The following is a 53,464-nucleotide window of genomic DNA, read 5'->3' as shown; positions in this document are numbered from 1 at the left end:
ATGATGGCCGTTCGATCAAGACGATCGCGTTTCGGCGCGCGGAAACCGAACTGGGCCAGGCGATCCTTGCCGCGCCGCGTGACCGACGGCTCTGGGTTGCGGGCAAGGCCAAGATTGACGACTGGGGTAGCCGCCCTGCTGCCGAACTCCATTTGGAGGACGCTGCCTGGGCGGATTGAGGCAGATTGCAATTTTCTTGGCGTTTAGGGGTTGACCCTTTTTCCGTCCCCGCCTAATTGCGCCCTCGCTTCGCAGCGCTGCCCGGCAGCACTGCTGAACGGCCCCTTCGTCTAGCGGTTAGGACGCGGCCCTTTCACGGCTGAAACACGGGTTCGATTCCCGTAGGGGTCACCATCTTTATTTTTGGTGGTTTTTTCGGCTCATGAAGCCGGTTCCCTGGTTGATAGGGGAAGATTTCTCCCACCTGTCTTATCGCCCCATCTTCGGCGGGTGTTACGCAGGTCATTTTCGCGCTGGCATGGCCATGCGTTGCGTTCGGGCACTACCGCACCTAGAACGTGGCATGATGCTGCTTTTACGACTGTTTTTTGCATTTTTGATCTTCGCGCCATCGTTGGCGCTGGCCATTCCCACCAACGCACCGACACCCGGCTATACTCGGGTCGCGATCGAGACATCGGTGGGGACCATCGTGATTGCCGCGGATTCGAAGCGTGCGCCGCGCACGTCGGCGAATTTCCTGACCTATGTCGATGATGGCCGTTTTGACGGCGTGATATTCTATCGGGCCGCGCGGCGCAAAAGCCAGCCAAAGCTGGGATTGATCCAGGGTGGCATCGACACGGACTTGCGCCGGTCCCTTCCTCCGATCAGGCATGAACCGACGAGCGAAACGGGGATACGCCATCTGGATGCGACCGTGTCGATGGCGCGACCCAACCGGCCCAATTCCGCCACGGGCAACTTCTTCATCACAATAGGGGCGACGCCCAACATGGATGCGCGCGACGCCTATATCGGCTATGCCGCCTTTGGCCATCTCGTGGCGGGAATGGATGTGGTGAAGACTATCCTGGCGGCGCCCACTTGTTGCGGGTCCGGGCCGATGCGGGGACAGATGATCGTCAAGCCCATCAGGATCATCCGCGCCCGTCGGCTGGACGGCAGGCCAACCCCCTCGCGCGCCCCGAAACCGTGGCTGCTGGGGCTGAAACGGACTGCGAAATAGACAGGTCAACGCAATGCGCGCCTGATCTTGATCATCGCTTCAACAAGCGCGATGCCGCTAGTCTGGGCGATCATTTGTGTTGCGCAGGAGGTGCGGCATGACGGGACAGGTCAGGATAGGGATTGGGGGATGGGTCTATGAACCATGGCGCGGTAGCTTCTATCCCGCCGGGCTGCGGCAGAAGGATGAACTGGCCTATGTCGGCGCACATCTGACCGCGACGGAAGTGAATGCGACCTATTATAGCAGCCAGAAACCGGCCACCTTTGCAAACTGGGCGAAGGCGGTGCCCGATGGCTTCCAGTTTGCCCTGAAGGCCTCCCGCTACTGCACGAACCGCAAAGTCTTAGCAGAAGCGGGAGGGTCGATCGCCAAATTCACTGGCCAGGGCATAGCGGAGCTGGGCGACAGGCTGGGGCCGATCCTCTGGCAATTCATGCCCACCAAGCGTTTCGATCCCGATGATTTCGGCGCGTTCCTGGAGCTGCTGCCTGACGCCGTCGACGGCATCCGCCTTCGCCATGCGCTGGAGGTGCGGCACGAAAGTTTCAAAGATCCGGCGTTCTTCGACATGGCCAAGGAAGCCGGGGCGGCGGTGGTGCTGGCCGATCATGAAGACTATCCCGCCCTCACCGGCCACAATGTTGGTTTTGCCTATCTGCGGCTGATGCGAACGCAGACGCAGGAGCCGACCGGCTACGCCCCGACCGATATCGACCATTGGGCCAAGCGCGCGGTCGACCTGTCCGAGAAGGGCGATGTCTATGGCTTTTTCATCAGCGGCGCGAAGGAACGCAACCCAGCCGCCGCCCAGGCGATGATCGCGGCGCTCGCCTGACGGCCTATGTTGCGTTTGTTGCAATCGGAAAGTCAGGCTTTGCGATTGTTACAATGACATGACGGGCTTAGAGGCTCCTCACAGATGCGGAGGCGAATGTCCTTCGCAACAATGGAGTCAATTATGCGTCAGATTTTTCAAGGTGCCGTGCTCGCCGCCGCTGTGGGCGTGCAGATGGTAACATTCTATTCGGTTCTCTATGCCTGACAGCGGCTCGGCCGCAAGTTTCAGGACATTGTGCCAAGACTGAAAAAAGGCCGCTCTCCGACTCATCGGGGCGGCCTTTTTAGTATGCGGTCATTTGCTGCGACTGGACGACGTCACCCTTCGGCGAGCCAGCCCGCCAGCAGATAGGCGGCGACACCGATCGGGCCCAAGGCGCACAGGGTCAGCAGCACCAAGGCAACTCGGATCAGCGTAACGTCCAGACCGGTGCGATTGGAAAGCCCCGCGCAGACGCCCATGATCTTGCCATGGCGGCGGTCGAGGGTGAAATTGCTGTTCATGATATTGGCCTTCTGCATATGTATGGGGGGTCGAAAAAGGGGGGCGGCGGCGATCAGGCGATCGGCGCGACCGGAACCGCCGCGCTGACGAACAGGCTGGCGACGACAACGGCGCCGAGGAAAGCGAAGGCGGCGTTCTGGATCTTGGCAACGAACATGATGATAACTCCCTGATTGGCTGGCCGGATCATCCGGCCTTCATGCCCCACAGCATTGCAGGGGGTGTGCCAAATGCAGATTCGTCAAGAAATCGGCCGTTTTCAGGATGTGAGCAAAAGTCAGTCTAGTCCGTCAGTGCTGACCATTGGTGAAACATCCTCATGATTGGTAAATTTCGCAAAGGGATATGTCATGAGTGAGGCGTGGTTATTCGTCTATGGAACGCTGCGACCCGACCATGGAGGGATGGTCGCGCGTCGACTGGAGCGCGAAGCCACGCTGGTCGGCCCTGCGAGCGTTGACGGTGTTTTGTATCGGATCGCGGATTATCCCGGCTTGGTGCCAGGCGGCACTGCCAAGGTCGTGGGGGACCTCTACAGGCTTTCCGATCCCGTCCGTACGCTGGCGTGGCTCGACGATTATGAGGAATGCAGCCCGGCCTTCCCCCAACCCTGGGAATTTCGCCGCGTTCTCATCGCGGTTGCCACGCGGGAGGGTATGGTCGATGCATGGACCTATCTATATGCGCGCAACGTCGCGACATTCCAACGGATCGAAGGCGGCGATTTTCTTGCCTGACACCGGGCCAGCGATGCTTTGAAAGGAACTGGCCCAAGCTCGGGCGCTTTTCCTCTTCGGGGCGCCCATTTTAGGAAATGCATATGAACGAAGCCGTGGCAGCGGGACTATGGGGGCTGGTCGGCGGATCGGCCCTGCTGGTGGGCGCCGGCATCGCCTATTTCGTGCACTTGCCCCAGCGGTTGATCGCGGCGATCATGGCGGCAGGGTCAGGCGTGCTGATTTCTGCGGTCGCGTTCGACCTGATGGATGAGGCCTATCGGCGCGGCGGGTTTGACGCGACCGCGATCGGCTTTTTCGGGGGCGCCCTGGTTTATACGATCGCCAATACTCTGGTGTCGCGCGCAGGCGCCAGGCATCGCAAGCGTTCCGGATCAAATCCGCATCACCGCCAGGCGACGGCGCAGCAAGGATCGGGCCTGTCGATTGCCATAGGCGCGTTGCTCGACGGTATTCCCGAACCTGTCGTGATCGGCGTCAGCTTGCTGGAGGGCGCGGGGGTCAGCCTGGTGACGGTGGCGGCCGTATTTTTGTCCAACGTGCCCGAAGGTCTGTCGAGCGCGGCGGGCATGAAGAAAGCGGGCCGCAGCGCGATCTATATCTTCGGCGTCTGGGGCGGGATCGCGATGGCGTCGGGACTGGCCGCAGCGATCGGCTATGCCGTCATGGCCGGGGCCAGCCCGGACATTATCGCCGCAACCACGGCCGTCGCGGCCGGCGCGATCCTGGCGATGCTGGTCGACACGATGATCCCGGAAGCAACCGAGGAGGCACATGAATTTTCCGGCCTCATCGCCGTCGCTGGCTTTCTTCTGGCCTTCATCCTCAGCAAGCTGGAGGGGTGAAGGCCAGGGCGCCGTCATTTGGCCTTCATCGACTCGACGGCTTCCAGCGTGCTCTTCACATGATTGGCATAGTTCATTTCGCTGTGGACGAAGGCGATCCGTCCTGACGGGGCAATGACATAGGATGTCCGGTCGGTCATGCCCGGCCGCATCTTGAGGCCCACATCATAGCCTGAAATTATCGTCGATCCGGCCGACGCAACCGGGAATTTGCCCGCACATTCCTTGGTCGAAAAGGACACGAGATCGTCGACCGGATCGGCCGACATGCCGATGACGGTGGCGCCCGCCGCCTTGAACTTGTCGATATTCTCGGCAAATTCGCGCGCCTCGGCCGAACAGCCGGGGGTGAAGGCCTTGGGGAAGAAATAGAGCACCACCGGCCCGCGCTTGAGCTGATGCGAAAGGGTAAGAGTAAAAGTCTTGCCGGCAAGCGCGCCGCGCGTCGTGAAGTCCGGCGCTTTGGCGCCCACCGCAAGCGCCGCCATGGCCTGTCCGGCGGGGAGCAGCATGGCCGTGGCGGCGAGGATCAGGGACGGGCGCTTCATCGACAGATTCCTTTCAGTGCGACCTTGGGTTCAGGCGGGCGGTTCCCACAATTCGATGGCATTGCCCTCCGGATCGTGAATGCGGGCAAAACGACCGACGGCGGGGTCATCCCATTGCGGATCGGTGATGATCGCGATTTCGGCTGCGCGCAAGCTGTCCAGCAGAGAATCGAGATCGGCCACGCGAAAATTCAGCATGAACGCCTTGTCCGGCGCGAAATAATCGCTGTCCTGCGGGAAAGGCGCGAAGATCAAGGGTCCACCCGCAGCCTGCCATGCCCAATCATGCGACGGCGCATCGAGCATGGCGACGCAGCCGCCGCCGACATTGAGATGGGTGCGATACCAAAGTCCCAAAGCGTCGGGATCGCGCGCGCGAAAGAAAAATCCGCCCATTCCCAGAACTGGCATCGCACCGACTCCGTACGCGAAGGCGCAATCTCCCTACCATGCGGCGATCGATGCGGGAACAAGGCGATGGGGGCCGGGTTGTTTCGTCCATGCGCCTGCCATCGCCCTTCATGCCGCTCATCCTGACATCGATGATCCTGCTGGGCGGCTGCGGGCAGCAAAGTGGCAATGACGCAGCGCAGCCCAATGTCGTCACCAACATCATGGAGAAGGCGCTGCCCGACACGGACGAACCCGCACCGCCTGCAAACGCGATCGTGCCGGCAGAGCCTGTCCCCACCAGTGAAACGTCCAAGCCGCCAGCGTCGCCGGCCGGCATGATCCCTGAGAGCCTCCAAGGACGGTGGACGGGCATGCAGGCGCGGTGTGACGACCGATCCGATGCCCTGGAACTGACGATCAAGCCGGACCAGCTCATTTTTCACGAAAGTGTCGGCACGGTGCAGTCCGTCGATGCGCAGGAGGGCGGAGAGATACAGGTGAAGGCCGCCTTCACCGGCGAGGGCGAAAGCTGGACGCGTACGCTCAGCCTCAAACCATCGGCCGATGGCGCGCGACTGACCATCGTCAATGACGGGACGGCGGTGACTCGCAAGCGTTGCTGACGAAGCGCGCTTCCTTCCCGGTCCAGTCCTCGCTACAGCGACGCGATGATCGGCCGCCTGACCCTGAGCGACTTCCGCAATCATGCGGATGCGCTGATCCTGCCCAATCATGCTTTCATATTGCTGACCGGCGACAATGGCGCGGGCAAGACCAATATCCTGGAAGCGGTTTCGATGCTGGCGCCGGGCCGGGGCCTGCGTGGCGCTTCGCTTGGCGCGATGGCGCGGCAGGATGGGCCTGGCGGCTTCGGCATCGCGGCGGAGGTCGATGGCGTCATGCTGGGAACCGGCGTCAACGCGAATGCGCCGGAACGGCGGCAGGTGCGGATCGGCGGTGTCGCCTCGTCCGCCAACGCGCTCGCCGATCATCTGGCGATCGTATGGCTGACCCCGGCGATGGACCGGCTGTTTCTCGACAGTCCGGGCGGGAGGCGGCGTTTTCTGGACCGGCTGACACTGGCGCTGCATCCCGGCCATGCCGCGCACAGCGGGCGTTATGATGCCGCCATGCGCGCGCGCAACCGGTTGCTCAGCGACCTGCGCACTGCCGATCCGGTCTGGCTCTCCGCGCTGGAAACGCAGATGGAAGAGCATGGGGCGGCCATTGGCGGGGCGCGGGCTGACCTTGTCGCGCGCCTCAATCAGCTATTGGCGCATCAGCCCGATGCGCCTTTCGCCCGGCCCATGATCGAGATCGAGGAAGCCGAACCACAAGGCGATGAACCGCTTGCGATCCGCCTGGGGAGACAGCGCCGACGCGACGCAGCGGCCGGGCGAAGCCTGACCGGGCCGCATCGCCAGGACCTTGCGGTTACTCATGTGGCGAAGGGGCAGGCGGCGGCGCTTTGTTCGACCGGAGAGCAGAAGGCGCTGCTGCTGTCGATCCTGCTCGCCCATGCTGCCCTGGTCGCCGCTGAACGCGGGCAGCCGCCGGTGCTTTTGCTGGATGAAGTGGCGGCGCATCTCGATCCTCTCCGCCGCGCTGCTCTGTTTGACCGGCTGGCGGACACGGGGGGGCAGATATGGATGACGGGCACGGAGCCGAGCCTGTTCAGCGACTTGAGCGCGGCAACGCGGCTGTCTGTAACCGCCGGCCACATCTTTCGTTCCACAACATAACGCATCGACAAAACGATTCGTCGCCAGCGACTTTTCAAGCCGCGCGTGGTCTGCCCTAAAGCGGCCATCGGGGTTCAAGCCTTACCAAAAAAAGTCGGGGTCGCAATCGCATGTTGGCTGGTTTTCGCGCGTTTTTCGCGGCGTCTATTCTTGCGCTTTCGACATTGGCTTCCGTTCCCGCCGTCGCCGGCACGCTGCAATGCGCGCCCTTCGCCAGGCAGATTTCCGGCATCGACATTCATGGCAATGCCAACACCTGGTGGGGACAGGCGGAAGGCCACTACGATCGCGGGCATGAACCGCGTGTCGGCGCGGTGCTGGCCTTCTCGTCCAGCCGTTCGATGCCGGTCGGCCATGTGGCGATGGTCAGCAAGGTGGTCAGCGATCGTGAAGTGCTGCTGACCCACGCCAACTGGTCCTATCGTGGCGGCATCGAACGCGACGTCCGCGCCGTGGACGTGTCGCCCAATAATGACTGGACTGACGTGCGCGTCTGGTATGGTCCGATCGGCGGGCTTGGGACGCGGTCGAACCCGGCGCGTGGCTTCATTTATGCCGATGCGCCTGCCAAGATCGACCAGCCGGTGCAGATTGCATCGGCCGATATGGACGGCGGCGCTGCGGTCCGCTCTGCTTTCTGATCCTTTAACCTTTTGCCAACCGACTGACGCATAGGGTCGATCCCGGTGGGGCGATTCTAGACGTTTCAGGATCGCAAATGATTCGAAATCTGGTCTGGGCAGCGGCGCTGATGCTGTCCGGGATGACGGGCGCGCAGGCTTGGGGCGCGTCGGTGCTGCAATGCGTGCCTTATGCGCGCACCGTGTCGGGCGTCGACCTTTATGGCGATGCGCTCAACTGGTGGGACCAGGCCGATGGTCGGTTCAAGCGCGGCCACGCGCCGAAAAAGGGCGCGGTGCTGGCGTTCCGGGCGTTCGGGCCAATGGCGCTGGGGCATGTCGCGGTGGTGAGCCGCGTGCTCGACGATCGTCGTATTCTCATTCGCCATGCCAATTGGTCGGTGCCCGGCGCGATCGAGGAGGATGTGCTGGCGATCGACGTGTCGGACCAGGGCGACTGGAGCCAGGTGCGGGTATGGCACAGCCCGACCGGGCAAATGGGCGCGCGCACCAATCCGACCTTCGGCTTCATCTATCCGGCCAAAGCGAAGCTGCATGACTTCACGCCCGACCCTGCGCTGGGCGCGAGCATCCGCTTCGCCAGGATGGACATGGACCGTTGGAATCGCGAGGGCGCCTCCGTCCGCCCGGTGCGAACCGCGCAGGCGACGGTCGAAGCCAAGCCGGAACGGCGCGGCCGCGCGCCGCATCTGCGCACCGATCCGGCGATCCTGCACTTTGCCGACAATGCGCCGGTGGAGCGGAGCCTGAGCGCCATCATCGCGGACGTGAAGCGTGAAACGATGCTGAACTGATAGCGAAAGGGGCACCCATAGCGGCGCCCCTTGCTTTTATTCGCCGTCCGGCGCCTTGTCGTCGGCAGCGCCCTCGGCCGGATTTTCGAACCAGGCCTCAACCTCGCCATTCAGCTTGATCGTCAGCGGGTTGCCATGGCGGTCGCGGGTCTTGCCGGCGGCCACGCGGATCCAGCCTTCCGATATGCAATATTCTTCCACATCCTTGCGCTCCCGGCCCTTGAAGCGGATGCCGATGCCGCGCTGGAGCACATCCATGTCGAAATGGGGGCTTTTGGGATTGGTGGACAGATGGTCGGGGGGCGTGTCGCTCATGATGGAAATCCTTGCAAAGTTGCGCAGCGCCTAGCGCCTGGCCAACGCGCTCGTCAACCGCCCGGCGGCGCGTCGACATTGCAGAAGATGCGACGGATCACCCCCTGATCCAGCCAGGCGACGAAGCGGCGGCTGGCGTCGGCGATATTTTCGATCGGATAGGCGACGGGCCGTTCGTCGATCATCCGGCTGGCGACGGCGAGCCGGACGACGGCATCGGGCGCTGTCGTCAATATCCGGCCGCGCCGATCGGTGGCGGCGCTGTTGACCCCGATGACATGGCCGTCTTCGGACAGGACGGGACCGCCGCTGATGCCCGACAGCGTGCCATCGCCGGCGGGCAGGCGGGCGCGTTCCGCCCAGGCAAGGATGGGTTGCGTATCTTCGCTCCGGCCGCGTCGCGCGCTGGCCGATCCGATCAGTTCCGACACGACCAGCGTAGGCGCACCGGCTGGGAAGCCCATATGATAGCCCGGCGTCCCTGGCTGCGGCACATGATCGGCCAGCGGCAGTGCGTCCGGACTGGCGAGGTTGGCCTGCACCATGGCCGCGTCCCCCTCCCGGCTTTCCAGCACCCGCGCGACCGGCCGGGCGAAGCGGCCATCCTCCAGCCCGACGCGGGTGCAGCCATGGGTGACATGCTCGGCGGTCAGCCATGCGCCATCCCGATCGACGGCAAAAGCGGTGCCCATCGAATCAGCCGGCCCGCCGGGGCGATCCTCGATCACGAATTGCTCATCGCCCCATTGCGGCATGGGCCGGCGCGGGCTGCGCGGATCGAATTGTTCGACCTGTAGCGGCGGGATGACGGCATCCTGCGTGCCCCAGGCGACAGCCAGAAGCAATGCGCCCAGCACGAAGGGCAGGCAGCCGCAGCCCTGCTTGCGCGCCATGCGCCCTTAGCCCGCCACCGCCGCAGCGGTCAGGCAGGCGACGGCCGCCTTCATCATGGCCAGAAAGATCGCCGCCGATCGCTCGTTCGCCTCGATCCGGGCGGACAGGGTGCCGATCAGGAAATCGACCAGACGAAACGCGATCAGTTGCAGCACCAGCGTCACGCTGCCCCAGATGACCACATCCCAGACATTGACCGACCCGGCCAGGCAAAAGCCCAGTGGCACGGCCAAACCGATAGCCGCGCCGCCCAGCGAGATGGCGGCAGCTTCATTGCCCGCACGGATCAGGGCAAATTCGTCGTGCGGTGTGATCCAAAGATAGAGCGTAAGCGCGGCCAGCCATACCAGTGTCGCGCTGCCCAGATGCAGCAACAGGATCGGCAGGCCCGCGAGCAGGCTCTGGATGACGGGCATGGGGTCGCTCATCCCCCAGCCATGCCGCAACCTGCCCGATCGATCAACCGGACAGGTTGCGGCCCAGCCTCATTGCATCAACGACAGATGCGCACCCGCACGTCACGATGCCGCCAGCGGTCATAGCGCCATTCCGTCCAGCAGCGCGGGCGATAGCGGTAATGGGACCGGTAATAGCCGCCATGCCGCCGCCAGTCGCGCCGGTCGCCGCGCCAATGCCGGCGATCATTCCAGCGGCGGTTGTCCCAGCGCCGATTATCCCATCGATGATCGCGTCCGTCGCGCCAGCCGGCATGATAGTATTGGGCCTGCGCCGGCGTCGCCGCCGCACCGAGGCCAGCGACGGCCAGGCTCAGCGCCGCCGCCGCTTTCCAGATCAGGGTCATATGTCTCTCCTCTCACGAACCGCCTGTCGGGGCGGGCCATGCGAGGGACAGTGGACGAGGGCGACTGAACCGGGCGGGAATGACGCTGTCAGCGCAGGTTCAGCGTCCGCGCAGGGCGCTTTCGTCCTCCTGCATATAATCGCGTGTGATCGGCAGTGCGCGGCGGTCGCGCACATATTGAACCTGATAATTCACCATGCCGCCATGTTCGAAGACGGTCGCCGCACCCGCCAGATAGAAGGTCCACAGGCGAAAGAACCGCTCGTCATACAGCGCGACGATCTCCGCCTTGTGCGCCATGGTGCGTTTATACCATTCGCGGATGGTCAGACCATAATGCAGGCGCAGCACCTCCACGTCCGTCACCATCAGCCGTGTGCCTTCGCTGCCCTGAATCATCTCCGACAAAGCGGGAATGTAACCGCCGGGAAAGATATATTTCTGGGTGAAGGCGTCGGTGATGCCGGGGCCGTCGACCCGGCCGATCGTGTGGATCAGCATGACGCCGTCCTGCGCCAGCAGATCCCGGCACTTGTTATAGAAAGTGCGGAAATGGGCGGTGCCGACATGCTCGAACATGCCGACCGACACGATGCGGTCGAACGGACCGGTCATGTCACGATAATCGATCAGTTCGAAGCGGACATGATCGGCGACACCGGCGTCCCGCGCCCGCTGGCGCGCGACCTTGAGCTGTTCTTCCGACAGGGTGATGCCCGTCACGTCGACGCCGCAGGTGCGATGCAGATACAGGGCCATGCCGCCCCAGCCGCACCCGATGTCCAGCACTTTCATGCCGGGCTTCAGAAGAAGCTTGGCGGCGATATGTGCTTTCTTGTCTTCCTGCGCCTGTTCCAGACTGATGCCGGCATCATTGTCCGCATCGGGGAAATAGGCGCAGCTATATTGCCGGTCGCGGTCTAGAAACAGCGCGTAAAGCGCGCCCGACAGGTCATAATGATGGGCGACATTCGCCTTTGACCGCGATTTGTGATTGGCCCGCCACAATTTCTGCCGCACCGTTTTGAAGCTGCGGGAAAGGCGGCTTTTCGCGTCGATGGATCGCCCGGCTTCCCAGGGGTTATTGGCGCGGATCATGGAGATGAATTCCATGATGCCGCCGCCTTCTATACCCACGCGGCCGTCGATCCAGGCCTCGGCCATGCCAAGGCGCGGATCTTTGACGATGTCGAAGGGGACACGGCTGTCGTGAAAGCGTAGCGCCAGGTCGGGGAAATCGGGATCGGGCCGCCCCGCGGTGAAGCTGCCGCCCTTGGCATAATGGACCGTCAGTTGGCCGCGCGTGACCAACCGTTTGAGAACGCGCTCGAATATCTTCATATGGCTCCACTGTCACGTCGTTACGCAGGCGTCAAATGCCCGCATACCAGTCATAGCCGGCATAGTCTTCCCAGAAGCCGCCCTTGCCCCGACCGATCTGGGCGATGCTCTCGACCGCCTCGATCCGCATCAGATATTTCGCCTGCTTATAGCCCAATTGCCGCTCGACCCGCAGGCGCAGCGGCGCGCCATTGGCGACCGAAAGCGGTTGGTCGTTGAGTGCGAAGGCAAGGATGGTCTGGGGATGAAAGGCGTCGTTGAGGTCGATGCTTTCATAATAGGGCCGGCCGCCCCCCAGATCGTCGGCGCAATGAAAGACGATATAGCGCGCATCCTGTCGCAGGCCGGCCGCATCCAGGATCGTGCGCAGCGGCACGCCGCGCCATTTGCCGATCGCGCTCCACCCTTCCACGCAATCGTGGCGGGTAATTTGTTCGCGATGGGGCAGGGTGCGCAGGTGCGACAGTGAAAGCGACAGCGGTCGGGAAACCTTGCCAACGACGCGCAATCGCCAGTCGGTAAAGCCCGTACGCCAGATCGCCTTGTAATCGGGCGTGTTAGGATTGGCCGTGCCATTGGCGCGAAAGACGGGCGAAATCTGGTCGGGCCGGAATTCCTGCGCCAGAGCATCGCGCGCCATCAGGCTGCGCTGCGCCCATTTGTGGAAATTCTCGGCTGAAAAAAGCGCGTTTCGGACAGTTTCGTTCCGGGCAAGGCGATCGCAGCCGGTGAGCGCGGCGGTCGCGCCCAGCAGCAGCGCGCGGCGGGCGATGATCATGGGCGTTCCTCCGGCACCTTGTAGCGTCCGGTGATCATGGATCGCACTTCGTTCACCGGTCCAGCCAAGAGGACCATCAGGATATGGACCAGGAAGAAAGCGACCAGCGCGAAGGCGGCTATGAAATGGATCGAGCGTGCCGATTGCCGTCCGCCAAACAGCTCCGCGAGCCAGGGCCAGGCCGCGTTCATACCAGGCGACATGGTGAGGCCGGTCAGGATGATGAGCGGCAGGGCGATGAAGATGACGCCGATATAGCTGGCCTTTTGCAGGACATTGTAGCGCAGCGCCGCAGCCCCCGTGGGGAAGCGCAAACGGGCATGATCCTTGACGTCCTGCCAGATATGGCGCGGGGCCAGCTCGTCGCGGCGAAAGGCAAGGTCGCGGCCGACATGCCGGTTGACCACGCTCCAGAGCATATAGGCGAGCAGGGCAAAGGCAAAGATCGGCGCGGCCGTCAGATGCCAATGGCGTGACAGCGCCAGATTATAGGTGGCCGGCAATGTCCACCAGCTGCCGAACCGGTCCAGCTCCAGCCAGGCCGGATCGAAATTCGCGCCATAAGCCCCCCAATAGAGGCGCGGGTGAGCATTGAAGATGCCAAGGCCGCTGGTGAACAGGATGTAAAGCAGCAGTGCGTTTAGCCAGTGCCACAGGCGGGTGGACAGGCGGTGGCGCTTGACGATTGGGTCGGCGCTGTCTGGCATCACATTCATGGCGGTCATGCTAGCGCACTTTCATGACAGGTCGACAGGGGTCGCACAGGGCTGGGTCCGGAGAGATGTCACCGTTTTGCAACACAAGGCCTGAAATTGATTGAAATAAATTCAGACCCTCTTTGCAACTGATTTCTGCGATCCTAGATGGGCCCTGCGCGATGATGATGCACAACGCGCTCCATTCTCTCTTTAGATGGAGAGAATAGAAGCAGGAGTGACCATAGGTAAAATGCCATGATCTCTTTGCATCGAACCTGAACGCCGGATGAATATCTAAGTCACGGCGACCAGAATAAAAATGAGGACTTTATGAAGACTGTGATTTTCGCAGCGATTGCTGCTGCCACCGCCGTTTCTGCGCCTGCCTTCGCTCAGGACGCTGCGCCCTTCACTGGGCCGCGCGCCGGCGTCACCATGGGCTATGACAAGATCGGCGGCGAAGATGGCTTCGCTTACGGCGTGACCGCCGGCTACGATCTCGCGCTTGCCCCCCGCATCACGGGCGGCGTGGAAGTGAGCCTGGGCGACACCACGGTCGATGACAGCGGCCTCGACGTCAGCCGCGACATCGCCGCGTCGCTGCGCGCCGGCTATGTCGTCACCCCGCGCGTCCTCGCCTTCGGCAAGGTCGGCTATGCCTCGACCCGCTTCGAATTCGATGGCGACGGCGCTGGCCTGGAAGGCGTGCGCTATGGCGGCGGCCTGGAATTCGCCGCGACGCCGAACACCTATATCTCGGCCGAATATCAGCGCACCGAGTATGAACAGAATGTCGGTGGACGCGATGCTGCCATGGTTGGCGTCGGCTACCGCTTCTGATCCTCCGGGAAAGCCGGAATGAGGGAAGGGCGGTCCGTTCGGGCCGCCCTTTGCCTATGCTGGCAGCGGCATGAGATCGGGTGAAACCCATTCCCGCCGCGCCGCCACTGACATCACTCGGTCGCGCAACCAGTAGGCAAAGAGCCAGTCTCTGTCGCGCAGCGGCGATGCCATCAGCGCGGCCAGCGCGGTCGCGGGCGTCGCATCACCGGGCAGCCCGGCGAGCAGCCGTCGCGCCATGTGGAGCGACGCCTGAGTGATTGTCTCATGATAGCCGCTCATGTCGCTGTTCACCCCGCCGACGCTTTCATTGTAGCGGCGGATCATGCCCGGCATCTCCCGCTCGGGATGCACGTCCGGGCAGGTCAGAATCAGCCAGAGCGCGGTCGCGAAATGTGCCTCATGGGTCCAGCGCTCCTTGGGCAGGGTGCAGGCCAGGAAGCCATCGGCCAAGTTGTCAATCTCGCCGTCCGTCATCATCGGTCCCCCAAAAAATGAAAACCCCGCCTTCTCAGGCGGGGTTCTGTCTCGCGCCTGAGGGTAAGGCCTGCCAGCCGCGTATCACCCCAGCGCGGCTTGCTTCTCCTCGGCCAAGCGCCGCATCTCCGCCTTGCTCTTCTTTTCGCTGGCGCTTTTCAACTGGCCGCACGCCGCCATGATGTCGCGCCCGCGCGGGGTGCGGACGGGCGCGCTGATGCCACCTTCGAAGACGATGTCGGAAAAGCGCCTGATCCGTTCGGGCGTGGAACATTCATAATCCGTGCCTGGCCAGGGATTGAAGGGGATCAGGTTGACCTTCGCCGGCAGCTTATAGTGCCGCAGCAGCCGCACCAGTTCGCGGGCGTCCGCGTCGCTGTCATTCTTGTCCTTGATCATCACATATTCAAAAGTGATGCGGCGGGCATTGTTCGCGCCGGGATAGGCGGCGCAGGCGGCGAGCAACTCCTCGATCCCGAATTTGCGGTTGAGCGGCACCAGTTCGTCACGCACATCCTTGGTCACGCCATGCAGCGAAACGGCAAGGTTGACGCCGATTTCCTCACCAGCGCGCGCCATCATCGGGATGACGCCGCTGGTCGACAGGGTGATGCGCCGCTTGCTGAGGGCAAGGCCATCGCCATCCATCACGACCTTGAGCGCATCGCGGACATGGTCGAAATTATAGAGCGGTTCGCCCATGCCCATCATCACGATATTGGTCAGCATCCGCCCGTCCGACGTATAGTGCGACGCCTCGTCGCTTTCCTCGTCGTCATTGGCCGATGCCATGCTGCCCTTGGGCCATTCGCCCAGCGCGTCGCGCGCCAGCATGACCTGGCCGACGATCTCGCCCGGCGTCAGGTTGCGCACCAGCCGCATCGTGCCGGTGTGGCAGAAGGAACAGTTCAAGGTGCAGCCGACCTGACTGGACACGCAGAGCGTGCCGCGATCCGCGTCGGGGATGAAGACCATCTCATAATCCTGCCCATCGTCCGAGCGCAGCAGCCATTTGCGCGTGCCGTCGCTCGACACCTGCGCCTCGACCACTTGCGGGCGGCCCACGACGAAGCGCTCCGCCATCCAGCCGCGCATGGGTTTGGCAAGGTCGGTCATCGCATCGAAATCGGTTTCGCCGCGATGATAGAGCCAGTGGAAAATCTGCTTGGAGCGCAGCTTGGCCGCCTTGGCGTCCAACCCGGCTTCCTCGAACACGCTTTTGATCTGCGCGCGAGACAGGCCCATGAGGTCGACGCGCCCATCCTCTCGCGGCGTCACCGCACGCGGCACGGGCACAGGATCGATAGCGCCGGGAATCGGCATCAGGGGGCTGGCGGATGTCTGCATGGTCGCGCCCATAGCCCAATTTTCGGGCAAATGTAAGGCGCAGACGCCTAGCGCAGGCGTGCGCAGCCCAGGGCGGCGGCGTCGATCGCGGTGGCCGCGCCGCGTAGGGCGTAGCTGTCGGCAAAGGCGCGGCCGTCCGCGCCGACACTGGACACGCTCATGCTGGTCGCCGAACGCATGGCGGCGATGATCTGGGCGTCGGTCCGCGCGTCCGGGGCCCAGGCGTCGACCTGTCCCGCCACCAGGGTGAAGCGACGTTCTCCGACGCTGAGGCGAACCGGCGCATCGGGGGAGCGGGCGCGGCTGAGGCGGATATGAACCTGCCCGCGCACATGCGCGCGGGGCCAGGTGCCAACCGACGCAAAGCCCTGCGGCGTGCGGCCGCGCCGGACCTGAGGCTGGGCAATGGCATAGCAGCGCGGCGCCGATTGCCCTGCGACAGGATCGCGAAACGCGCCCCAACTTTCGAAAATGCCCAGCGAATCGCGCGCGATGGCGGGCGACGCGACGAGCAGCAGCGGGATCAGGCAGGCGAGGGGGCGGCGCATCGCCATGGCAAAGCCCAGCATGATCCCATTTGCAACCCCCAGGGCAATCGGCAGGCGTAACGAAAGGGCGATGCCGCGCTTGCAGGGACGGCAACAGCGGTTATGAAGAAGCATCCATCAGTGTCGCCGGGATTCGACCGAACCCCCGGCTCTCGGCTTAAAAAGAACGGACAGAACAGGGACATGAAGGCCACCATCGAACGCGCAACGCTCCTCAAGAGCCTGAGCCACGTCCAGTCGGTGGTCGAGCGGCGCAATACCATTCCGATCCTGTCCAACGTGCTGATCGAGGCATCGGCCGACGGCGCGATCAAGCTGATGGCGACCGACCTTGACCTTCAGGTGGTGGAAAGCATTTCCGCCCAGGTGGAACAGCCCGGCGCGACGACCATTTCCGCCCACACCTTGTTCGACATCGCCCGCAAACTGCCCGAAGGCAGCCAAGTGTCGTTGCAGGCGGCCGACGGCAAGATGCTGATCCAGGCGGGCCGCGCGCGCTTCAACCTGTCGACGCTGCCGCGCGACGATTTTCCGGTGATTGCGGAGGGCGACCTTCCTACGCAGTTCGAATTGCCCGCTGAGACGCTGAAGCAGATCATCGACAAGACGCGCTTCGCGATTTCGACCGAGGAAACGCGCTATTATCTGAACGGCATTTATTTCCATGTGTCGGATGAGGGGCAGCCGGTGCTGAAGGCCGCCGCGACCGACGGCCACCGTCTGGCCCGCGTAACCGTGCCGCGCCCCGATGGCGCCGATGGCATGCCCGGCATCATCGTGCCGCGCAAATGCATCGGCGAATTGCGCAAGCTGCTCGATGAAGTGGAGGGATCGGTGCAGATCAGCCTGTCGGCGAGCAAGATCCGCTTTGGGCTGGGCAGCGCGATCCTGACCAGCAAGCTGATCGACGGCACTTTCCCCGATTACAGCCGCGTCATTCCGACCGGTAATGACAAGCTGCTCAAGATCGACCCGCGCAGTTTCGAAGATGGCGTCGATCGCGTCGCGACGATCGCCACGGAAAAGACGCGCGCGGTCAAGATGAGCCTGGACAAGGACCGTATCACCCTGTCGGTCACCAGTCCCGAAAATGGCACGGCGGCCGAGGAAGTCCCCGGCGCATTTCAGGGCGAAGGCTTCGATATCGGGTTCAACGCCCGCTATCTGCTCGACATATTGGGGCAGATCGACAGCGACCTTGTCGAACTGCATCTGGCCGATGCGGCTGCGCCGACGCTGATCCGGGAAAATGACGCCAGTCCGGCGCTATATGTTCTGATGCCGATGCGGGTGTGATGGCAGGGGCGGCATAGTCTCTCGCTTCCTGGATTACTGTTTGAAAGTAAGTCTCTGTCAATAGATCGCGCGTAGAAGAGAGGCATGTCTCTGAAACGCGCGTCTTCCCCAGAGTTGTCACGGCCTGCGACTTTGTTGATGGCGCTTGGCCTGACGCGAAGCGGCACCGATGTCGCGGCGACCTGGATCTGTGGCAGTTTCCTCCACATCGCGCGGCTGTGGCCGCTGATTTTGCTGTCCAAAATCTGCGTGATGCTGATGCTGGGCCTGCTCGTCTTTCGCCCGCAGGACTGGTCGCAATTTTTGTTGTTGGGGCTGATGTTCCTGGTCGACGGCGCATTGATGATAGTGCCGCGCAAGGACCGGTTCCGCCGCTTGCGACCCCATATCCAGACCTGGGCCATGTTGCCCATGCTGTTTCTGTCCGGGCTGAGCTACAGCGCCTGGATCGCCGGCGCGCTGGGATGGACTCAAACCGCCTCGCCGCTGTTGACCGCTCTTTCCGAACTGGTGGTGGCCTTGCTGGTGGCCTGTATCGTCGGCGACCGACGTCTGCTGGGTATGAGCTATTTTCTTGGCGTGCTGGTGGCGGCCCTTATCGGCAGCGCCGGGCTGATCCCGATCGGCCTGTTGTCCAGCGGTTTGCTGGTCATGGCGGTCGCCACCGTCAGGCAGGCCTCGGTCGATCGCGATCGCGCCATGGCGATGCATCGCCAGGATTTGCGCGCCCAGCGATCGGACCGGCTGTTGCAGGGACATGAGCGCAGCGGGCGTGGCTGGTTCTGGGAAACCGACCGGCAGGGAAACCTGACTTATATTTCCGATACGCTGTGCGAAACGCTGAAATTGCCGTGCGGCAGCCTCATCGGGCGGGCCTTCACCGACATATTGCGTCCAGGCGACCGGCAGGCCGGCGATGGCGAGCGCACGCTCGGCTTTCACCTGTCGGCCCGCACTGGCTTTTCCGAAATCCCCGTTTGTGCGGCCCTGTCGAAGGAAGAGCGCTGGTGGTCGATTTCCGGCCAGCCGGTGTTCAACGAATATGGCCAGTTCCACGGTTTTCGTGGGTCGGGTACCGACCTTACCGAAATGCGCCGCAGCCAGGCAGAAGTGACGCGACTGGCGCAATATGATTCGCTGACCGGCCTTGCCAACCGCATCCAGATGCTCCGTTCGCTAGAGCAGGCGGTGGCGGCACGCCATGGCCGACCGGGCGAATGCACGCTGATGATGCTGGACCTTGACCGGTTCAAGAGCGTCAACGACTCGTTGGGCCATCCGGCTGGCGATGCGCTGTTGCGCCAGGTCAGCCAGCGTTTGCAGCGCGTGGTGGGGGACAAGGGGCTGGTCGGGCGACAGGGCGGCGACGAGTTCAAGATATTGTTGCCGCGTCACCATGACAAAAGCAGCCTGGAACTTCTGGCCAAGGCGATCATCGCGACGGTGGCCGAACCCTATAATATCGAAGGGACATCGGTGGTCATCGGCGTGTCGATCGGCGTGTCGATGTCCCCCCAGGATGGCGTGACGGCCGAAGCGCTGATCCGCAATGCGGACCTGGCGCTGTACGCCGCCAAGGGCGACGGGCGTGGGGTGCACCGCTTTTATGCGCCCGAAATGCACGCCGATGCCGAAGACCGGCGCAAGCTGGAGGAGGATCTGCGCCACGCGCTGGCTGCCGATGGGTTGCACCTGGTCTATCAGCCGGTCGTGTCGTCACGCACCGAACAGATTACGGGCTATGAAGCGCTGCTGCGCTGGAACCATCAGACCCGCGGGCCGATTTCGCCTGCTTTGTTCATCCCGATCGCCGAGGATACCGGGCTGATCGGGCCGCTCGGCGAATGGGTGCTGCGCACCGCGTGTCTGGATGCGGCGCAATGGCCAGAGGGCATTCGCGTCGCGGTGAATGTCTCTCCCACGCAATTCGCCAATCCCGGCTTCCCCTCGACCGTGATGAATGCGCTGGCGGCCGCGCAACTCACGCCGGAGCGGTTGGAGCTGGAAATTACCGAAAGCGTGTTCCTGAACGACGATTCGGACACCGACTCGATGTTTGCGCGGCTGAAATCCCTGGGCGTGCGGCTGGCGCTTGATGACTTCGGCACCGGCTATTCATCACTCGGCTATCTCAAGAAAGCGCCGTTCGACAAGATCAAGATCGACCAGAGTTTCGTGCGCGGCGCCGCGATCAAGGGCAGCCGCAACAGCGCCATCATCAAGGCGATTGTCAGCCTGGCCGAAGCATTGGACATGGACACAACGGCCGAAGGCGCGGAAACACAGGACGAGCTGGCGCTGATCCGGCAATTGGGATGCAGCCATATTCAGGGCTATATCTATGGACGGCCGATGCCGATGGAGGATGTGCTGATCGCCCACCGCGGCGGCGTTACCACCGCGGCTGTGCCCAAGGGCTATCGGTCCAGTCGACCCGAGCGCAAGACGATGTTGCGGACGGTTGCGGTGCATCATGACGGGCACAGCTACACCGGCCGGGTGCGCAATATTTCCGAGACGGGCGCGCTGATCGAAGGGCTATGGAATGTGCCCGTCGGCACGAGTTTCTCGGTCGAACTGTCCGACCGGCTGGTGGTGCAGGCGACCGCGCGCTGGTCCAAGGATGACCGGATGGGCGTCGTTTTCGATCGTTCGATCGATCTCGCATCCCTTCGGGCCCAGCCGCGCGCGCTGGCCTCCTGAGGTCCCTCTAGCTGGGCTTGAGCGGGGCGAGTGTCACGCCCTGCCAGTCGCCGCCGGGGTGAGGCTCCCGCCCCATCGTCCAGTTGGTCTGCAAACGGACCATGGGGTTGGGCGCGCACCAGATTTCGCCCGAATCGCTTAGCCCCGTCACCCAGATGAGGTTATGCTCTTGGCCATAGTCGATGACGGCAAAGGCAAAGCCCTTCCCCTTGCCCTGGACATCGACGGGAAGGGGCGGGTCGAGTTGCGTGAAGGACATGGCAGACTCCGGCTGGGGGTGCCGCAATCAATGCCGGTCAGGGGCGCTGGTTCCTGCGGCTTGATCAGGGTTAGTCAGTTTGTTCTGGCCCAGTCTCGCAGGGGTGATTTTCTATGGCGGCTGGCGAAGGTCCGATGTCCTGCGCAGAGACTATGCGCTTGATGAATGTGACCAGCGGTCTTCCATCTCGTCTGGATATATGGGCTGTCCACCAGAAGCCGGCGGCCAGAGCGAGCGGGCAAACAGCGAGAATGATCTTGACGATGGCATAGGTTATCGGGTCCGCTGGCGCATGATCCGGGCGATATGCCAACAGGGCGGCGCTGGCCCATATGGCCATGAAGATTGCCGGGATCAGGCATAATATGATCTGGATCCCCGGAACGGCACGACCATGAATCCGGGTGCCCGATCCTGCGGGCGCGATCCATAAAATGAGCTTTGCTTCCGAACCGCGATTGATCCAGTCGTAGGCGCCCAGCCACATGATCAGCAAACTGCCGAAAAATTTTCCGCGCGGACGCTGATCGAAAGGTCGGTCCCAGCCCCGGACGAATTTTGCCTCCAGTTGCCGCCGGCACATGTCCGGCGGCAAGGGGCTATAGAGATTGACGCGGGTGCCGAATGGCTGGAACGTCACGCCCGCTCCAGTAGCTTTTCCTTGGCGATCTTTTCCTGCCACACCAGCGGCGCGAGGCGGTGGACATTCTGCCCTTCGCTGTCGACCGCGACGGTGACGGGCATGTCCTCGACCGTGAACTCGTAGATCGCCTCCATGCCCAGGTCCGCAAAGCCCACGACCTTGGCTTCCTTGATCGCGCGGGCGACCAGATAGGCCGCGCCGCCGACCGCCATCAGATAGGCGCTCTTGTGCCGTGCGATGCTCTCGGTAGCAGCAGGCCCGCGCTCGGCCTTGCCGACGCAGGCGGCCAGGCCCTGTTCCAGCATCATGTTCATGAACTTGTCCATGCGCGTCGCGGTGGTGGGACCGGCGGGGCCGACCACTTCGTCACGCACCGGATCGACCGGCCCGACATAGTATATGACGCGGCCTTTGAAATCGACGGGCAGGTCCTCGCCCTTGTCCAGCATGTCGGCGATCCGCTTATGCGCGGCGTCACGGCCGGTCAGCATCTTGCCATTCAAGAGCAGCCGGTCGCCATGCTTCCAGCTTTGAACGACCTCCGGCGTCAGCGTGTCGAGGTCGACGCGGATCGCTTCCTTGCTTGGCTTCCAGTCGACCTGCGGCCATTCGCTGAGCTTGGGCGCTTCCAGATAGGCCGGCCCCGACCCATCGAGCGTGAAATGCGCGTGACGCGTCGCGGCGCAATTGGGGATCATGGCCACGGGCTTGCCCGCCGCATGGCAGGGATAGTCGTGGATCTTGACGTCGAGCACGGTCGACAGCCCGCCAAGGCCCTGCGCCCCGATGCCCAACGCATTCACCTTGTCATACAGCTCGATCCGCAGTTCCTCGATCTTGTTCTGCGGCCCGCGCACCTTGAGCTCGCCCATGTCGATCGGGTCCATCAGGCTTTCCTTGGCGAGCGCGACGGCCTTTTCCGCCGTGCCGCCGATGCCGATGCCCAGCATGCCGGGCGGGCACCAGCCCGCGCCCATCTGTGGCAGCATTTCGAGTACCCAGTCGACGATCGAATCGCTGGGGTTCATCATCTTGAACTTGGTCTTGTTCTCCGACCCGCCGCCCTTGGCCGCAACGTCAACGACCACCTTGTCGCCCGGCACCATTTCCACGTTCAATACGCAGGGCGTGTTGTCCTTCGTATTCTGGCGGCTGAAGGCGGGATCGCGCAGGATGGACGCGCGCAGGCGATTTTCGGGGTTCAGATAGGCGCGGCGCACGCCCTCATCCACGACCTCCTGCATCGATCGGCTATTGTCGTCCAACCGGCAGTCCATGCCCCATTTGATGAAGACATTGACGATGCCCGTATCCTGACAGATCGGGCGATGCCCTTCGGCGCACATGCGACTGTTGGTCAGGATCTGCGCGATGGCATCCTTCGCCGCCGGATTGGCTTCCGCCTCATAGGCTTTGCCCAGCGCCCGGATATAATCCATCGGGTGATAATAGCTGATGAACTGGAGCGCGTCGGCGACGCTCTCGATGAGGTCGGCGGTCTTGATGAGCGTCATCTACCCAAATCCCTATATCTGCCGCCCGCCCTGCACGGCGGGTCTTCGCATCGGCGGCTATAGGGTTTTGACCGATAGGGTCAACTTGCCGTCAGCGGGGGCGTCTGCTGGTGCTGGACGACGCGCCATTCGTCGTGGGCGAGGCGGCGATAGGTGGATGTGCAATGCGCTTCATAGCCATCCTGCTCGCCGCGCCTGGCCGTGGCCTTGTACGCGATGACGATCAATCCCTCCTGCGGCCGCATCACTTGGCGCTCGGCGAAATCCACGCTGTCCCAGCGCGGCGTATCGGCCATTGCGTCTGCGGCATCGCGCCCTTTGAGGACATAGGGCGGTGCCGGCACGACCATCAGCGCTTCATCATCTATGGCTTGTGCATAATGGGCCGGGTCGCTGGTCCACAGGCTTTCTTCGAACTGCCAGACGCGTGCGTCTTCCATGAATAGCCTTTCCTGTCCGGGGGATACACATCAAGCGCTTGCCGGACCGAAAGGCTCCGTCTGCTTATCTTCGCGAAAGAGATTCCTGTCGCGCGACCTGTGTTCGGGGCTATGGGGCGGCACCGGCGCGCGCATTTTCGTGGCAAGGCAAATTTATTTTTCTTTCCCTCATCACCCCCTTGCCTTTTTTGAGAGCAAGGGAGGAGCGCGCGTCGCTGCTGCGCGACATAGGCAGTAGGAACCGGCCATGGCTCGTGCGAGTCCCCAAATCGTCATTTACCCCCTTGCGCCATGGGCACGCTGTGGCACTATCCCTTGTATCGGGTTAACGGGGGTTACCCAACAGATTGTGATTGCCCTCCTGGATACCTATCTGGGGGAGGGGCCGATTCCCGGCCCGGCGATCCGATAAGTTGGCCCATTTCCGTGCCCCTGTGGACCGGTCGATGCGAAGATGCGCTTTGCCGCAATCGCGCTTGACCGAATCGAACGAAACAGGAACATCGGGGACTCGCAGATGGATTTTCGCGACAGTGGACAGGCAGGGACGGGTGACGTGGCGACGGTGATGGACGAAGTGCTCGAAAAGATGAGCGAAGCGGCAACGACGCAGGGCGAGGCGGCCGAGCCGGTGACGTCCTCCACGGTGTTGGCGCGCCGTTTTCCTGTCGTGACCGACGCGTCGCGCGATGCGCTGCTGACCGAATTTGGCAAGGAAACGCTGAACGATCGCTATCTCCTGCCCGGCGAATCCTATCAGGACCTCTTCGCGCGTGTCGCCGCCGCCTATGCCGACGATGCCGATCATGCGCAGCGGGTCTACGACTATATCTCCAGGCTCTGGTTCATGCCCGCCACCCCCGTCCTGTCGAACGGCGGCACCGGGCGCGGCCTGCCGATCAGCTGCTATCTCAACAGCGTCGACGACAGCCTGGAAGGCATCGTCAACACCTGGAACGAGAATGTCTGGCTCGCCTCGCGCGGCGGCGGCATCGGCACTTATTGGGGCAATGTGCGCGGCATTGGCGAGCCGGTGGGCCTCAACGGCAAGACCAGCGGCATCATCCCGTTCGTGCGCGTGATGGACTCGCTGACCCTCGCGATCAGTCAGGGGTCGCTACGTCGCGGCTCGGCTGCCTGCTATCTCGACATCTCCCATCCGGAGATCGAGGAGTTCCTCGAAATCCGCAAGACGAGCGGCGACTTCAACCGCAAGGCGCTCAACCTTCATCACGGCGTGCTGCTGACCGACGAGTTCATGGAAGCGGTGCGCGATGGCGCCGACTTCCACTTGCGTAGTCCCAAGGACCAGTCGGTACGCGGCACTGTGAATGCCCGCGCTTTGTTCCAGAAGCTGGTCGAGGTGCGCCTCGCCACCGGCGAGCCTTATATCGTCTTCAACGATACCGTGAACCGGATGATGCCCAAGCATCACCGCGAACTGGGACTGAAGGTGTCGACCTCGAACCTCTGTTCGGAAATCACTTTGCCGACGGGTCGCGACCATCTCGGCAATGACCGCACGGCGGTCTGCTGCCTGTCCTCGATGAACCTGGAAACCTGGGACGAGTGGAAGGATCATCCGACCTTTGCCGAGGATATCATGCGCTTCCTCGACAATGTGCTTCAAGACTATATCGACCGCGCGCCGCCGGAAATGGCGCGCGCCAAATATAGCGCGATGCGTGAACGCTCGGTCGGACTGGGCGTCATGGGCTTCCACAGCTTCCTCCAGGCGCGCAACATCCCATTCGAAGGGGCGATGGCCAAGTCGTGGAACCTGCGCATCTTCAAGCATATCAATGCCAAGGTGAACGAGGCATCCATGCTGCTGGCGCAGGAGCGCGGTCCTTGCCCCGACGCCGCCGATCAGGGCGTGATGGAGCGTTTCAGCTGCAAGATGGCGATCGCGCCCACCGCGTCCATTTCCATCATCTGCGGTGGCGTGTCGGCCTGTATCGAGCCTATTCCCGCGAACATCTACACGCATAAGACGTTGTCGGGCAGCTTCGCGGTCAAGAACCCCTATCTGGAAAAGCTGCTGGCAGCCAAGTCCAAGGACAGTACGGCCGTCTGGAACTCGATCCTCGAACGCGGCGGGTCGGTCCAGCATCTCGACTTCCTGACCCAGGAAGAAAAGGATGTGTTCAAGACCAGTTTCGAGATCGACCAGCGCTGGCTGCTCGAACTCGCGGCCGACCGCACGCCCTATATCGACCAGGCGCAGTCACTCAATCTGTTCATCCCGGCGGATGTGGAGAAATGGGATCTGCTGATGCTCCATTTCCGCGCCTGGGAACTGGGCATCAAGTCGCTTTATTATCTGCGGTCGAAATCGGTGCAGCGCGCGGGCTTCGCCGGCGGCGTGGAAGCAGACAATACGATCGACGCGCCCCGGTTCGAAATCGCCGAGACGACGGATTATGACGAATGTCTCGCCTGTCAATAATATGGGCGCAAGCGGCGCGGCGGATGTCTCCGCCGCGCCCGCTGTCTCATTTTTCTTCTTCGAACGTCACCGCGACGTCGGCATTGGCGGACAGGCGCACCCGTCCGTCGCTCTCGACCTCCGCGACCAGGCCCTTTGAAATATAATGATGATGCCCTTCATGGCTTCCGGTAGCACCTTCGACCTGCGCCCCACTGTCCTTCTTGGTCAACTTGATGCGGTCGCCCTCGACATGGTCGACGGTGCCCACATGGACGCCGTCGGCGCCGATGACTTCTGCATGTTCCTTGATCTGGCTCAAATCGACCATCATTGCTCTCCTGTTGCTGAGGGGACGGCGCATCAACGTTCGTCCGCTGGCCCGGTTGCAACGATCCTTTCCTGATAACGCATTCGCCCCGGAGTAACCCGAAATGCCCCTTCTCCAAGCCTCCAAGGTCTACAAGCCCTTCGAATATCCCTGGGCCTATGAGTTCTGGAAGCGCCAGCAGCAGCTGCACTGGCTGCCCGAGGAAGTGCCGTTGGGCGAGGATTGCCGCGACTGGGCGCAGAAGCTCAGCGACCATGAGCGCAACCTGCTGACGCAAATCTTTCGCTTCTTCACCCAGGCGGACGTGGAAGTGCAGGATTGCTACCACGAAAAATATGGCCGCGTGTTCAAGCCGACCGAAGTGAAGATGATGCTGACCGCGTTCAGCAACATGGAAACGGTCCACATCGCCGCCTATTCGCACCTGCTCGACACAATCGGGATGCCCGAAAGCGAATATAGCGCCTTCATGCAGTATAAGGAGATGAAGGACAAACACGACTATCTGCAACAGTTCGGCGTCGACACCGATGAGGACATCGCCAAGACGCTGGCGATGTTCGGCGGCTTTACCGAAGGGCTGCAGCTTTTCGCCTCCTTCGCGATGCTGATGAACTTCCCGCGCTTCAACAAGATGAAGGGCATGGGCCAGATCGTCAGCTGGTCGGTGCGCGACGAAACGCTCCATTGCGAAGGGATCGTGCGCCTGTTCCACGCCTTTGTAAAGGAACGCGACTGCCTGACCGCCAGCGTCAAGGACGACATCATGGACATGTGCCAGAAGACGGTCCGCATCGAGGACGCCTTCGTCGACCTGGTGTTCGAAATGGGTCCGGTGCCCGGCATGACGCCCAAGGACATCAAGAAATATGTCCGCTACATCGCCGACTGGCGACTGGGGCAGCTGGGCTTGAAGCCCATCTACATGATCGACGAGCATCCGCTCCCCTGGCTCACCCCGCTGCTGAACGGCGTGGAACATGCCAATTTCTTCGAAACCCGCGCGACCGAATATTCAAAGGCTGCGACGCGCGGCCAATGGAATGACGTGTGGGATGCGTTCGACCGTCGCCAGAAGATCAAGGGCGGCGCTGCCGCCAATGCCGACGAGGAAGGCCCCGATATGTTCAAGGCCGCAGGGATCGCGGCCGAATAAGACGCTGCATTCATGCCAAGCGAGGGGCCGCTATCCCATCCGGGGTGGCGGCCCATCGCCGTCATGGACAAGCGCGCAATGGGGATGCGGCGAAGGTCCTTCGCCCGCCCATCTTCAGATGAAATCCTCCAGGATGCTGGTCCCCAGCAAAATGAGGTTCAGCGCCGCCAGCATCGCCACGTTCCAGCGGCGGTTTTTGACGAACAGCAGCGCGATCAGCAGGACGAACAGCACCATCGCCCCCAGTCCATAGATCAGAAAGCCGATGTCGCCCGCCGGCCCCGGCGGCGCTTCGGGCACGGGTCGCACCGCGTCGAGGATGCTCGTGGCGATCATCGTGACGATATTGATGCTGAGCAGCCCGCCGATCACCATTTGCTTCTGGCGCTCATACCACAGATCGAAGTCCGGCCATTCCTCCGGTTCGTCGGGGAAGATCAGCGAAGCCACCAGATAATAGCCGCCGGTGATCGCCAGCACGATGGCGAGCGTGAGATAGCTGGCGTCCATCTGGTCGCGCGCCATGAAGGCCAGACCCCAGAAGCTGGTCAGGTCCAGCATGACGAATAGCCCAAGGAGCGGGGTAAGCCATCCAATTCTGACCGGCCGGGCGCCGCGCTTCAGTTTCAGGACGCGCGCAAATCCGGCCAGCACTTCGCAGACCGCCAATCCCAGCAGCAGGCCGAACACCGCAAATACAAGGTCGAAAGCCGACATTTGCCCCCAGTCCCTTCCATCCATCGCACGTCCGCCAAGGGCCGTCGTTTCTCCACATCGGGTTGGAACCGGGCGGCGGTCAACAGGTTATTGGGTCAAACGCCTCTCAACGGCGTTGCGAAGGAGAAAGAATATGATCCGTACCCTGATTTTCGGCGCCATCGCCGGCTATGTCGGCAAGAAGCTGTATGACGAAGGCAAGCTGACCGAGTTCAAGAACGACCTCAGCACCCGCTTCAACGAAGCGAAGGTCAAGCTGGACGAACAGCGCGCGCAGAATGGCGTCACGACCGACACGACCCCGATGGTCAGCCCCACGACCAGCACGGCGCGGCCGCTTCCCAACTAAGCGCCGTCCCACATCATATCCAGTTTCCGGCCGCGTCTTTGCCCCCCGACGACGCAGCCGGCCGCCGCCCGCTCGCTGCCGCACTCCCCCCCTCTCACGGCAGCGAGCGGGCGGCTTCTTTTTACGCCCGTCCCCCGCAATCCTGTTCGACAGGCAACCATATCGATGGCGCGGTGTTGGTCGGTCACAGCTTTTAGGTAGAAGGAGACCATCATGCGCAAACCCATTCTCGCTGTGGCGATGCTTGCCATGCTTCCGCTCGGCGCGTGCGCCTCGGACAATTATGGCGGTGGCTATGGCTACGACCGTCCGGGAAATTATAATGGTGGTCCCCGTCACCATCGCCGTCGTCTGGGCGACAATGACCAGATCTATCGCGACCGCGACGGCCGCTATTATTGCAAGCGCGACGATGGCACCACAGGGACGATCGTCGGCGCGCTTGCCGGCGGCGTGCTGGGCAATGTCATCGCTCCGGGCGGATCGAAGACGCTGGGCACCATCCTGGGTGCCGGTGGCGGAGCGCTGGCTGGTCGCGCCATCGACAAAAACGACATCAACTGCGAATAACTGGATCATTCGCTCATGACGTGAAAAAGGGCGCGGAGATCATCCTCCGCGCCCTTTTCCTTGTCCGTGTTTCTTTCAGAGCTTCTCGGTCAGCTCCGGCACGACCTTGAACAGGTCGCCGACCAGGCCGATGTCCGCCACCTGGAAAATCGGCGCATCCTCGTCCTTGTTGATCGCGATGATCGTCTTGCTGTCCTTCATCCCCGCCAGATGCTGGATCGCGCCGGAAATGCCGACGGCGATATAGACTTCCGGCGCAACGATCTTTCCGGTTTGCCCGACCTGATAATCATTGGGCACATAGCCGGCGTCCACGGCCGCCCGGCTGGCGCCAACGGCGGCGCCCAGCTTGTCGGCCAATGGGAAGATCAGCTGTTCGAACGTCTCACCATCCTTGAGCGCGCGGCCACCCGACACGATCACCTTGGCGCTGGTCAGTTCCGGCCGCTCCAGCCTGGCGATCTCGGCGCCAACGAAGGACGACAGGCCTGCGTCGCCGGTCGACGCGATCGATTCCACCGTGCCCGAACCGCCCTCGGACGCAGCCTTTTCAAAGGCGGTGCCACGGACGGTGATGACCTTCTTCGCATCCTTGGACTTGACCGTGGCGATCGCATTGCCGGCATAGATCGGGCGGGTGAACGTGTCTTCGCTTTCGACCGACAATATGTCGCTGATCTGCATGACGTCCAGCAGGGCGGCGACGCGGGGCGCGATATTCTTGCCATTGCTGGTCGCCGGAACGACGAAGGCGTCATGATCGGCCATCAGCTGCACGACCAGCGGCGCGACATTTTCGGCCAGCGCATGACCCAGGGCCGCGTCATCGGCAACATGCACCTTGTCCACGCCGGCAATCTTCGCCGCGGCATCCGCGATGCCACCGACATTTTCGCCAGCTACCAGCAGGTGGACTTCGCCCAGCTTCGCAGCGGCGGTGACGGCAGACAGGGTGGCGTCCTTGACCGCGCCGCCCTCATGTTCAACCCATACCAGCGTCTTCATGCGGCAACTCCCATGGACTTGAGCTTCGTGACCAGTTCATCGACGTCGGCAACCTTGATGCCAGCCGACCGCTTGGCCGGTTCCGCGACCGACAGCGTTTCCAGGCGCGGGCTGATATCGACGCCATAGTCCGCAGGCGTCTTGGTCGCGAGGGGCTTGGACTTGGCCTTCATGATGTTGGGCAGCGAAGCATAGCGAGGCTCGTTGAGGCGCAGGTCGGTAGTGATGATCGCAGGCGTGGTGAGCTTCACCGTCTCCAGCCCGCCATCAACTTCGCGCGTGACGCTGACTGCATCACCTTCCACCTCGACCTTGCTGGCGAACGTGCCCTGCGGCCGACCGAGCAATGCAGCGAGCATCTGGCCGGTCTGGTTGCTGTCATCGTCGATCGCCTGCTTGCCCAGGATGATGAGGCCGGCGGCTTCTTCTTCCTGCACCTTGGCGAGCAGCTTGGCGACGCCGAGCGGCTCCACCTCGTCGTCGGTCTGGATCAGGATCGCGCGGTCGGCACCCATGGCGAGCGCGGTGCGCAGCGTTTCCTGCGCCTTGGCGACGCCGATCGACACCGCCACGACTTCCGTCGCCGCACCCTTTTCCTTCAGGCGAATGGCTTCCTCGACAGCGATTTCGTCAAACGGGTTCATGCTCATCTTGACGTTGGCCAGGTCGACGCCCGTGCCGTCCGCCTTCACCCGCGGCTTCACATTATAGTCGATGACCCGTTTCACGGGCACAAGGATCTTCATTTCAACATCCTCCTTATGAAAAATGCCAACGCGGGCGCGGGCAGTCCGTTTCCGGACCACCCGCACCCTGTTGGATGTTTGCGTCTAGGCGGGGAGAGCGATCAGGCCGCCTTCCTCACTTCCGCCACGATCTTCTTGGCCGCGTCGCCCAGATCGTCGGCCGGGACGATCGGCAGACCCGAATTGGCCAATATGTCCTTGCCCTGCTGGACGTTGGTGCCTTCCAGGCGAACGACCAGCGGAACCGACAGGTTCACTTCCTTGGCAGCAGCGACGATGCCATTGGCGATGATGTCGCACTTCATGATGCCGCCGAAGATGTTGACGAGGATGCCCTTGACCGCCGGATCCTTCAGGATGATCTTGAAGGCTGCCGTCACCTTTTCCGTGCTGGCGCCGCCGCCCACGTCCAGGAAGTTGGCGGGGAATTCGCCGTTCAGCTTGATGATGTCCATCGTCGCCATGGCCAGGCCCGCGCCATTCACCATGCAGCCGATATTGCCGTCCAGCTTGATGTAGGCGAGGTCGTATTTCGACGCTTCGACTTCGGCGGCGTCTTCTTCGGTCAGGTCGCGCAGTTCGGCGATGTCCTTGTGACGGAACATGGCGTTGCCGTCGAAACCGACCTTGGCGTCGAGGACGAGGAGGTTGCCCTGCTCGGTCAGCGCCAGCGGATTGACCTCGATCTGCTCGGCGTCGGTGTCGAGGAAGGCGGCGTAGAGCGAGGAGGCGACCTTGGCGGCCTGCTTGGCCTGATCGCCGGTGAGGCCCAGCGCGGCGGCGACGGCGCGGCCATGGTGCGGCTGGAAGCCCGAAGCGGGATCGACTGAGAAGCTGTGAATCTTTTCCGGCGTCGAATGGGCGACTTCCTCGATGTCCATGCCGCCTTCGGTCGACACGACGATAGCGATACGGCTGGTGGCGCGATCGACCAGCAGGGCGAGGTAAAATTCCTTGGCGATGTCCGCGCCGTCGGTGATGTAGAGGCGATTGACCTGCTTGCCCGCTTCGCCGGTCTGGATCGTGACCAGCGTGTTGCCCAGCATGTCGGTCGCGTGGGCCTTTACTTCGTCCAGGTTGAAGGCGAGGCGCACGCCGCCCTTCGCGTCGGGGCCGAGTTCCTTGAACTTGCCCTTGCCGCGACCGCCGGCATGGATCTGCGACTTCACGACATAGAGCGGCCCGGGCAGCTTCTTGGCGGCCTCGACCGCTTCTTCCACGGAGAAGGCGGGGTAGCCGGCGGCGATCGGCGCGCCATATTTCGCCAGCAATTCCTTGGCCTGATATTCATGAATATTCATGGGCTCGCCCGTCCTTTTGCGTTTCAAGCTGTTGCGCCGGGCATAGGCATAGCCCCGGCCCGACGCCAGAAAATTTTGCAAAATCACTTTGCAAAATTGCAAAACCCGAGCGGGCAGTTTCAGTCCGGGAATGCGAAACGCGTGCTAGAATGCGCAGGAAAAAGCCGCTTTTCCCGAAACGGCGACGATCTCCGGATCACCCAGGGCGCGCAGTTTGCGTACCAATTCCTCTACGGTTTGCGCTTCGCCTTGCGGTTTGCGGAGTGTGCCAAGCGACTGGAGCTTGCGCAATTGCGCAAGGCTCAGTCGGGACGCCATCCGCTTGGCCATGCACTGGGCCATAGGCTTCGATAATCCGGCATCCTCCAGCCCCGCCGCCAGGCGTGATTCGGGCGACAGGCTCGTGCAGGCCGCGAGCAGGGGGAGGAGGGCGAAGGCGAAACGCGTGGTGCGAAAGACAGTGGCGGTCATCACGCGATCATGGCAACGGCGGGTTGAACGGAGCCTAAACGGTCCGTCGAAAAGGACATGACGCCATGGACAGGATTTTTGCCGCGCTTTCCCACCGCATTGCCAGCTGGGCGGGGCAGCCGGCCGCCTTCATCCTCGCGGCGCTGACCGTTCTCGTCTGGCTCGTGACCGGCCCGGTCTTCGGTTATTCCGATACGTGGCAGCTGGTGATCAACACTGGCACGACCATCGTCACCTTCCTGATGGTATTCCTGATCCAGAATGCGCAGAATCGCGATGGCGCGGCCATTCAGGCGAAGCTCGACGAACTGATCCGCGCGATCGACGGGGCGCGCAACGACTTCATCGGGATCGAGCATCTGACCGAAGCGCAGCTGGAGCGCATCAAGCAAGTGCTGGAACAGGAGTGCGGGGACGATGCCACGCACAAGCTGGCGATCGAACGGCTGATCCAACGGCGCTAACGCGAGCTATCCGCTCGCCATTTGCGTCAATGCGCGCGGTCGACCATCTCTACGTTCGCGCGGCGATAGGCGTCGATTTGCTCGCTATAGCCGCGGGCAAGCCCTTCATAGGCGGCACGGCCCTGTCTAGACGGGCTGGACTGCGCCCGCGCCATGGATATCTGCTGGCGCAGCAGCAGATAATTGACATCCGTCTCCCTGATCATGATCGCCTTCCTCCGGTTGAGTGAGTCTGGTCGAAAAGGCCGATCCTTATCGGAGCGGCACCATGATCATAGCATGACGGGATCGCCGTGCGAACCGATTATCCGGCTGCCATCTCGGCCCGTCGCTCGCCCGGCGCGGCCCAGCGCAGGACAGCGAAGCCGACCAGCGCCGACAGCAGCGATCCCATCAAAATGCCGCCCTTGGCCTCTTCCACCAAAATGGCCTGTCCGGGGAAGGCAAGCCCGCCGATGAACAGGCTCATGGTAAAGCCGATGCCGCATAGCAGCGACATGCCGTAAATCTGCGTCCAGTTGGCGCCGGACGGACAATCGGCGATATTCAGACGCACGGCGGCCCAGATCGCGCCGAAAATGCCAAGCTGCTTGCCCACGAACAGGCCAAGCGCCACGCCCAGCGGAAGCGGCTCCAGCAGCAGCGCAAACATCTGCGCGTTGAGCGCCAGGCCGGCATTCACGAACCCGAACAGGGGGATGATGAGGTAGGCGCTCCAGGGATGGACCGCATGCTCAAGCCGATGGAGCGGGCTGTCGACCGCGTCGGGGGCACCTGGCGTGCAGCGGATCGGAATGGTAAGCGCCGCCAGCACGCCCGCGACTGTCGCATGTACGCCCGACAACAGGGTGAAATACCACAGCAAGGCGAAGCCGATCATATAGGGCGTCAGCGCCTTCACACCCGCGCGGTTCATACCGTACAGCACCGCGAGCACCACCGCCGCGCCCGTCAGCGCGGTCAGGTCCAACCCCTGCGTATAGACGAGCGCGATGATCGCCACCGCGCCCATGTCATCGACGATGGCAACAGCGGTCAGGAACAGTTTAAGTGATGCGGGCGCGCGGTCGCCCAGCAGCGCCAGCACGCCGATGGCAAAGGCGATGTCGGTCGCGGCGGGAATCGCCCATCCGTTGGTCAGCCCCGGCTCACCGCCGGTGACGAGCAGATAGACGATGGCGGGAAACACCATGCCGGCAACTGCCGCCAAAACGGGCAAGCGCCGCCGCTCCCAGGTGGAAAGCCCACCGTCCAAAAACTCGCGCTTGATCTCCAGTCCGACGACCAGGAAGAAAATCGCCATCAGCCCGTCATTGATCCACAAATGGACCGTCATCGGCCCCAGCTTGGGCGTCAGCATGGGGCCGACCTGCGCATGGACCAGATCATGATAGAAATGCCCCGCTGCGGGCAGGTTTGCGAGCAGCATGGCCAACGCCGCAGCCATGATGAGCAGGACCGCGCCACCGGCTTCTCCGGTCAGAAAATCCCTCAGGGCCGATGATGGGCGTTGGATCATGCGCGAATATTTCCTCTGTTTGCCATGCAGGGGGTTGGATAGCGGGAAGGCTGATGGCATCCTCTCCCCTGATTAGGCATGGGGGTCAAGCCTTTGGGGGCAGGGACGGCCGCGCTTCTCGTCGCGGTGCATCATGAAATCCTGCTCTTTGCGGCGGTCGGGCTGGCGATCGGCGGCCTTGACGATCTGTTGATCGACCTTCTCTATTTCGGGCGCAAGGCCTGGCGCGATCTGGTCATCTACGGCCGGCATGAGCGCATGACGGCCCCGGGCCTTCCGCAGTCGGCGCGCCCCGGAAAAATCGCGGTCTTCGTTCCGGCATGGCAGGAATCGGACGTCATCGCCGCGATGCTGGGCCATGCGCGCGCCAGCTGGGGCGACGCGCCCTATCGCATTTTCATCGGCGCATATCCCAATGACGCGGCGACCATCGACGCGGTCGCGGATCTGGCCTGTGACGACGCCCGCATGATGCTGTGCATCAATGACCGTCCGGGTCCGACGACCAAGGCTGATTGCCTCAACCTGCTCTGGCGCGCGATGCGGGCGGAGGAGGAACAGGAGGGTTTCCGCTACAAGGCGGTCCTGCTGCACGATGCGGAGCAAGTGGTTACGGTTGTATTTCCTGAAACCCGCAGAAAACTGCGAATTATGCCCTCCCCTACCCGTCAATTTAGCGTAGCTGCATAACCCGTTATCCACAAATGCGCCTTTGCGCGTTGAACTTTGGCCAAACGACGGTAGTGCCGCTTTGGACCATGGCGCAATTGATCTCCGTGTTCGCTTCATTCCAGCAAACGGCTGTTATGCGGTTGTAGCTGGTGCCAACCTGCTCGCACTGTAGCGTTTGGCCAGCCGCTAATTCAGTCAGCTTTGCCGTTGCTGCTGCGCCTGATGCAGATGGACATGGATGACCTGGGCTACAGGATTCGTCCTTCTCACGCGCAGCGACAGCATGGAGGCGTATCCTATTGCCATCCTCGCAGCGAAGCGTGTCGCCATCCGTGATGCTCTTCACAGCGCAGGAAAAACGGCTGGATGAGGCATCGCGCATCTCTTGCGATGGCGCATTGGTTGGCCAAAAAAACACGATGCAGAACGCGGCGACTACCAGCAGTCCCGCAAAGCCATACATCTGCCATGCGGGCATTGCGCGCTTTTGAGGCTGTTGCCAGCCATTAGAACGAGGCTGCCATTTATGCCGCCGTCCATAGGGACGCATATAGTTCCAAAAGAAGAGCGGGACCAACACAGCTAAGGATGGCACGATGACAAACAGACCAGATATGCTGGTGTTTTTCTCGATCCATATACCGCCTGCCAACGCACCAACGATGGCAAGCTCTATCAAGAATCCCTGCTGAGAACGCCGCCCCATCGCCACTTAACTCCCCCCAATGCAATCGTGCGTAATTGCATTTTTGAACGATGGCTACCGCTTGTTAAGCCGCTGGTTCATATCAAGCAGGCTTCTGAGAATCTGGAGGACTTGGCAGACTAATGGCTAGGCAGCTTCACGAACTGACCGTCGATGAAATCAACATAATGATCGCCAACTACGATAAGGCTGGCGTCACTGAGGGTGGCAAATGGCCACGGGTTGAACTGGCGCTGGAACTGCAACGGAGGAAAGCCTCTCCGTATCCGCTGATCGAAGTTGCTCGCAAAATCCTGACTATGAGCCATGCGTCTGACGATGGGCGTGTCAGCTATGGCGACCTTTGGCTGGAATTCAATGAAGGGCCAATTCCCCCAGGACAGGCTTGGGCGCGACCTATGCTGAATAGCTTGGAAGCGCTGGGCGTGTGGTGCTTCGATCGCAACCTTCCCCTCATCAACATTCTGGTTGTGAACGGTAAGACGCGAGAAGTCGTAGAGCAGACAGTGCAAGCGATGTGGGGCGCTGCGGTTGTGCGCGGCTTCCCTGTTTCAGACGACCTACGAGAGTTTGCGTTGGAACAGGCCAATGCCGCACTTGCGCTGGACGGCCTTGTCATTGAGGCAGCGTTCGAGAAAGATGCGAGCCTGACGGCATAAAGGCACCCATCGCTAACCTCACTTGAACAGGCTCAATTGGTTTGGGTCTGGGATCGCGGGATAATCAGAAAGCCGCTCAAGGATGGAGTTGGCAAGCTCTGTGGCGGCTTTCTCCCTCATTTCCTCGTCAGGCATGGTGATACCAACACGCGCCCACGCAGGGGCATGAAGGATGGCCTCTGATAGCTGATGGGTGTCGATTCGTTCCATGCGCCCATGAGAACAAATGACGAACGAATTGGCAAGCGGATTGCACCATGCCTTATTGAGATCGAAACCAGTCATTACCGATCTGTTCGGCATCCACTTTGATCGATTTCACCCTGTAAGGGGCGCAGGTAGCTATCTCGACAGCATCAAGGTCAAAGACAGCGATATTGAACCCATCATCATCACCAAACTGACTCTTATATGCGATGGCATCGTAGCCGTTGCTGCGGAATAGCTCTGCTAGGATTTGGGTCGGAACATAATCTGCGGCATCGTCTGAGAGCGTCACCGGCTTAGAAAATGCATTGTCGATACCTGTCCACACAGCAGACTTCTTGTCCTCTGCCGACGGCTCCAAATCTGGATTAAGGAATTTGAGCTTAAAAGATGATTTGCCGTGACCGAGCGACAAATCCAATGTGCGAAGCGGCCTTAGGATTTTACAGCGAGCAATTGACACCTCTGCGCCAACCCAAGGGCGAACCTCTGAAACAGCCGTGTCGAGGTTGCTACCAATATAGAGGACAGGAATGCCAGCGGGGTTAGCGCGCCCCTCTTTGGCGCGATTTATCAACGGCTTCATGCGGCTACCACCAAAACCATAGACGTCTTCGCCTATCCAGTTTCCGTCGTCGTCCTGTCGGTCTTCCCATTCAACGCCGCGCTGAGCGCGATAGAAAATGCGCCCCGCCTGTAGAACGCCGTCTCGCTGGGTGATTGTAGCCACAACCGTATCTAGGAATGCTTGGACTTCATCACTCCAAACATAGCGGCTGGAATGGCGAACTCGCTTAGCAAAAATCTCGTAGCTGCGCCACGATGCGAACTCAGGGATAGAGGGGTCATCCAGCGTCACAGTAGAGCCTATGAAGATTGTTATGGGCGTAGAGCCTCATAAACGACACCCTCAACGAAGAGAAGGACGCTATCTGACAGCTTGCGAAAAAACACCTGCTCGCCGTCATATTCAAACTCGCCTTCGTCCTTGTTCCAAAAGCGAGGATCAATATCGAGATATTCTGTCACGTCTTGAATAAGCTGTTGCATGGTGCAGTTCCTTTGTAACTGCCAATCCATCTAAACAGGTCGTTCAAGGCGTCGATATAAAAATCCAACTTTTGGGCGATGATTGCCGCGATATCCTGCTTATCATACGTCACAACCTCATACAGATCACCTACTGCTATTATCGCACCAAAAAGCAAAATCCATTTCTCCCACGGCTTAAACATAACATTCTCCTTAAAGTTAGAATGTCAGTCTGAACTAACGAGTCTTGAAGTCGATATCTGTCATGCCTTTTTGTATCGACTTTCAATGAGAAGACCTATTGATCGTCTGTTGGCCATAAACAAAGGAGCCAACAATGACGTTCAAGAAGATGATCCAAGAAGCCACATTCCAGCGCTTGCGGGCGAATTGGGATCAGCAGCAGCCGCTAAAAGGCACTGGCGGCGAAATCGACTTCATCCCCATCTGCAAGCTATTCAATCCCTGCGGCGCGGCAACGTGGCTGCTCACGGAATGCGACGAGGACGGCTTGGCATTTGGCCTATGCGATCTGGGCTTTGGCACGCCTGAGCTTGGATATGTCAGCCTTGATGAACTGGCAGAAATTAAGATGCTCGGCGGTGCCGTTGGCATTGAGCAGGACGTTACCTTTGTCCCAACCCAATCGCTGTCTCAGTATGCGGCGGAAGCGCGCAGTCAGGGACGCATAAAAGCCTAATCCGCCTCACTTCTAGTGAAGCCCCGTAGAGCAATCTGCGGGGCTTTCCATTCTGCTAAATATGCGATGGAAAATACATCGCAACGCGCAGGCTTGGCGCTCATCAAGCAATACGAAGGATGCAAACTCAAAGCCTACAAATGCCCTGCTGGCATATGGACGATTGGCTATGGCAGAACCAAGAAGGTCAAGGCAGGCGATACCTGCTCACAGGCACAGGCCGACGCTTGGCTGATCGAGGAATATGACGCTTTTGAACGTCAGGTTCTTGCCCTCGTCAAAGTGGCGCTTACCACAAACCAGTTAGGGGCGCTCGTCAGCTTCACCTACAATCTGGGCGCTCAGAGCCTCAAGGAATCCACATTACGCCGCCTGCTCAACGAAGGCGATTATGATGGTGCTGCCGGTCAATTTGCTCGCTGGAACAAAGCGGCTGGGAAAGTCCTCAAGGGTCTGGTTAAACGCCGAGCGGCGGAAGCCGCGCTATTTAGGCAGCTATTCCCGCCACTTGGCTAATCCGCTCCGTAAGGCACGCATAGCCATCACTGACCGTCGCCAGTGTTCCAAAGTGTAGTGGTTCCATTCTTGAACACTGACACCCGCCAGATGCTCACGGCATCGCACTTCCCAAACCCAGAGCAAGTCGGCTTCGACCTCTTCAGTCACGACCTCAAGCTCACGCAATCTTGCTACGCGATCAGTGAATGACTTGCTTTTCCCAAGCCCTTGCTGGCCTGGCCACAATGTCATCGCTTCGCAAACAGATCCCGTAAGACAAATGGCCTCTTTGACAACCATGTCCCTTGCCTGCCCTGCAATGGTCGTCCTTGCGATGAGCCACCTGAACACGTCATGCGTCATGCAGGCGTAACTTAGGTTGGTTCGAATGCGGCTATCGGGTATAAACTTCAGCTCTTGACGGTGGTATGCAGCCGTCCGCAAGACGCCTGTAGGAAAGCGAATTTTGGCCTTCGCTTCGATCCTTGGATTCGCGTTCGCGAAGTCATTTATATCTTGAATGAGCGAGTTGACGCTGAGAACAGCTTGAACCAGTCCTGCTTCATCTTCGATTGCCAATTTCACGCCCCCAAACAAATCAGCAAGTCCATGTCGGACACACAAGGTCAGACTGTCAACAGAAAGCCCGCAACTATCGTGTCAGGAGCGGGCTTCGTCGTGAGTGTTATTCTGGGTCAAAGAGGTTGGCGAGCATCCTGAAATGGGCTGCAATCTGCTTCTCCTTGGTTTGCTTGGCAGGTAGTGCCGCGACAGGCACAGGGCGCTGAACGATAGGCTTTGGCCCCTGAAATGCCTGTATCGCGCCGTTCGCTTCCACGTCGCGCGTTTCGCTGATGAAGCTGAGGCCAATAGCTGGGCCTGCATGTTCCTGCACTGCCTGCCCGCCTACCAGCTTCACAAGGAATGTTGGGGTGCCGCTGCCCTTGCTCAGCCCATAGACGCCAAGCTGCTGCACTAAGACGCCCGCGATACGCATGAAGCGGTTCACGTCTGGCTCAAATCCCAAGGGGAAAAAGACGCTGACGAACTGGCCGCTTTTGCGCTCTGTCTCAACGAACAGATAGTGCCACGGCATCTGCTTGAGGGCATTGAGCAATTCGACCTCGTAGCGCTTTTCATATTCAAGGACGACGCCAGTTAGGGCTTGGACGCTCTGGTGGTTGTGCTTTCCCGCTGGGTCATATGCAGTCATGGACCAATATGCTGGCAGCGATGTGTCATGTGGCAGAAGGTCACATACGGACTGGATTGCCTGACGTATCTCGTTTTGGTTAGCTTCAATATCTAATGATGGTTTGATTTCAGTTGTGGCTTTGAAGCCTGTGAGTAGTGTTTTCATTTTGAAAATATCCTGTTTAACAAACGCGGCAAAGCGCCTCGCTTTCAAGGATATTTATCGACAGACGTTATTTCAGGCGTTCTTAGCCCTGCTTCTTGTAGAAATCCCTCAGTATCTCTTCCTCAAGTTCCGTCACGAATGGCACTGGATATGGCTCTGCCAACAGCTTCATGATTATTTCAAGGTGTTGATGGTCCTCTGCAATGCGGAATATCAGTTTTCGTATCTTCATCTTTTTATCAGCTTCCCAATGTCAGCCATGCCTTTGCTACCTGCGATGCTGCCAAGGATGATGAACACGACATTCCAAAAATCCTGAGGAAATGCGGCCAAGGCACCTGCATACGCCAGCAAAGTGGCGGTGTTGAACCAGCCAACCACAAAGAGCGCGACGAGAAGGAAGAACGCACAAGGTCGCACCCACCTCATAATTCCGGTCGCAATGCCGTCATTATCAGCCAGCGGCTTCAAGGCGCTGATGACCTTCTTTATCCTGTCTTTGAGATTCTGGAACATACAGGTATTTATCAGGCAATATGAAACCCCGCTGGTTTAATCCAACGAGGTTTCACGGAGATAGTAAATGTCTATTGCCTTAGATATGGTAACGTCTTCGACATATCTATTTAGTCCAAAACATCAAAAACCCGTCATTTTGGAATGAACGCCTTTATATCTGGCTGCTTGCCAGATGGCTTGTAATTCTGCTGTTTCACAAATGGGATCGCAGGACCATTGATGCCAATCAGGGAAAATTCTGGCGCACCGCCAGCCAGCGGCGTGGATTTCATCACAATGCACTGAGCAGTCGCAGGAGCCTTTTTCGCCTTAGGATCGCCAGCTGCGTAAATTGGGCTGTATTCAAATGCGAAGCGGCTTTCTAAGCCGTCAGTGGCGACAGCGATCCTTTCCAGCACCTTTTCCGCCAACTCGCTGTCATGGGCATCAGCCAACTTCTGCATAACTTTCTTGAGCTTGCCGTCGAAAAAGAGGTGTTCCTTGGTGCCGTCTTTGTAATCGAGATTGCCAGTTGTGCCGCTGGCGTTGTCCCAAACGCTGGCCGTGACGCCTGATGTGCGATCCAACGCCGCTTGCGGCTGCGCTGCTGCCTGAGGTTTTACAGAGCCATTCTCGCGCTCAAGGCGGTCAATTGCCGCGTGAGATACTGCCTCCCAGCTACCATAGTGTTCAACCAAGGCTGCCCATAGCGCCTCAGGATCATTCGATATGGTCGTTGTAGTTTGGACGCCGATCTTTTTGCGCCAGTCTGAGCGAACTTTCCTGCTGATCTGGACAGGCTGATTTACGTCAAGGTCCAAGCCAAGTTGCATATTGATGGTTTGGATGAAGTGCTGCGCCTGCTTTTCAGTGAGCGCTTTGCCATTAAGCAGTTGATCGCGATACTGAGTGATTGCCTTGCGAGTTACGCCGCCGCCCTTTGAATTTGTTTCTTTGGATAGGATTTGCTGAGATAGAGCAATCCAAGATGGTGTTTTCGTCATTTATGTTATTCCTATAGCATTGTCCTTTAAAGATGCATTCCACTGCATCTTGTCTCAAATTCAAATCCTATGGGCGGCAGTTTGCTATAGGATTTGTGGAATTTAAGACGTAACTACCGCCCAATATTATTTAGTATTTTATTGTAATTTACCCTCGATACGGAAGTCGATTTTAAAATCGCGCGGGGCCGTTTCCATTTATGATGGACTGGCGAAGCCTAATGCCTTCATGTGCTTTCCAGTGGGCGAGCTAATTAGGCCGTGAGCAGCTAATCTGCGAATGGCCTAATGCGAGTGATTGAACGAAGATGAAAAAATCCAACGTAAATTCGTTACGAATTTATTTTATGCGACCTGCAAGGTCGTGTATGGGATAAAAAATAAAATGGAAGAAGAAGGCGAGTAACTTGAGCCTTCGCCATTATTTTATTTTATATTATTATATCATTATAAGCCTCGGAAACCCGCAGAAATACTAGGGTTTTCGGGGCAATTTGTCACCCTGATGTTACTTTGGTGTCACTATGATGTCACTATGGCGTCACTTTGATGTTACTTTGATTGGGTAACAAAGTAACAATGTCACCCTGCCAAATCGTAAACGGGGGAAATCGCAGCGTTTCGCGGCGGGTGAAATCCATAAATACTGGATGAAGACCATCCCCACGCACCAGCCCCACCAACTCATCGACCTGTTCGTCCGCGCAGGATTCTATCAGGGCTTCAAGAACGACAAGCAGCTCAGCCATTTCGCCAAAAAGCTGGGATCGACGCCAGAGGCCGTAGAGCAAGCCATATTGGACTTGGACGGCAGCGGCTTCACTGACGGCATGGCCCTGCGCCGCCTGCGCTATGTCTTCCAGCAATATGCCAAGAAGGATGCAGACTTAGACAGCCTGATTGAGCGGTCAGAATGGCAGATGGTAGGCAAGGAACTGAACTGGCTATGCCGCATGGGATTCTTGGATATGGAAGGTGGCAGCGAGACAGCAGCGGCAATCAATCCGCGCCTTGAGGGCTTTCCAAAGCAGGAGTTCGTTGGCCGCGTCCGCTACCAGATCAGAGGGCCATAGAGAGGCTGACAAAATTCTTCCAGGCCATCAAGCCTGAATGCTGGATATAAAACTCAAACGAAATGCATAATTCGGGGCATTTTTCATCGCGACTATTGCGAATAAGATTCTACGTGATAATCACGGCTAGATTATTGCTATGGTGCAAGTGAGGCAACAAGATGCAGTTCGAAGAAATACCAGATGAATATCACGATCTTCGTAACAAGATAGCCAATGTTGTTTCACAACGAGCCTCGATTGAAATCAAAGAAGTTAAAGATGTCGAGAAAGTTCTCTCCATCGTGAAGGCTGCAATGAAAGATCATAGTGCGTCTTTCAGAGTCAGAACTAACAAAAGAGCCACTGCTGCTGTCGCCACGACAGGAACAGGTCTGGTGGGGGGAACCACTCTCGCTATTGTTGCAGAATTGACAACGCCGTTTGGTGTCGCAGCGATGGGAGCAGCCGCCGCACCATTCGTAGTTGCTGCGGGTCTTGTTGGGGGAGCAGGTATTTTGGCACACCGCGTCATCACGAAGAACGCCGATTACGAGATCGTAAAGCACCCACTCAAAAAGCAGATAGACTTAATTTTCAAAAAATAATGCGTGGTGGAACTGCCAAGCTATAAGATCGCTCGTTCAAGCCTCTTTGCGTGGCAAACGCTGCGCCAAATCCAGCACATTGTCGTTTAGCTGTTTGATGCCCACCTTCAATTCGTCCAGCGTCGTGTTGATATGTCGATAGTCCGTCTCAATGACGGTGATGCGGCGTTCGTGATCGTGAAGCGAGACAGACAGGGATGACATGCCTTTCACGCCCTTTTCCAGTTCGTCCAACCTGTTCCCGATCTGGGTAAAATCCTGAACTTCTCTCGCCGTGCGATCCTTCATCCAAGCGCCACCCTTTATGATGGCGAACACGGCACCCAAGAAGAGCAGGAAAGGCATTAGGCTTAGGGCTGCGTCATATGGCGAGAGCGCGGTGGTCTTTGGTTGCACAACAACCTGAGTTTCAAGCTGCGTCGTGCTATGCGTTTCATTCGTCATGCCATTGCGGCCCTCCCTGTTTCCAGTATTTAATTGGAACAGAGAATAGTCCTAATATTACAATGCGTTAAACTGCTGGACCAGTCAGCTTGAAACAATCCACTGTCATGATGGATTGAAGCGACGGATTGCTGGCGATGTTATAGCCGATGCCAATGCGATCAGGGCGGTTGCTGAGATAGTCCGTCACGCCCGTTTGCCCGACCTGTAGCCAGTTTTTTCCATCATGGCTGACATAATAGGTCAGCGTCGAACCAACGCAGGATGCGCGATAGAATGTTGGTTGCAGCGAGAAATTATGCATATCCAAGCCGCCGCCATAGCTGGTTAGACTGTCGAAATAGATCACACCAAACGGCGAATATTCGTTGTTCTGGCCAATAAGGACTTGCCTGCCGCTGATGCTGTCCATCAGGATCAAGCCAGCTTTTTGGTAGGCGGCATCGTTCATGGTGATGGGCGCGTGGATGAAAACGTCCCAATCCGCCGCTTTGTTGGTCAATGTCCTATATGCGATGCGGCTAATGTCGCCAGATGCAGGCGCAGGGCCGCTTTTGACCATCAACCCAACATCAGCATCGTCAGCAATTGTGAGGTTGGTTGCATCACCACTGAGCAAGGTCAGCGAACTCGCTGGTGGAGGATCGAAATACCAAGGTGCGCTTGAACCGCCGCCGCTACCTGCTGGCCCTTGCGGACCTGTTTCACCAGTGTCGCCCTTTGGTCCTTGCGGTCCTTCTGGCCCCTGTGGTCCTGTATCGCCGGTGTCACCTTTTGGGCCTGCTGGTCCTGTGTCACCAGTATCACCCTTTGGACCCGCTGGGCCTATTTCGCCTTCACCTGAGCCTGATGGAGCGTTGACCCATTGCGTGTTGAAATCAGTGCCGTCGATCTTCGATAGGATTTGACCGGCTGAACCACCCAACGGGACCAATGCAGCAACATCGCTGGCCACATTGCCTGCTTCAATGGTGTAGCCATTGGTGAGCGTGATTATCAGCGTCCCGTCTGGAGCAATGGTCGCGTCTGAAACGCTGTCACCATTCATGCCGGGCGTTCCTGGTAATCCAGATGGGCCAGTTGCGCCTGCTGGTCCTTGTGGCCCCTGAATGCCCTGCAAACCCTGTGGGCCTTGCGGACCTACTGGCCCCGCTGGGCCTGTGTCACCCTTTGGTCCCTGAGCGCCTATTGCACCTGCTGGGCCTGCCTGCCCTTGGATGCCTTGCAATCCCTGTATACCGCGTTGGCCTGTTTCGCCCTGTGGGCCAACTGGACCTTGCGGGCCGACTGCGCCCTGTGGGCCTTGCGGTCCTGCTGGACCTTGTGTGCCTTCTACAGTGAGGCCGCCTAACTCGTTTATCTCGATGATTGTTGTTTCGTCAGCTTGTTCAACAATCCTAACTTCATTGTTTTTCATCCTATAAGCTTCTCTCCATATATGCGCGTCCTGCGAACAGGGTTATGATCCTGCCAGTCTCTAAGGTTATATAATATTGGTAATCGCCGTCAGTTGATGACGTGATATCGCTTAGATCGCTGTTTTTAAGAACTAAAGAAAGCGACTGCGTTATACCATCCCATGTGATCCCATCGCCCAAGCTGAGGTTCACAATCTCATTGCCCTCAACGGCGATCTTGAAATGGGCGTCAGTGACGGTTCGCTCAACAGGGTTTCCGTCAAGGTCTTTATCCTTGATGATATACAGCTTGCGGAGGACCACAACGCCATCTGGTTCCTCTGGATAATGTCTCAAATGTAGCACTATAGGCAGTCTCCTTAGTTAGCCTTATATGGCGGATTGTTGGTTGTTTGATGGTATTGGAACCATGTGCTGCCAGCAGTTGCCGCGCCCTTCGCGGTTTCGCTGGTGATCTTGCTCAGGCGATATGCGAGCGCGTTCGTCTCAGCTTGGACCAAGGCGCTATCAGTTCTGCCCATATCGCGGAGCAATGACGGTGCAGCCAAAAGCTGGTCCATCGCCTGACCATCACGCGAACTGGCAGAGCCATTGTTGTTCCAGCTATCCCAACTAAAGGCAGCATTCGAGCCTTGGGCCGTTGCGATAGCGGAATAAGTCTGAGGCAGGTTTGCAGCTACGCCACCAGCCGACGCTATCATTGCTGGGGTCCAAAGCGGCACGGTGTAATCAATCTCATAGGAATTGACGTTCATGCCGCCATTGAGCCTGCCAGTTGCGCGCTTTTGATGCATGGTGATGAGCCAGTTCACGACAGCTTCGGCTTTGTCAGATGCTGCTCTGAGCGCATCGTTGAAGCCGATCTTCTCAGCGGCATGGAGCGCGCTGGTCCAATATCCAATCATGAAGTCATGCTGCCAAACGCCGTAATCGTCGTTCCATAGGCAAGGACCAAAGCGCTGAGTGCCCGCAAAGATCGCATTGTTACCGCCGCCGCTGACGTTCGTTGGCGGGTTCAGGAATCCAACTTCGCTGGCATAGAAATTGTCGTAGAAGCCCTCAAAATCGAACACGACCCAATCAAGGATATCAGCACGGCTATAGAGCCTGCTGGAATTGCTGGATGCGGTTTTCCATGCGATTGCCGCGTGCATATATTTCCATGCAGCGCCGCGTGATGCGAACTCGCCAGCTTCACCCCAGCCGTTGTTCAAAATCCAATTCAGATAGAGACGCGCCTGATCGCCAAACTTGTGGCCCAGCATCGCAAACTCAGGTGATTGCCACATGAGCGATCCCCAATGTGGGAATTGGTGGGCGTGGTCTTGGTCAATCTGGTTGGTGCCAAAATATGGCTTGTCGGAAGCAGCGCCACCATATGGCACTTGAACGCGCAGTGGGTTGTTCGCCGTGACGAACTCATATGGGCGACCGCCCTGAATGTAATAGGCTTGCTCTGCTGGAGTGCCGCTTTCGCCACCACCGTAATAGTGGTTTCGCAATGTGATATTGCGGCGCGCATCGCCCTTGTAGAGCGGCGTCAGGCGTCCATTCTCAAAACAGTGGAATGGATCGGAAGCGTAGCCAGTGAGGTAATCGAGCGCGATATCTTTCATGCTGCGATTGTCGTGGAGGCGTTTGACCGTCACGTCGCGCGCATAGCGAGCAACAGGCTCAGGCATAATCTGACGATCATCACGGACACCGCCCGGACCAGTAATTGGCGAACGGCCCATCTGATTGAACGGGGTATATTTCAGCCATGTGTTGGCGTTAGGGACCATGCCGTTCTGGTCAGAGCCATATTTCCACGGATTAAGCGTGTTGGTGCCAGCCGTAATCAAGTCGTTGTAGGTGCTGCTTTCCCAAGGCATCCAGCGATAATTCGCGAATCCGTTTAGCTGTTCGCCTGTCCCTGCGCGCAAATCGCCGCCGTTGACTGATGCACCACCCTGAGAAGCAAATGGCACGGCAATGTCATAGGTAGGAACGCGGCTCCAAATCTCCTGCTGGGTATAAGCTGGCGGCTCTGCGTGTGAGCGCCAGATAATGCCTGAGCGGACCGTTCCTTTCGGATACCATTTGTTGGCCGCCGTCACCATCGGATTGCCACGTCCATCAAGTGACCCACTCCAAGACACGCCTGTAGCTGTGGTGTTCAAAGGCTGGCCATTTGGCTGCTCAACGCGGCCAAGCAATGTGCCTGTATTGTCGTAGATCAGCCATTTATGCGGCACCATGTAGCTGTCTTTGCCTTGCGGATCGCCAAACGGATTTGCAGGCATTTGGGTGGTGTTCCCAATCATAGCCGAATTGGAACTGCACATAGGTTCCCATGCGGATGCCTTCGCAATAGTAGTTTATGCCATTGATGTTTGGCACGGCTCCCTTTGGTAGAACCTCAGTCCATGGTGCTTGTGCGCTGTATAGATCAGCATCCTCAAAGCGGCAGTTTTGCGCCGCTGGTTTGGTCATTACCAACTCATTTGGATGGGCAACGCCTTCGCCGCTGGACCAATCTTCAAGGACGGCCTTGTATGCGCGGCCAGCAGGCAACGTCATTTCGCCAACGACGACTTCCATATTAAAGGCGTTCTGTCCCGCCGCTTGATAGCTGACGGTGACGGGTGCCTGCGCCGTTGAGAAGCTGCGAGCATCGACGCAGAGCATTTCCAAATCGGCCGCAGTGATCGCGCCGCTGGTAGCAGTTTCGTAAGTGCTTTCGACCTCAGGCTTGCCGAACGAAACGCCCAGATAGGCAACGTCGAGATTGTTCACGCTGTCTGAGGTATTGTTGCCTGAGGAATTGCATTCCAGCGCCATGGCTGGGGTTATGCGCAGCTTCACTTCGCATGGCTTGTCTGCACCTATCTGGACGCCATCAGCATAAAAGCGGATCGAGCCACCAACGCCGTCTACATTGTCGATATATTCGACTGACCATGTTTTGAGCGATCCAGCGGCGAATGCAGGATCATCATCGCTGACAATCTGCGTAGACGAGCTGCCACGGCCAACTGTCACGGCAAGGGTCGCACTGCCTGACCAGTGACGGCGCAAAGTGAATTCGCCAACCGTGTAATCATACAAGGTCGCTAGGATTGGGTATTCCTCATTCACGATGCCTGAGAACGTAAGCCTGATGCTGGCTGGGGTCTGCGTGGTGCCGTCGTTCGTGGTCTGCTTGAACGACAAAGCCAGCGGGTCAGTGATAAGATGGATATGCCTCATCAGGCGCAAACGTCCATCGACCATGCTGCTGTTATCAGAGGATGCGCCGCCTGATCCTGAGTAGACGCGCTTGTAGATGACATTGGACGAACCAACGGCATCGCCGCTGACTGGCCATGGTGAGCCAGCGCTGGTGATGGTCCATTGGCTTGCGACTGGCACTGTAATTTCGTTGCGGCGTTCAATGGCGAGGGGAAAGCCTGACGGCACGGTAAGCGAGAAATTCGCGGTGCTGCCTGCGAGATAGATGCCTAATGGGAAAATAGTGCCGGGATCGCCGTAAACGGTGCCTGAGCCTGACAAATCCAGTTCTTCGTCACTACCGCCTGGCTGTGGCTCAGGAGCGTTTACGAGGCCCAAAACCACCGCAATTCCTGACGTTGTGGACTTCGCCCAAATCGCAATGCCTGCATCTGGTGTGCTGCTAGGGATGATGACCTGAGCGGATTGCGTCAGGTTCATTGGCGGATCGCCTGCCGTGACAGGGACAATTACGCTGATGCCGCTGCCGCCTGCTGGCTGGCCGCTATACTCGTTCAAGTTGACGATCGCGCCCAAGCCAACCTGTGAACCGTCGCGCCCATCTGTGCCTTTGAGGCTTTCCAGCCATTCCGCTTGGGTGCCAACAAACCCGTTTTTGACGGCTGTTTCATAGGCGCTATCGCCGCCCTCAACGCCGTTTTCGATTATGTCGCTGGCTATGTCGATGAGATCGAGGACGTTGCTGTTCAAGTCCTGCACATTGGTCTGCGTCGGGATGATCGCATATGAGGTGTTGGAGGATGTTGAGCCTGCATATGGCTTGGTCAGCTTCATTTGCGTGGAATTGACCACGCCATCTAGCTCATACAGCGAATTACCGATTTGAAGGGCGTCACCCTTTCTGATGCTGTTAGGGAAGCTGGTTCCGTTCCCTGTTACAATGTCTGAGCCATTTGTTAGATTAATCGTCCCAATCTTATACCAAGCCATGCGATAGTTTTCTCCTGTTTATACAGGAGTATTTATTTTTGCTGCTTAGGTATGCGGTTCTTCACCTCGTCAATCGACGCTTTCCAAGCATCGTAGCCGCCATGATAGAGAGTATCTAATTGCTCCTCGATTGAAGGATATGCTGCGCGTCTCGCTTCTGAAAATCCCTTCTTGATGTTTACCTTCATTCCCCCTCCAATGGTCCTGTTGGAACCTCAAAATATGCTGCTTTATGTCGTGGATGATCCACGTAGATAAGGACCGTCTCAAATACGTCCGCATCAAACTCCAATGTGCCATCATCAACGGTGACATGATCGTCGCCAAACATGATAGTCGCACCAGACGGGATATTCCCGACATGGTTGAACGCCACTGAGATTGGCAATTCAGCTTTCAGATTGACCGTCATTTCAGCGGCATCGAAATATATGTCATTGGGGTTTGTGCCGTCAGCCACGTTGGCTGAATGCGCTGCATTCTCTGGCGCCTGACATTCTCCGTCGATCAGGCAGATGAGCGATCCCGCTTCATTAAAATATGCTGTCGCCATTATCTCTTGGCTCCGTTCAACGTCATCACGATATCTCTCACATAGAAATTTCTGGCCACGGAACGCGGCGTAAATGCCCCTGAGACGCAACGAGCCAAGACGCGAACCTGAGGGCCATCAACTACGGTGCTGACCTGACCAAAATAGCGGCTGTAGGTGTTTCCGTTGTCGGTCGAGATGCCCAAGGTGATTTGCTTATTCAGCATCCAGCCGCTGCCTATGTCAGTGTAGAGCAGCACTTGGCATGAAGCGTCATATTCCAGCGTCGCGTCGATGGTGAATGACACGTCGATTGTGCCTGTTCCAAAAACGCCATCACCAATGGTCATGAATCCTGTGGTGATGAAATCGGCTGATCCGTTTGCCAGCACATAGGCATCCGCTGCCGTGGCGACTTGGTTCGCGGTGATAGCGCCGCCTGCGATTTTCAGCGTGTTGACGGACAAATCATCAATCTGCGCGCCTTTGATATTCGCCCTTTCAATGACGGCTTCTTTGATCCTGACCTGCCCAGCCACCACCTCAAATGGGTATTCCGCGCCGCCTGCGTGAGCGATAAGGAAACGGTCAGCCAAGAAGGCCATTTCGCTGTTGCCATTGGGATCGCTTGCCAAGCCAAAGCCTGACACACGGCCATTATTGTTGATGCGAAGTGTATATTGGGCGCTCAATCCGTCCACCGTGCTGCCCTGCGCGGACATGCTCTGCTGGATGGAAACCAACTGGTCATCATAGCCAGCCGTAATCTGGTCAATCCGCTCGCCTAGCGCGCCGTCGCCATCAGCTATCGTGCGGCTGACTTCTTCAATTGCAGCCATCCAGCCATCATCACCCATTTGCGCTGATAGGCTGTCGATACGCTCAGACAGCGCGCCGTCTGCATCTGCATATGCTGTCGTGATGCTCTGCGACGCGGCGGTGATTTTGCCATCTATATCGCTGTTCCACACGGCTGACTGATCTGTGATGCGCTGGGACAATGCGCCGTCAGCATCGACAAGGTTCTGTATCTTGTCATTGAACTGCGCCTCATTGTCGCCAATGCGGCTGGCAAGCTGGGTATTCATTTCGGTCAACGCCTCGTCTGCGTTGGCTCTGGCAATCAACTCCTGTGAGATTGCCGTCTCTGCATCATCAACGCGAGCGCCCATCAAAAGCACCTGCTGGCTTATCGCCTCGTCGGCATTTGCCCGTGTTTCTTGCTCAAGCTGAAGGATGCTCTCAGCATCATCGACGCGAGTTTCCAGAATGAGGACTTTGGACGATACGAGCGTGCCGTCCTCGATTGAGGTTTTCAGTTCCTCAATGGCGCGATGGTTGTTGTTGGAATATGCGCTTGCCACCTTGAGAAAGGCCGTGCTGCTTTTCACCTGTAGCGCCGCAATATGCTCAAGCGGCTCAGTTAGGACTGGCAGCAATATGCTTTCTTCGCTCAGCGTATGAAGCTGCACCGTGGCTTCGTTGAGCAGGTCAGTGCCAAAGGCATCATATGCGGCATAGGTTATGAAATAGTCTGTGTCAGGCAGCAAGCTCAGCGACACCTCATTGTTAGGCCCGATATATTTGGACGTAATCTGGTCCTTGCGGACTGGCGATTGCGTATCTGCCCATACACAAAAGCCAGCCCAATCCGTGTCATCAGGCTTGAGGAAATTGAAGCGCACCATGTCATAGCCGTTGAACCACGTCATAGGCGGCACGTCTGGCGCAGGGTTCAAGGCGTCGATTTCTAACTCAGCAGACCAATTGCCTGCGCCGTCTTGGGTGGAAAGAAACACCTTGGGCGAGCGAGTAAGCCCAGCTTTTAGGTTCTCTTCAAAGGTGAGAACGTCCTTATAGCCGCGCATCCCGTCAGGCTTGGTATATTGGGCCGCGTTCTCTGCATCCACGAAATGGACAACCGTGGCAGTCGCGCATTCGTATCTGACGCGGTAGCGAAATTCTCGTCCGTTCTGCGGGTTTTCCTCAAATCTGACCGTCAGGTCATGTCCTGTAAACTCTACTGTTGCCACTCCTTAATCGAACCCCACAAAAACGGGAGGAAGCACTTGCCCTTCTTGGCCTTCGCCATATGTGAAATCATGTTTGAGCAATGCGGCCTCTCCTGACCTATTCAGGATATTTATTGCTCTGACGCTGAACGTGTATGTTCCTGGCTGTGCATCTTGCATGGTGCAGAACGTGCTATTGCCATTGTAGATACGTTCCCAAACGCTTGTGTTTGGTCGCATCACTTCAACGACATAGCCATTGATCGGAATTTGCTGCCCAAGGTTCTCGCCTACAGGCAAGACATTCACGGCATCCCATGACAGGTTAATCTCATGGTGGACGCCTGTTAGATCATCAACCCAGCTATTGTTTCTCGCTTTCAATCCAGTTGGTTGCGGTGATCTGCCCCCCGCTGAGTGGCCCAGAGACTATGATAGTCTGGACCGCGAAAGGGACATTGAATGCCGAGCAAGAAGCACAAGCCGGAAGAGATCATCGGCAAGCTGCGTGAAATTGAGATCGTGCTGGCGCAGGGGGCTTCGACCGCCGAAGCCTGCCGTCGGATCGGGGTCAGTGAGCAGACCTATTATCGCTGGCGCAAGGAATATGGCGGGCTGAAGACCGACCAGGCACGGCGGATGAAGGATCTGGAGAAGGAAAACCAACGGCTGCGCCGGGCGATCTCGGACCTGACGCTGGACAAGCTGATATTGCAGGAAGCTGCACGGGGAAACTTCTGAGCCCCGCGCGGCGACGGCGCTGCATCGATCATATACGACGGGATCTGCCAGTCCGGCTATCCGAGCGACGGATATGCCGGGTTCTAGGGCAGCATCGATCGACACAGCGTAAAGTGCCGCGTGGGGCGGATGACGAACAGGCGCTGACGGAGGACATCATCGCCTTGGCAAAGCAATATGGTCGTTACGGCTACCGCCGGGTCACGGCGTTGCTGTGCCATGCGGGGTGGACGGTGAACCATAAACGGGTCGAGCGGATATGGCGGCGCGAAGGGCTCAAGGTGCCGCAGCGCCAGCCCAAACGCGGGCGTCTATGGCTCAACGACGGATCATGCATCCGCCTGCGGCCTGAGTATCCTGGGCATGTGTGGGCCTATGACTTCGTCGAGGGGCGCACGCATGACGGCCGCAAGTTCCGCATCCTGACGATCATCGACGAGGCCAGCAGGGAATGTCTGGCGCTTATCGTTGCGCGACAGCTCAAACATGAGGATGTGCTGGCGGCCTTGGCGGACCTGTTCATCTCGCGCGGCCCGCCTGCACATATACGGTCAGATAATGGCGCCGAATTTATCGCCAATGCCGTCCAGCAATGGCTGCGGCAGATCGGCGTGAAGACGCTCTACATCGCGCCGGGATCGCCATGGGAGAATGGCTATAATGAAAGCTTCAATGGGTCGCTGCGCGACGAACTGCTCAATGGTGAAATCTTCTACAGCCTCGCCGAGGCCAGGGTGCTGATCGAAGCCTGGCGGCGGCATTACAACACCGTCCGCCCGCACAGCAGTCTTGGCTATCGGCCACCGGCACCAGAAACGGCGACACCGCCATATCGGCCTCCGGTTCCGCTTCGCTCCACCTCCGTCCGGATATGGCGGCGATGAGCTTAATGCACTAACAAACCAATCGGTCCACTCGGTGGGGGCAGATCA

General features: G+C 59.3%; 65 protein-coding genes, 1 tRNA gene and 1 pseudogene (1 of these 67 cut by a window edge). 25 read left to right on the top strand and 42 right to left on the bottom strand.

Annotated elements, in window-relative coordinates; genetic code table 11:
• The 4 genes from recJ to RLDS_RS47470 all read left to right on the top strand — a co-directional run.
• A protein-coding gene (gene recJ, locus RLDS_RS47485) for a single-stranded-DNA-specific exonuclease RecJ (protein ID WP_031298743.1) crosses the window boundary here: on the top strand, positions 1–179 show its 3' portion. Its footprint begins 1,588 nt before the window's first position; the window shows 179 of its 1,767 coding nt (coding positions 1,589–1,767); its start codon lies off the left edge, out of view; its stop codon occupies positions 177–179.
• Positions 180–279: 100 nt separating this feature from the next.
• Positions 280–354, top strand: a tRNA-Glu gene (locus tag RLDS_RS47480).
• Between the two features lie 172 nt (positions 355–526).
• Positions 527–1,189, top strand: a complete 663-nt coding sequence (locus RLDS_RS47475; RefSeq protein ID WP_031298742.1) for a peptidylprolyl isomerase — start codon at positions 527–529, stop codon at positions 1,187–1,189.
• A 97-nt stretch (positions 1,190–1,286) separates the two neighbouring features.
• On the top strand, positions 1,287–2,027 hold the full coding sequence (locus RLDS_RS47470; protein ID WP_021227496.1) for a DUF72 domain-containing protein: 741 nt from the start codon (positions 1,287–1,289) through the stop codon (positions 2,025–2,027).
• Positions 2,028–2,347: 320 nt separating this feature from the next.
• On the opposite strand, the gene RLDS_RS47465 is transcribed toward RLDS_RS47470, so the two are convergent.
• A complete protein-coding gene (locus tag RLDS_RS47465) occupies positions 2,348–2,533 on the bottom strand; it encodes a PspC domain-containing protein (RefSeq protein WP_031298741.1) in 186 nt (61 codons plus the stop codon).
• A 351-nt stretch (positions 2,534–2,884) separates the two neighbouring features.
• Between RLDS_RS47465 and RLDS_RS47460 the strand changes: the two genes are divergently transcribed.
• Entirely contained in the window at positions 2,885–3,271 is a 387-nt protein-coding gene (locus RLDS_RS47460) for a gamma-glutamylcyclotransferase family protein (RefSeq protein WP_031298739.1), read from the top strand.
• Between the two features lie 83 nt (positions 3,272–3,354).
• Positions 3,355–4,116, top strand: a complete 762-nt coding sequence (locus RLDS_RS56360) for a ZIP family metal transporter (RefSeq protein WP_021227492.1) — start codon at positions 3,355–3,357, stop codon at positions 4,114–4,116.
• A gap of 14 nt (positions 4,117–4,130) precedes the next feature.
• Here RLDS_RS56360 and RLDS_RS47450 read toward each other — a convergent pair whose 3' ends face one another.
• Both RLDS_RS47450 and RLDS_RS47445 read right to left on the bottom strand, forming a co-directional pair.
• A complete protein-coding gene (locus RLDS_RS47450) occupies positions 4,131–4,664 on the bottom strand; it encodes a peroxiredoxin (protein WP_021227491.1) in 534 nt (177 codons plus the stop codon).
• A gap of 30 nt (positions 4,665–4,694) precedes the next feature.
• Positions 4,695–5,075: a VOC family protein gene (locus RLDS_RS47445; RefSeq protein ID WP_031298738.1), complete on the bottom strand. Its 381-nt coding sequence runs from the start codon at positions 5,073–5,075 to the stop codon at positions 4,695–4,697.
• Between the two features lie 89 nt (positions 5,076–5,164).
• Here RLDS_RS47445 and RLDS_RS47440 point away from each other — a divergent pair, with 89 nt between their 5' ends.
• The 4 genes from RLDS_RS47440 (at position 5,165) to RLDS_RS47425 (ending at position 8,234) form a co-directional block, all read left to right on the top strand.
• The gene (locus tag RLDS_RS47440) at positions 5,165–5,680 is read left to right on the top strand and encodes a hypothetical protein (RefSeq protein WP_031298737.1); all 516 of its coding nucleotides are present in this window, start codon (positions 5,165–5,167) and stop codon (positions 5,678–5,680) included.
• A gap of 45 nt (positions 5,681–5,725) precedes the next feature.
• Positions 5,726–6,799, top strand: a complete 1,074-nt coding sequence (gene recF, locus RLDS_RS47435; protein WP_021227488.1) for a DNA replication/repair protein RecF — start codon at positions 5,726–5,728, stop codon at positions 6,797–6,799.
• 110 nt (positions 6,800–6,909) lie between these two features.
• On the top strand, positions 6,910–7,440 hold the full coding sequence (locus RLDS_RS47430; protein WP_021227487.1) for a CHAP domain-containing protein: 531 nt from the start codon (positions 6,910–6,912) through the stop codon (positions 7,438–7,440).
• A 77-nt stretch (positions 7,441–7,517) separates the two neighbouring features.
• The gene (locus RLDS_RS47425; RefSeq protein WP_021227486.1) at positions 7,518–8,234 is read left to right on the top strand and encodes a CHAP domain-containing protein; all 717 of its coding nucleotides are present in this window, start codon (positions 7,518–7,520) and stop codon (positions 8,232–8,234) included.
• 36 nt (positions 8,235–8,270) lie between these two features.
• Here the strand turns inward: RLDS_RS47425 and RLDS_RS47420 are convergent, their stop codons facing one another.
• The 7 genes from RLDS_RS47420 to RLDS_RS47390 all read right to left on the bottom strand — a co-directional run bounded on the left by RLDS_RS47420 (position 8,271) and on the right by RLDS_RS47390 (position 13,089).
• The gene (locus tag RLDS_RS47420; RefSeq protein WP_021227485.1) at positions 8,271–8,549 is read right to left on the bottom strand and encodes a DUF3297 family protein; all 279 of its coding nucleotides are present in this window, start codon (positions 8,547–8,549) and stop codon (positions 8,271–8,273) included.
• Between the two features lie 53 nt (positions 8,550–8,602).
• Positions 8,603–9,442 (bottom strand): S1 family peptidase, encoded by an 840-nt coding sequence (locus RLDS_RS47415; RefSeq protein WP_021227484.1) that lies wholly within the window; start codon positions 9,440–9,442, stop codon positions 8,603–8,605.
• 6 nt (positions 9,443–9,448) lie between these two features.
• Complete coding sequence (locus tag RLDS_RS47410; protein ID WP_021227483.1) at positions 9,449–9,871, bottom strand: DUF350 domain-containing protein; 423 nt, start codon at positions 9,869–9,871, stop codon at positions 9,449–9,451.
• Positions 9,872–9,936: 65 nt separating this feature from the next.
• Positions 9,937–10,245, bottom strand: a complete 309-nt coding sequence (locus RLDS_RS47405; RefSeq protein ID WP_021227482.1) for a hypothetical protein — start codon at positions 10,243–10,245, stop codon at positions 9,937–9,939.
• Positions 10,246–10,344: 99 nt separating this feature from the next.
• The gene (locus RLDS_RS47400) at positions 10,345–11,586 is read right to left on the bottom strand and encodes a class I SAM-dependent methyltransferase (protein WP_021227481.1); all 1,242 of its coding nucleotides are present in this window, start codon (positions 11,584–11,586) and stop codon (positions 10,345–10,347) included.
• A gap of 31 nt (positions 11,587–11,617) precedes the next feature.
• Positions 11,618–12,364, bottom strand: a complete 747-nt coding sequence (locus RLDS_RS47395; protein WP_021227480.1) for a molybdopterin-dependent oxidoreductase — start codon at positions 12,362–12,364, stop codon at positions 11,618–11,620.
• Positions 12,361–13,089, bottom strand: coding sequence for a cytochrome b/b6 domain-containing protein (locus RLDS_RS47390; RefSeq protein WP_021227479.1), 729 nt, complete (start codon positions 13,087–13,089; stop codon positions 12,361–12,363). The genes RLDS_RS47395 and RLDS_RS47390 overlap by 4 nt, the downstream gene beginning before the upstream one ends.
• Before the next feature lie 303 nt (positions 13,090–13,392).
• On the opposite strand from RLDS_RS47390, the gene RLDS_RS47385 reads away from it, so the two are divergent.
• Positions 13,393–13,902, top strand: a complete 510-nt coding sequence (locus RLDS_RS47385) for an outer membrane protein (RefSeq protein ID WP_021227478.1) — start codon at positions 13,393–13,395, stop codon at positions 13,900–13,902.
• A gap of 54 nt (positions 13,903–13,956) precedes the next feature.
• Here the strand turns inward: RLDS_RS47385 and RLDS_RS47380 are convergent, their stop codons facing one another.
• The 3 genes from RLDS_RS47380 to RLDS_RS47370 all read right to left on the bottom strand — a co-directional run bounded on the left by RLDS_RS47380 (position 13,957) and on the right by RLDS_RS47370 (position 16,274).
• A complete protein-coding gene (locus RLDS_RS47380) occupies positions 13,957–14,379 on the bottom strand; it encodes a hypothetical protein (RefSeq protein WP_031298733.1) in 423 nt (140 codons plus the stop codon).
• An 84-nt stretch (positions 14,380–14,463) separates the two neighbouring features.
• Positions 14,464–15,726, bottom strand: coding sequence for a 23S rRNA (adenine(2503)-C(2))-methyltransferase RlmN (gene rlmN / locus RLDS_RS47375; protein ID WP_031298732.1), 1,263 nt, complete (start codon positions 15,724–15,726; stop codon positions 14,464–14,466).
• A 47-nt stretch (positions 15,727–15,773) separates the two neighbouring features.
• Positions 15,774–16,274: a hypothetical protein gene (locus tag RLDS_RS47370; RefSeq protein ID WP_031298731.1), complete on the bottom strand. Its 501-nt coding sequence runs from the start codon at positions 16,272–16,274 to the stop codon at positions 15,774–15,776.
• A 183-nt stretch (positions 16,275–16,457) separates the two neighbouring features.
• Between RLDS_RS47370 and dnaN the strand changes: the two genes are divergently transcribed.
• Both dnaN and RLDS_RS47360 read left to right on the top strand, forming a co-directional pair.
• Positions 16,458–17,570, top strand: coding sequence for a DNA polymerase III subunit beta (gene dnaN / locus RLDS_RS47365; RefSeq protein ID WP_021227474.1), 1,113 nt, complete (start codon positions 16,458–16,460; stop codon positions 17,568–17,570).
• A gap of 84 nt (positions 17,571–17,654) precedes the next feature.
• Positions 17,655–20,273, top strand: a complete 2,619-nt coding sequence (locus RLDS_RS47360; protein ID WP_031298730.1) for an EAL domain-containing protein — start codon at positions 17,655–17,657, stop codon at positions 20,271–20,273.
• A 7-nt stretch (positions 20,274–20,280) separates the two neighbouring features.
• Here RLDS_RS47360 and RLDS_RS47355 read toward each other — a convergent pair whose 3' ends face one another.
• The 4 genes from RLDS_RS47355 to RLDS_RS47340 all read right to left on the bottom strand — a co-directional run bounded on the left by RLDS_RS47355 (position 20,281) and on the right by RLDS_RS47340 (position 23,129).
• Positions 20,281–20,532, bottom strand: coding sequence for a hypothetical protein (locus tag RLDS_RS47355; RefSeq protein ID WP_021227472.1), 252 nt, complete (start codon positions 20,530–20,532; stop codon positions 20,281–20,283).
• Positions 20,533–20,602: 70 nt separating this feature from the next.
• Positions 20,603–21,172 carry a hypothetical protein gene (locus RLDS_RS47350; protein ID WP_021227471.1) on the bottom strand — a complete coding sequence of 190 codons (570 nt, stop codon included), beginning with the start codon at positions 21,170–21,172 and terminating at the stop codon, positions 20,603–20,605.
• Positions 21,169–22,689, bottom strand: coding sequence for a fumarate hydratase (locus RLDS_RS47345; RefSeq protein WP_021227470.1), 1,521 nt, complete (start codon positions 22,687–22,689; stop codon positions 21,169–21,171). The genes RLDS_RS47350 and RLDS_RS47345 overlap by 4 nt, the downstream gene beginning before the upstream one ends.
• A gap of 80 nt (positions 22,690–22,769) precedes the next feature.
• Positions 22,770–23,129 carry a DUF4440 domain-containing protein gene (locus tag RLDS_RS47340; protein WP_021227469.1) on the bottom strand — a complete coding sequence of 120 codons (360 nt, stop codon included), beginning with the start codon at positions 23,127–23,129 and terminating at the stop codon, positions 22,770–22,772.
• Positions 23,130–23,646: 517 nt separating this feature from the next.
• Between RLDS_RS47340 and RLDS_RS47335 the strand changes: the two genes are divergently transcribed.
• Complete coding sequence (locus RLDS_RS47335; protein ID WP_408021187.1) at positions 23,647–25,578, top strand: ribonucleoside-diphosphate reductase subunit alpha; 1,932 nt, start codon at positions 23,647–23,649, stop codon at positions 25,576–25,578.
• 46 nt (positions 25,579–25,624) lie between these two features.
• Here the strand turns inward: RLDS_RS47335 and RLDS_RS47330 are convergent, their stop codons facing one another.
• On the bottom strand, positions 25,625–25,888 hold the full coding sequence (locus RLDS_RS47330; protein ID WP_031298727.1) for a DUF2171 domain-containing protein: 264 nt from the start codon (positions 25,886–25,888) through the stop codon (positions 25,625–25,627).
• Between the two features lie 103 nt (positions 25,889–25,991).
• On the opposite strand from RLDS_RS47330, the gene RLDS_RS47325 reads away from it, so the two are divergent.
• On the top strand, positions 25,992–27,044 hold the full coding sequence (locus tag RLDS_RS47325; protein WP_021227466.1) for a ribonucleotide-diphosphate reductase subunit beta: 1,053 nt from the start codon (positions 25,992–25,994) through the stop codon (positions 27,042–27,044).
• Between the two features lie 114 nt (positions 27,045–27,158).
• Here RLDS_RS47325 and RLDS_RS47320 read toward each other — a convergent pair whose 3' ends face one another.
• The gene (locus tag RLDS_RS47320) at positions 27,159–27,761 is read right to left on the bottom strand and encodes a hypothetical protein (protein ID WP_021227465.1); all 603 of its coding nucleotides are present in this window, start codon (positions 27,759–27,761) and stop codon (positions 27,159–27,161) included.
• A 133-nt stretch (positions 27,762–27,894) separates the two neighbouring features.
• On the opposite strand from RLDS_RS47320, the gene RLDS_RS47315 reads away from it, so the two are divergent.
• On the top strand, positions 27,895–28,110 hold the full coding sequence (locus RLDS_RS47315; protein WP_021227464.1) for a hypothetical protein: 216 nt from the start codon (positions 27,895–27,897) through the stop codon (positions 28,108–28,110).
• Positions 28,111–28,323: 213 nt separating this feature from the next.
• Entirely contained in the window at positions 28,324–28,680 is a 357-nt protein-coding gene (locus tag RLDS_RS47305; protein ID WP_021227462.1) for a glycine zipper 2TM domain-containing protein, read from the top strand.
• Between the two features lie 75 nt (positions 28,681–28,755).
• Here the strand turns inward: RLDS_RS47305 and RLDS_RS47300 are convergent, their stop codons facing one another.
• The 4 genes from RLDS_RS47300 to RLDS_RS47285 form a co-directional block, all read right to left on the bottom strand.
• Positions 28,756–29,685: an electron transfer flavoprotein subunit alpha/FixB family protein gene (locus RLDS_RS47300; protein ID WP_021227461.1), complete on the bottom strand. Its 930-nt coding sequence runs from the start codon at positions 29,683–29,685 to the stop codon at positions 28,756–28,758.
• Positions 29,682–30,431 (bottom strand): electron transfer flavoprotein subunit beta/FixA family protein, encoded by a 750-nt coding sequence (locus RLDS_RS47295; RefSeq protein WP_021227460.1) that lies wholly within the window; start codon positions 30,429–30,431, stop codon positions 29,682–29,684. The genes RLDS_RS47300 and RLDS_RS47295 overlap by 4 nt, the downstream gene beginning before the upstream one ends.
• A 101-nt stretch (positions 30,432–30,532) precedes the next feature.
• Positions 30,533–31,732 (bottom strand): ADP-forming succinate--CoA ligase subunit beta, encoded by a 1,200-nt coding sequence (gene sucC, locus RLDS_RS47290; RefSeq protein WP_031298725.1) that lies wholly within the window; start codon positions 31,730–31,732, stop codon positions 30,533–30,535.
• A 144-nt stretch (positions 31,733–31,876) separates the two neighbouring features.
• Positions 31,877–32,203 carry a hypothetical protein gene (locus RLDS_RS47285; protein ID WP_021227458.1) on the bottom strand — a complete coding sequence of 109 codons (327 nt, stop codon included), beginning with the start codon at positions 32,201–32,203 and terminating at the stop codon, positions 31,877–31,879.
• Between the two features lie 65 nt (positions 32,204–32,268).
• On the opposite strand from RLDS_RS47285, the gene RLDS_RS47280 reads away from it, so the two are divergent.
• A complete protein-coding gene (locus RLDS_RS47280) occupies positions 32,269–32,667 on the top strand; it encodes a low affinity iron permease family protein (RefSeq protein WP_021227457.1) in 399 nt (132 codons plus the stop codon).
• A gap of 26 nt (positions 32,668–32,693) precedes the next feature.
• On the opposite strand, the gene RLDS_RS47275 is transcribed toward RLDS_RS47280, so the two are convergent.
• Complete coding sequence (locus RLDS_RS47275; RefSeq protein WP_021227456.1) at positions 32,694–32,873, bottom strand: hypothetical protein; 180 nt, start codon at positions 32,871–32,873, stop codon at positions 32,694–32,696.
• Positions 32,874–32,971: 98 nt separating this feature from the next.
• The gene (gene nhaA / locus RLDS_RS47270; protein ID WP_021227455.1) at positions 32,972–34,186 is read right to left on the bottom strand and encodes a Na+/H+ antiporter NhaA; all 1,215 of its coding nucleotides are present in this window, start codon (positions 34,184–34,186) and stop codon (positions 32,972–32,974) included.
• A gap of 78 nt (positions 34,187–34,264) precedes the next feature.
• Between nhaA and RLDS_RS47265 the strand changes: the two genes are divergently transcribed.
• Positions 34,265–34,876 carry a glycosyltransferase gene (locus tag RLDS_RS47265; protein ID WP_021227454.1) on the top strand — a complete coding sequence of 204 codons (612 nt, stop codon included), beginning with the start codon at positions 34,265–34,267 and terminating at the stop codon, positions 34,874–34,876.
• Positions 34,877–34,880: 4 nt separating this feature from the next.
• Here RLDS_RS47265 and RLDS_RS56095 read toward each other — a convergent pair whose 3' ends face one another.
• Complete coding sequence (locus tag RLDS_RS56095; protein ID WP_161626748.1) at positions 34,881–35,564, bottom strand: thermonuclease family protein; 684 nt, start codon at positions 35,562–35,564, stop codon at positions 34,881–34,883.
• A gap of 122 nt (positions 35,565–35,686) precedes the next feature.
• On the opposite strand from RLDS_RS56095, the gene RLDS_RS47260 reads away from it, so the two are divergent.
• On the top strand, positions 35,687–36,223 hold the full coding sequence (locus RLDS_RS47260; protein WP_021227452.1) for a hypothetical protein: 537 nt from the start codon (positions 35,687–35,689) through the stop codon (positions 36,221–36,223).
• Positions 36,224–36,241: 18 nt separating this feature from the next.
• Here the strand turns inward: RLDS_RS47260 and RLDS_RS47255 are convergent, their stop codons facing one another.
• The 4 genes from RLDS_RS47255 to RLDS_RS47245 are packed head-to-tail and all read right to left on the bottom strand — an operon-like array spanning position 36,242 to position 37,665.
• Positions 36,242–36,508, bottom strand: a complete 267-nt coding sequence (locus tag RLDS_RS47255) for a DUF6771 family protein (RefSeq protein WP_236616901.1) — start codon at positions 36,506–36,508, stop codon at positions 36,242–36,244.
• The gene (locus RLDS_RS47250; RefSeq protein ID WP_031298722.1) at positions 36,486–37,289 is read right to left on the bottom strand and encodes an RES family NAD+ phosphorylase; all 804 of its coding nucleotides are present in this window, start codon (positions 37,287–37,289) and stop codon (positions 36,486–36,488) included. The genes RLDS_RS47255 and RLDS_RS47250 overlap by 23 nt, the downstream gene beginning before the upstream one ends.
• A gap of 20 nt (positions 37,290–37,309) precedes the next feature.
• Positions 37,310–37,480 carry a hypothetical protein gene (locus tag RLDS_RS56555; protein ID WP_169534113.1) on the bottom strand — a complete coding sequence of 57 codons (171 nt, stop codon included), beginning with the start codon at positions 37,478–37,480 and terminating at the stop codon, positions 37,310–37,312.
• Entirely contained in the window at positions 37,456–37,665 is a 210-nt protein-coding gene (locus tag RLDS_RS47245; protein WP_021227448.1) for a hypothetical protein, read from the bottom strand. The genes RLDS_RS56555 and RLDS_RS47245 overlap by 25 nt, the downstream gene beginning before the upstream one ends.
• A 134-nt stretch (positions 37,666–37,799) precedes the next feature.
• Between RLDS_RS47245 and RLDS_RS47240 the strand changes: the two genes are divergently transcribed.
• Both RLDS_RS47240 and RLDS_RS47235 read left to right on the top strand, forming a co-directional pair.
• A complete protein-coding gene (locus RLDS_RS47240; RefSeq protein ID WP_021227447.1) occupies positions 37,800–38,162 on the top strand; it encodes a DUF2958 domain-containing protein in 363 nt (120 codons plus the stop codon).
• Positions 38,163–38,255: 93 nt separating this feature from the next.
• Positions 38,256–38,678: a lysozyme gene (locus RLDS_RS47235; RefSeq protein ID WP_236616900.1), complete on the top strand. Its 423-nt coding sequence runs from the start codon at positions 38,256–38,258 to the stop codon at positions 38,676–38,678.
• Here the strand turns inward: RLDS_RS47235 and RLDS_RS47230 are convergent.
• The 4 genes from RLDS_RS47230 to RLDS_RS47215 form a co-directional block, all read right to left on the bottom strand.
• Positions 38,658–39,239 (bottom strand): hypothetical protein, encoded by a 582-nt coding sequence (locus RLDS_RS47230; protein WP_152528106.1) that lies wholly within the window; start codon positions 39,237–39,239, stop codon positions 38,658–38,660. The genes RLDS_RS47235 and RLDS_RS47230 overlap by 21 nt on opposite strands.
• Before the next feature lie 106 nt (positions 39,240–39,345).
• Complete coding sequence (locus RLDS_RS47225) at positions 39,346–40,020, bottom strand: hypothetical protein (RefSeq protein ID WP_152528105.1); 675 nt, start codon at positions 40,018–40,020, stop codon at positions 39,346–39,348.
• A gap of 228 nt (positions 40,021–40,248) precedes the next feature.
• Entirely contained in the window at positions 40,249–40,536 is a 288-nt protein-coding gene (locus RLDS_RS47220; RefSeq protein WP_021227442.1) for a hypothetical protein, read from the bottom strand.
• Between the two features lie 134 nt (positions 40,537–40,670).
• Positions 40,671–41,522: a hypothetical protein gene (locus RLDS_RS47215; protein ID WP_021227441.1), complete on the bottom strand. Its 852-nt coding sequence runs from the start codon at positions 41,520–41,522 to the stop codon at positions 40,671–40,673.
• A 650-nt stretch (positions 41,523–42,172) separates the two neighbouring features.
• Here RLDS_RS47215 and RLDS_RS47210 point away from each other — a divergent pair.
• Complete coding sequence (locus RLDS_RS47210) at positions 42,173–42,595, top strand: hypothetical protein (RefSeq protein ID WP_021227440.1); 423 nt, start codon at positions 42,173–42,175, stop codon at positions 42,593–42,595.
• 161 nt (positions 42,596–42,756) lie between these two features.
• A complete protein-coding gene (locus RLDS_RS47205) occupies positions 42,757–43,182 on the top strand; it encodes a hypothetical protein (protein ID WP_021227439.1) in 426 nt (141 codons plus the stop codon).
• Positions 43,183–43,218: 36 nt separating this feature from the next.
• Here the strand turns inward: RLDS_RS47205 and RLDS_RS0128655 are convergent, their stop codons facing one another.
• The 8 genes from RLDS_RS0128655 to RLDS_RS47185 form a co-directional block, all read right to left on the bottom strand.
• Positions 43,219–43,626 (bottom strand): hypothetical protein, encoded by a 408-nt coding sequence (locus RLDS_RS0128655; RefSeq protein ID WP_021227438.1) that lies wholly within the window; start codon positions 43,624–43,626, stop codon positions 43,219–43,221.
• 67 nt (positions 43,627–43,693) lie between these two features.
• A complete protein-coding gene (locus RLDS_RS55465) occupies positions 43,694–44,674 on the bottom strand; it encodes a collagen-like protein (protein ID WP_152528108.1) in 981 nt (326 codons plus the stop codon).
• Positions 44,675–45,044: 370 nt separating this feature from the next.
• On the bottom strand, positions 45,045–45,389 hold the full coding sequence (locus RLDS_RS47200) for a hypothetical protein (RefSeq protein WP_152528104.1): 345 nt from the start codon (positions 45,387–45,389) through the stop codon (positions 45,045–45,047).
• A 14-nt stretch (positions 45,390–45,403) separates the two neighbouring features.
• Positions 45,404–47,329 (bottom strand): hypothetical protein, encoded by a 1,926-nt coding sequence (locus tag RLDS_RS54680; protein ID WP_152528103.1) that lies wholly within the window; start codon positions 47,327–47,329, stop codon positions 45,404–45,406.
• Positions 47,271–49,247: a hypothetical protein gene (locus RLDS_RS56550; RefSeq protein WP_152528102.1), complete on the bottom strand. Its 1,977-nt coding sequence runs from the start codon at positions 49,245–49,247 to the stop codon at positions 47,271–47,273. Before RLDS_RS56550 ends, RLDS_RS54680 begins: the two co-directional genes overlap by 59 nt.
• A gap of 32 nt (positions 49,248–49,279) precedes the next feature.
• Entirely contained in the window at positions 49,280–49,435 is a 156-nt protein-coding gene (locus tag RLDS_RS56355) for a hypothetical protein (RefSeq protein WP_161626747.1), read from the bottom strand.
• Positions 49,432–49,800, bottom strand: coding sequence for a hypothetical protein (locus RLDS_RS47190; protein WP_021227433.1), 369 nt, complete (start codon positions 49,798–49,800; stop codon positions 49,432–49,434). Before RLDS_RS47190 ends, RLDS_RS56355 begins: the two co-directional genes overlap by 4 nt.
• The gene (locus RLDS_RS47185) at positions 49,800–51,812 is read right to left on the bottom strand and encodes a phage tail tip fiber protein (RefSeq protein ID WP_152528101.1); all 2,013 of its coding nucleotides are present in this window, start codon (positions 51,810–51,812) and stop codon (positions 49,800–49,802) included. Before RLDS_RS47185 ends, RLDS_RS47190 begins: the two co-directional genes overlap by 1 nt.
• Before the next feature lie 441 nt (positions 51,813–52,253).
• Between RLDS_RS47185 and RLDS_RS47175 the strand changes: the two are divergent.
• Positions 52,254–53,430: pseudogene (locus RLDS_RS47175) on the top strand (IS3 family transposase).
• Positions 53,431–53,464 lie beyond the last annotated feature (34 nt).

Origin of the sequence: Sphingobium lactosutens DS20, from assembly GCF_000445105.1 — a bacterium.
Taxonomy (GTDB): Bacteria; Pseudomonadota; Alphaproteobacteria; order Sphingomonadales; family Sphingomonadaceae; genus Sphingobium; species Sphingobium lactosutens.
Note: the sequence above shows the minus strand (reverse complement) of the source record. Positions and strands in the feature narration are given on the sequence as shown.

Coding starts and splice junctions, on each gene's coding strand:
- RLDS_RS47410 (WP_021227483.1), bottom strand. CDS start 9,871: ATGAGCGACCCCATGCCCGTCATCCAGAGCCTGCTCGCGGGCCTGCCG.
- RLDS_RS47225 (WP_152528105.1), bottom strand. CDS start 40,020: ATGAAAACACTACTCACAGGCTTCAAAGCCACAACTGAAATCAAACCA.
- RLDS_RS47205 (WP_021227439.1), top strand. CDS start 42,757: ATGCAGTTCGAAGAAATACCAGATGAATATCACGATCTTCGTAACAAG.
- RLDS_RS56095 (WP_161626748.1), bottom strand. CDS start 35,564: ATGGGGCGGCGTTCTCAGCAGGGATTCTTGATAGAGCTTGCCATCGTT.
- sucC (WP_031298725.1), bottom strand. CDS start 31,732: ATGAATATTCATGAATATCAGGCCAAGGAATTGCTGGCGAAATATGGC.
- RLDS_RS47320 (WP_021227465.1), bottom strand. CDS start 27,761: ATGTCGGCTTTCGACCTTGTATTTGCGGTGTTCGGCCTGCTGCTGGGA.
- RLDS_RS47295 (WP_021227460.1), bottom strand. CDS start 30,431: ATGAAGATCCTTGTGCCCGTGAAACGGGTCATCGACTATAATGTGAAG.
- RLDS_RS56550 (WP_152528102.1), bottom strand. CDS start 49,247: ATGGCTTGGTATAAGATTGGGACGATTAATCTAACAAATGGCTCAGAC.
- dnaN (WP_021227474.1), top strand. CDS start 16,458: ATGAAGGCCACCATCGAACGCGCAACGCTCCTCAAGAGCCTGAGCCAC.
- RLDS_RS47385 (WP_021227478.1), top strand. CDS start 13,393: ATGAAGACTGTGATTTTCGCAGCGATTGCTGCTGCCACCGCCGTTTCT.
- RLDS_RS47325 (WP_021227466.1), top strand. CDS start 25,992: ATGCCCCTTCTCCAAGCCTCCAAGGTCTACAAGCCCTTCGAATATCCC.
- RLDS_RS47330 (WP_031298727.1), bottom strand. CDS start 25,888: ATGGTCGATTTGAGCCAGATCAAGGAACATGCAGAAGTCATCGGCGCC.
- RLDS_RS47285 (WP_021227458.1), bottom strand. CDS start 32,203: ATGACCGCCACTGTCTTTCGCACCACGCGTTTCGCCTTCGCCCTCCTC.
- RLDS_RS47240 (WP_021227447.1), top strand. CDS start 37,800: ATGACGTTCAAGAAGATGATCCAAGAAGCCACATTCCAGCGCTTGCGG.
- RLDS_RS47255 (WP_236616901.1), bottom strand. CDS start 36,508: ATGACTGGTTTCGATCTCAATAAGGCATGGTGCAATCCGCTTGCCAAT.
- RLDS_RS47445 (WP_031298738.1), bottom strand. CDS start 5,075: ATGCCAGTTCTGGGAATGGGCGGATTTTTCTTTCGCGCGCGCGATCCC.
- RLDS_RS47260 (WP_021227452.1), top strand. CDS start 35,687: ATGGCTAGGCAGCTTCACGAACTGACCGTCGATGAAATCAACATAATG.
- RLDS_RS47245 (WP_021227448.1), bottom strand. CDS start 37,665: ATGTTTAAGCCGTGGGAGAAATGGATTTTGCTTTTTGGTGCGATAATA.
- RLDS_RS47470 (WP_021227496.1), top strand. CDS start 1,287: ATGACGGGACAGGTCAGGATAGGGATTGGGGGATGGGTCTATGAACCA.
- RLDS_RS47450 (WP_021227491.1), bottom strand. CDS start 4,664: ATGAAGCGCCCGTCCCTGATCCTCGCCGCCACGGCCATGCTGCTCCCC.
- RLDS_RS47345 (WP_021227470.1), bottom strand. CDS start 22,689: ATGACGCTCATCAAGACCGCCGACCTCATCGAGAGCGTCGCCGACGCG.
- RLDS_RS0128655 (WP_021227438.1), bottom strand. CDS start 43,626: ATGACGAATGAAACGCATAGCACGACGCAGCTTGAAACTCAGGTTGTT.
- RLDS_RS47390 (WP_021227479.1), bottom strand. CDS start 13,089: ATGACCGCCATGAATGTGATGCCAGACAGCGCCGACCCAATCGTCAAG.
- RLDS_RS55465 (WP_152528108.1), bottom strand. CDS start 44,674: ATGAATGGTGACAGCGTTTCAGACGCGACCATTGCTCCAGACGGGACG.
- RLDS_RS47335 (WP_408021187.1), top strand. CDS start 23,647: ATGGATTTTCGCGACAGTGGACAGGCAGGGACGGGTGACGTGGCGACG.
- RLDS_RS54680 (WP_152528103.1), bottom strand. CDS start 47,329: ATGCCTGCAAATCCGTTTGGCGATCCGCAAGGCAAAGACAGCTACATG.
- RLDS_RS47305 (WP_021227462.1), top strand. CDS start 28,324: ATGCGCAAACCCATTCTCGCTGTGGCGATGCTTGCCATGCTTCCGCTC.
- RLDS_RS47380 (WP_031298733.1), bottom strand. CDS start 14,379: ATGACGGACGGCGAGATTGACAACTTGGCCGATGGCTTCCTGGCCTGC.
- RLDS_RS47360 (WP_031298730.1), top strand. CDS start 17,655: ATGTCTCTGAAACGCGCGTCTTCCCCAGAGTTGTCACGGCCTGCGACT.
- RLDS_RS47280 (WP_021227457.1), top strand. CDS start 32,269: ATGGACAGGATTTTTGCCGCGCTTTCCCACCGCATTGCCAGCTGGGCG.
- recF (WP_021227488.1), top strand. CDS start 5,726: ATGATCGGCCGCCTGACCCTGAGCGACTTCCGCAATCATGCGGATGCG.
- RLDS_RS47355 (WP_021227472.1), bottom strand. CDS start 20,532: ATGTCCTTCACGCAACTCGACCCGCCCCTTCCCGTCGATGTCCAGGGC.
- RLDS_RS47440 (WP_031298737.1), top strand. CDS start 5,165: ATGCGCCTGCCATCGCCCTTCATGCCGCTCATCCTGACATCGATGATC.
- RLDS_RS56355 (WP_161626747.1), bottom strand. CDS start 49,435: ATGAAGGTAAACATCAAGAAGGGATTTTCAGAAGCGAGACGCGCAGCA.
- RLDS_RS47425 (WP_021227486.1), top strand. CDS start 7,518: ATGATTCGAAATCTGGTCTGGGCAGCGGCGCTGATGCTGTCCGGGATG.
- RLDS_RS47210 (WP_021227440.1), top strand. CDS start 42,173: ATGAAGACCATCCCCACGCACCAGCCCCACCAACTCATCGACCTGTTC.
- RLDS_RS47215 (WP_021227441.1), bottom strand. CDS start 41,522: ATGACGAAAACACCATCTTGGATTGCTCTATCTCAGCAAATCCTATCC.
- RLDS_RS47420 (WP_021227485.1), bottom strand. CDS start 8,549: ATGAGCGACACGCCCCCCGACCATCTGTCCACCAATCCCAAAAGCCCC.
- RLDS_RS47265 (WP_021227454.1), top strand. CDS start 34,265: ATGGGGGTCAAGCCTTTGGGGGCAGGGACGGCCGCGCTTCTCGTCGCG.
- RLDS_RS47370 (WP_031298731.1), bottom strand. CDS start 16,274: ATGCGCCGCCCCCTCGCCTGCCTGATCCCGCTGCTGCTCGTCGCGTCG.
- RLDS_RS47220 (WP_021227442.1), bottom strand. CDS start 40,536: ATGTTCCAGAATCTCAAAGACAGGATAAAGAAGGTCATCAGCGCCTTG.
- RLDS_RS47300 (WP_021227461.1), bottom strand. CDS start 29,685: ATGAAGACGCTGGTATGGGTTGAACATGAGGGCGGCGCGGTCAAGGAC.
- RLDS_RS47340 (WP_021227469.1), bottom strand. CDS start 23,129: ATGGAAGACGCACGCGTCTGGCAGTTCGAAGAAAGCCTGTGGACCAGC.
- RLDS_RS47465 (WP_031298741.1), bottom strand. CDS start 2,533: ATGAACAGCAATTTCACCCTCGACCGCCGCCATGGCAAGATCATGGGC.
- rlmN (WP_031298732.1), bottom strand. CDS start 15,726: ATGCAGACATCCGCCAGCCCCCTGATGCCGATTCCCGGCGCTATCGAT.
- RLDS_RS47460 (WP_031298739.1), top strand. CDS start 2,885: ATGAGTGAGGCGTGGTTATTCGTCTATGGAACGCTGCGACCCGACCAT.
- RLDS_RS47190 (WP_021227433.1), bottom strand. CDS start 49,800: ATGGCGACAGCATATTTTAATGAAGCGGGATCGCTCATCTGCCTGATC.
- RLDS_RS56360 (WP_021227492.1), top strand. CDS start 3,355: ATGAACGAAGCCGTGGCAGCGGGACTATGGGGGCTGGTCGGCGGATCG.
- RLDS_RS56555 (WP_169534113.1), bottom strand. CDS start 37,480: ATGCAACAGCTTATTCAAGACGTGACAGAATATCTCGATATTGATCCT.
- RLDS_RS47395 (WP_021227480.1), bottom strand. CDS start 12,364: ATGATCATCGCCCGCCGCGCGCTGCTGCTGGGCGCGACCGCCGCGCTC.
- RLDS_RS47275 (WP_021227456.1), bottom strand. CDS start 32,873: ATGATCAGGGAGACGGATGTCAATTATCTGCTGCTGCGCCAGCAGATA.
- RLDS_RS47475 (WP_031298742.1), top strand. CDS start 527: ATGCTGCTTTTACGACTGTTTTTTGCATTTTTGATCTTCGCGCCATCG.
- RLDS_RS47400 (WP_021227481.1), bottom strand. CDS start 11,586: ATGAAGATATTCGAGCGCGTTCTCAAACGGTTGGTCACGCGCGGCCAA.
- RLDS_RS47415 (WP_021227484.1), bottom strand. CDS start 9,442: ATGGCGCGCAAGCAGGGCTGCGGCTGCCTGCCCTTCGTGCTGGGCGCA.
- RLDS_RS47430 (WP_021227487.1), top strand. CDS start 6,910: ATGTTGGCTGGTTTTCGCGCGTTTTTCGCGGCGTCTATTCTTGCGCTT.
- RLDS_RS47405 (WP_021227482.1), bottom strand. CDS start 10,245: ATGACCCTGATCTGGAAAGCGGCGGCGGCGCTGAGCCTGGCCGTCGCT.
- RLDS_RS47315 (WP_021227464.1), top strand. CDS start 27,895: ATGATCCGTACCCTGATTTTCGGCGCCATCGCCGGCTATGTCGGCAAG.
- nhaA (WP_021227455.1), bottom strand. CDS start 34,186: ATGATCCAACGCCCATCATCGGCCCTGAGGGATTTTCTGACCGGAGAA.